At 38.7% G+C, this 57,671-nt stretch carries 59 protein-coding genes, 1 tRNA gene and 6 pseudogenes (1 of these 66 cut by a window edge); 3 read left to right on the forward strand and 63 right to left on the reverse strand.

Features of this window, described 5'->3' with window-relative positions; all coding sequences use genetic code 11:
* From HMPREF2887_RS08920 to HMPREF2887_RS08985, 14 genes and pseudogenes are all read right to left on the reverse strand, one after another.
* On the reverse strand, positions 1-285 hold a 285-nt coding region (locus HMPREF2887_RS08920; RefSeq protein WP_148131515.1), incomplete at its 3' end, for a MarR family winged helix-turn-helix transcriptional regulator.
* A 71-nt stretch (positions 286-356) separates the two neighbouring features.
* Complete coding sequence (locus HMPREF2887_RS08925; RefSeq protein ID WP_003042389.1) at positions 357-1,265, reverse strand: YihY/virulence factor BrkB family protein; 909 nt, start codon at positions 1,263-1,265, stop codon at positions 357-359.
* 50 nt (positions 1,266-1,315) lie between these two features.
* On the reverse strand, positions 1,316-2,173 hold the full coding sequence (locus HMPREF2887_RS08930; RefSeq protein WP_021001640.1) for a methionyl aminopeptidase: 858 nt from the start codon (positions 2,171-2,173) through the stop codon (positions 1,316-1,318).
* 24 nt (positions 2,174-2,197) lie between these two features.
* Positions 2,198-3,474, reverse strand: a pseudogene (gene spxR / locus HMPREF2887_RS08935) (CBS-HotDog domain-containing transcription factor SpxR).
* The gene (locus tag HMPREF2887_RS08940) at positions 3,467-4,018 is read right to left on the reverse strand and encodes a GNAT family N-acetyltransferase (protein WP_084741087.1); all 552 of its coding nucleotides are present in this window, start codon (positions 4,016-4,018) and stop codon (positions 3,467-3,469) included. The pseudogene spxR and the gene HMPREF2887_RS08940 overlap by 8 nt, the downstream one beginning before the upstream one ends.
* Before the next feature lie 78 nt (positions 4,019-4,096).
* Positions 4,097-5,355: pseudogene (locus HMPREF2887_RS08945) on the reverse strand (UDP-N-acetylglucosamine 1-carboxyvinyltransferase).
* 196 nt (positions 5,356-5,551) lie between these two features.
* Complete coding sequence (metK, locus tag HMPREF2887_RS08950; protein WP_021001636.1) at positions 5,552-6,742, reverse strand: methionine adenosyltransferase; 1,191 nt, start codon at positions 6,740-6,742, stop codon at positions 5,552-5,554.
* Between the two features lie 265 nt (positions 6,743-7,007).
* A complete protein-coding gene (locus HMPREF2887_RS08955; RefSeq protein WP_057489636.1) occupies positions 7,008-8,285 on the reverse strand; it encodes a dihydroorotase in 1,278 nt (425 codons plus the stop codon).
* 12 nt (positions 8,286-8,297) lie between these two features.
* Positions 8,298-8,768: an NUDIX hydrolase gene (locus HMPREF2887_RS08960; protein WP_021001634.1), complete on the reverse strand. Its 471-nt coding sequence runs from the start codon at positions 8,766-8,768 to the stop codon at positions 8,298-8,300.
* Between the two features lie 36 nt (positions 8,769-8,804).
* Complete coding sequence (locus HMPREF2887_RS08965; protein WP_003024719.1) at positions 8,805-9,458, reverse strand: uracil-DNA glycosylase; 654 nt, start codon at positions 9,456-9,458, stop codon at positions 8,805-8,807.
* A gap of 21 nt (positions 9,459-9,479) precedes the next feature.
* Entirely contained in the window at positions 9,480-10,466 is a 987-nt protein-coding gene (locus HMPREF2887_RS08970; protein ID WP_003024723.1) for a Gfo/Idh/MocA family protein, read from the reverse strand.
* Between the two features lie 630 nt (positions 10,467-11,096).
* Positions 11,097-11,663 carry a DUF805 domain-containing protein gene (locus tag HMPREF2887_RS08975; protein ID WP_021001633.1) on the reverse strand — a complete coding sequence of 189 codons (567 nt, stop codon included), beginning with the start codon at positions 11,661-11,663 and terminating at the stop codon, positions 11,097-11,099.
* A gap of 81 nt (positions 11,664-11,744) precedes the next feature.
* Entirely contained in the window at positions 11,745-13,973 is a 2,229-nt protein-coding gene (locus HMPREF2887_RS08980; protein ID WP_037613581.1) for a DNA internalization-related competence protein ComEC/Rec2, read from the reverse strand.
* Complete coding sequence (locus HMPREF2887_RS08985; protein ID WP_003024731.1) at positions 13,957-14,661, reverse strand: helix-hairpin-helix domain-containing protein; 705 nt, start codon at positions 14,659-14,661, stop codon at positions 13,957-13,959. Before HMPREF2887_RS08985 ends, HMPREF2887_RS08980 begins: the two co-directional genes overlap by 17 nt.
* A gap of 130 nt (positions 14,662-14,791) precedes the next feature.
* On the opposite strand from HMPREF2887_RS08985, the gene HMPREF2887_RS08990 reads away from it, so the two are divergent.
* Positions 14,792-16,143 (forward strand): IS3 family transposase gene (locus tag HMPREF2887_RS08990; RefSeq protein ID WP_106079248.1). Its coding sequence is split into 2 segments (ribosomal slippage): positions 14,792-15,254 and positions 15,254-16,143, totalling 1,353 coding nucleotides; the frame shifts between segments, so codons are not numbered across the junction.
* A gap of 142 nt (positions 16,144-16,285) precedes the next feature.
* Here the strand turns inward: HMPREF2887_RS08990 and smpB are convergent.
* The 20 genes and pseudogenes from smpB to HMPREF2887_RS09095 form a co-directional block, all read right to left on the reverse strand.
* Complete coding sequence (gene smpB, locus HMPREF2887_RS08995) at positions 16,286-16,753, reverse strand: SsrA-binding protein SmpB (protein ID WP_084741091.1); 468 nt, start codon at positions 16,751-16,753, stop codon at positions 16,286-16,288.
* Complete coding sequence (locus tag HMPREF2887_RS10710; protein WP_410002521.1) at positions 16,716-17,339, reverse strand: S1 RNA-binding domain-containing protein; 624 nt, start codon at positions 17,337-17,339, stop codon at positions 16,716-16,718. Before HMPREF2887_RS10710 ends, smpB begins: the two co-directional genes overlap by 38 nt.
* Before the next feature lie 48 nt (positions 17,340-17,387).
* Positions 17,388-19,048, reverse strand: a pseudogene (locus HMPREF2887_RS09000) (ribonuclease R family protein); the annotation flags it as partial.
* A gap of 92 nt (positions 19,049-19,140) precedes the next feature.
* A complete protein-coding gene (gene secG, locus HMPREF2887_RS09005; RefSeq protein ID WP_003024744.1) occupies positions 19,141-19,374 on the reverse strand; it encodes a preprotein translocase subunit SecG in 234 nt (77 codons plus the stop codon).
* A gap of 39 nt (positions 19,375-19,413) precedes the next feature.
* Positions 19,414-19,563, reverse strand: coding sequence for a 50S ribosomal protein L33 (gene rpmG, locus HMPREF2887_RS09010; protein WP_003024746.1), 150 nt, complete (start codon positions 19,561-19,563; stop codon positions 19,414-19,416).
* Positions 19,547-20,752, reverse strand: coding sequence for a multidrug efflux MFS transporter (locus HMPREF2887_RS09015; RefSeq protein ID WP_186821910.1), 1,206 nt, complete (start codon positions 20,750-20,752; stop codon positions 19,547-19,549). The genes rpmG and HMPREF2887_RS09015 overlap by 17 nt, the downstream gene beginning before the upstream one ends.
* Before the next feature lie 16 nt (positions 20,753-20,768).
* Positions 20,769-21,362, reverse strand: a complete 594-nt coding sequence (gene coaE, locus HMPREF2887_RS09020) for a dephospho-CoA kinase (RefSeq protein ID WP_021001628.1) — start codon at positions 21,360-21,362, stop codon at positions 20,769-20,771.
* Between the two features lie 3 nt (positions 21,363-21,365).
* Entirely contained in the window at positions 21,366-22,190 is an 825-nt protein-coding gene (mutM, locus tag HMPREF2887_RS09025) for a DNA-formamidopyrimidine glycosylase (RefSeq protein WP_003032837.1), read from the reverse strand.
* 7 nt (positions 22,191-22,197) lie between these two features.
* Positions 22,198-22,641: a GNAT family N-acetyltransferase gene (locus HMPREF2887_RS09030; protein WP_021001627.1), complete on the reverse strand. Its 444-nt coding sequence runs from the start codon at positions 22,639-22,641 to the stop codon at positions 22,198-22,200.
* Between the two features lie 8 nt (positions 22,642-22,649).
* Positions 22,650-23,174 carry a DinB family protein gene (locus tag HMPREF2887_RS09035; RefSeq protein ID WP_003032811.1) on the reverse strand — a complete coding sequence of 175 codons (525 nt, stop codon included), beginning with the start codon at positions 23,172-23,174 and terminating at the stop codon, positions 22,650-22,652.
* Between the two features lie 53 nt (positions 23,175-23,227).
* Positions 23,228-23,698 (reverse strand): NUDIX hydrolase, encoded by a 471-nt coding sequence (locus HMPREF2887_RS09040; protein WP_003024764.1) that lies wholly within the window; start codon positions 23,696-23,698, stop codon positions 23,228-23,230.
* A gap of 2 nt (positions 23,699-23,700) precedes the next feature.
* Positions 23,701-24,475, reverse strand: a pseudogene (locus HMPREF2887_RS10190) (alpha/beta fold hydrolase).
* A gap of 12 nt (positions 24,476-24,487) precedes the next feature.
* Positions 24,488-25,387, reverse strand: a complete 900-nt coding sequence (era, locus tag HMPREF2887_RS09055) for a GTPase Era (protein WP_021001626.1) — start codon at positions 25,385-25,387, stop codon at positions 24,488-24,490.
* A gap of 67 nt (positions 25,388-25,454) precedes the next feature.
* Positions 25,455-25,859, reverse strand: coding sequence for a diacylglycerol kinase family protein (locus HMPREF2887_RS09060; protein WP_003024772.1), 405 nt, complete (start codon positions 25,857-25,859; stop codon positions 25,455-25,457).
* Positions 25,840-26,337: an rRNA maturation RNase YbeY gene (ybeY, locus tag HMPREF2887_RS09065; protein ID WP_003024775.1), complete on the reverse strand. Its 498-nt coding sequence runs from the start codon at positions 26,335-26,337 to the stop codon at positions 25,840-25,842. Before ybeY ends, HMPREF2887_RS09060 begins: the two co-directional genes overlap by 20 nt.
* 117 nt (positions 26,338-26,454) lie before the next feature.
* On the reverse strand, positions 26,455-28,191 hold the full coding sequence (locus HMPREF2887_RS09070) for an ABC transporter ATP-binding protein (RefSeq protein WP_057489634.1): 1,737 nt from the start codon (positions 28,189-28,191) through the stop codon (positions 26,455-26,457).
* A complete protein-coding gene (locus HMPREF2887_RS09075; protein WP_021001624.1) occupies positions 28,188-29,918 on the reverse strand; it encodes an ABC transporter ATP-binding protein in 1,731 nt (576 codons plus the stop codon). The genes HMPREF2887_RS09070 and HMPREF2887_RS09075 overlap by 4 nt, the downstream gene beginning before the upstream one ends.
* A gap of 286 nt (positions 29,919-30,204) precedes the next feature.
* Positions 30,205-30,976 (reverse strand): annotated as a pseudogene (locus HMPREF2887_RS09080) (FAD-binding protein); the annotation flags it as partial.
* Between the two features lie 170 nt (positions 30,977-31,146).
* Positions 31,147-31,219: transfer RNA gene (locus tag HMPREF2887_RS09090), tRNA-Thr, on the reverse strand.
* A 144-nt stretch (positions 31,220-31,363) separates the two neighbouring features.
* Positions 31,364-31,933 (reverse strand): GNAT family N-acetyltransferase, encoded by a 570-nt coding sequence (locus tag HMPREF2887_RS09095; protein ID WP_021001623.1) that lies wholly within the window; start codon positions 31,931-31,933, stop codon positions 31,364-31,366.
* A gap of 130 nt (positions 31,934-32,063) precedes the next feature.
* Here HMPREF2887_RS09095 and ald point away from each other — a divergent pair, with 130 nt between their 5' ends.
* On the forward strand, positions 32,064-33,176 hold the full coding sequence (gene ald, locus HMPREF2887_RS09100; RefSeq protein ID WP_021001622.1) for an alanine dehydrogenase: 1,113 nt from the start codon (positions 32,064-32,066) through the stop codon (positions 33,174-33,176).
* Between the two features lie 216 nt (positions 33,177-33,392).
* On the opposite strand, the gene HMPREF2887_RS09105 is transcribed toward ald, so the two are convergent.
* From HMPREF2887_RS09105 to HMPREF2887_RS09155, 11 genes are all read right to left on the reverse strand, one after another.
* Positions 33,393-33,713, reverse strand: a complete 321-nt coding sequence (locus tag HMPREF2887_RS09105) for a TfoX/Sxy family protein (RefSeq protein WP_003024793.1) — start codon at positions 33,711-33,713, stop codon at positions 33,393-33,395.
* A 2-nt stretch (positions 33,714-33,715) separates the two neighbouring features.
* On the reverse strand, positions 33,716-34,216 hold the full coding sequence (locus HMPREF2887_RS09110; protein WP_021001621.1) for a GNAT family N-acetyltransferase: 501 nt from the start codon (positions 34,214-34,216) through the stop codon (positions 33,716-33,718).
* A 127-nt stretch (positions 34,217-34,343) separates the two neighbouring features.
* Positions 34,344-35,408, reverse strand: coding sequence for a PhoH family protein (locus tag HMPREF2887_RS09115; RefSeq protein ID WP_021001620.1), 1,065 nt, complete (start codon positions 35,406-35,408; stop codon positions 34,344-34,346).
* Between the two features lie 75 nt (positions 35,409-35,483).
* Entirely contained in the window at positions 35,484-35,699 is a 216-nt protein-coding gene (locus HMPREF2887_RS09120) for a YozE family protein (RefSeq protein WP_021001619.1), read from the reverse strand.
* Positions 35,696-37,225: a glycosyltransferase family protein gene (locus HMPREF2887_RS09125; protein WP_021001618.1), complete on the reverse strand. Its 1,530-nt coding sequence runs from the start codon at positions 37,223-37,225 to the stop codon at positions 35,696-35,698. Before HMPREF2887_RS09125 ends, HMPREF2887_RS09120 begins: the two co-directional genes overlap by 4 nt.
* A gap of 76 nt (positions 37,226-37,301) precedes the next feature.
* Entirely contained in the window at positions 37,302-37,757 is a 456-nt protein-coding gene (locus HMPREF2887_RS09130) for an ASCH domain-containing protein (protein WP_003024806.1), read from the reverse strand.
* 5 nt (positions 37,758-37,762) lie between these two features.
* Positions 37,763-38,392, reverse strand: coding sequence for an orotate phosphoribosyltransferase (pyrE, locus tag HMPREF2887_RS09135; protein WP_003024810.1), 630 nt, complete (start codon positions 38,390-38,392; stop codon positions 37,763-37,765).
* A gap of 10 nt (positions 38,393-38,402) precedes the next feature.
* Positions 38,403-38,729, reverse strand: a complete 327-nt coding sequence (locus HMPREF2887_RS09140; RefSeq protein ID WP_003024813.1) for an inorganic diphosphatase — start codon at positions 38,727-38,729, stop codon at positions 38,403-38,405.
* Positions 38,722-39,417 carry an orotidine-5'-phosphate decarboxylase gene (gene pyrF, locus HMPREF2887_RS09145; RefSeq protein ID WP_021001617.1) on the reverse strand — a complete coding sequence of 232 codons (696 nt, stop codon included), beginning with the start codon at positions 39,415-39,417 and terminating at the stop codon, positions 38,722-38,724. The genes HMPREF2887_RS09140 and pyrF overlap by 8 nt, the downstream gene beginning before the upstream one ends.
* A 313-nt stretch (positions 39,418-39,730) precedes the next feature.
* A complete protein-coding gene (locus HMPREF2887_RS09150; protein ID WP_021001614.1) occupies positions 39,731-40,672 on the reverse strand; it encodes a dihydroorotate dehydrogenase in 942 nt (313 codons plus the stop codon).
* 9 nt (positions 40,673-40,681) lie between these two features.
* The gene (locus tag HMPREF2887_RS09155) at positions 40,682-41,488 is read right to left on the reverse strand and encodes a dihydroorotate dehydrogenase electron transfer subunit (protein WP_021001613.1); all 807 of its coding nucleotides are present in this window, start codon (positions 41,486-41,488) and stop codon (positions 40,682-40,684) included.
* Between the two features lie 194 nt (positions 41,489-41,682).
* Between HMPREF2887_RS09155 and HMPREF2887_RS09160 the strand changes: the two genes are divergently transcribed.
* A complete protein-coding gene (locus HMPREF2887_RS09160; protein ID WP_021001612.1) occupies positions 41,683-42,591 on the forward strand; it encodes a LysR family transcriptional regulator in 909 nt (302 codons plus the stop codon).
* 274 nt (positions 42,592-42,865) lie between these two features.
* Here the strand turns inward: HMPREF2887_RS09160 and HMPREF2887_RS09165 are convergent.
* The 18 genes and pseudogenes from HMPREF2887_RS09165 to HMPREF2887_RS09250 form a co-directional block, all read right to left on the reverse strand.
* Positions 42,866-43,276: pseudogene (locus tag HMPREF2887_RS09165) on the reverse strand (NAD(P)H-binding protein).
* A gap of 203 nt (positions 43,277-43,479) precedes the next feature.
* Positions 43,480-43,920 carry a cupin domain-containing protein gene (locus tag HMPREF2887_RS09170; protein ID WP_021001611.1) on the reverse strand — a complete coding sequence of 147 codons (441 nt, stop codon included), beginning with the start codon at positions 43,918-43,920 and terminating at the stop codon, positions 43,480-43,482.
* A 24-nt stretch (positions 43,921-43,944) separates the two neighbouring features.
* A complete protein-coding gene (locus HMPREF2887_RS09175) occupies positions 43,945-44,688 on the reverse strand; it encodes a carboxymuconolactone decarboxylase family protein (RefSeq protein ID WP_003024831.1) in 744 nt (247 codons plus the stop codon).
* A 94-nt stretch (positions 44,689-44,782) separates the two neighbouring features.
* On the reverse strand, positions 44,783-45,673 hold the full coding sequence (locus tag HMPREF2887_RS09180) for a LysR family transcriptional regulator (protein WP_084741094.1): 891 nt from the start codon (positions 45,671-45,673) through the stop codon (positions 44,783-44,785).
* 94 nt (positions 45,674-45,767) lie between these two features.
* Positions 45,768-47,006: an MFS transporter gene (locus HMPREF2887_RS09185; protein WP_084741097.1), complete on the reverse strand. Its 1,239-nt coding sequence runs from the start codon at positions 47,004-47,006 to the stop codon at positions 45,768-45,770.
* Positions 47,007-47,542: 536 nt separating this feature from the next.
* A complete protein-coding gene (locus HMPREF2887_RS09190; RefSeq protein ID WP_084741099.1) occupies positions 47,543-48,868 on the reverse strand; it encodes an ISLre2 family transposase in 1,326 nt (441 codons plus the stop codon).
* Between the two features lie 86 nt (positions 48,869-48,954).
* Positions 48,955-49,437: a hypothetical protein gene (locus HMPREF2887_RS09195; protein ID WP_084741101.1), complete on the reverse strand. Its 483-nt coding sequence runs from the start codon at positions 49,435-49,437 to the stop codon at positions 48,955-48,957.
* A gap of 29 nt (positions 49,438-49,466) precedes the next feature.
* A complete protein-coding gene (locus HMPREF2887_RS09200) occupies positions 49,467-49,700 on the reverse strand; it encodes a hypothetical protein (protein WP_003043299.1) in 234 nt (77 codons plus the stop codon).
* A 78-nt stretch (positions 49,701-49,778) separates the two neighbouring features.
* The gene (locus tag HMPREF2887_RS09205; RefSeq protein ID WP_084741104.1) at positions 49,779-50,600 is read right to left on the reverse strand and encodes a ParA family protein; all 822 of its coding nucleotides are present in this window, start codon (positions 50,598-50,600) and stop codon (positions 49,779-49,781) included.
* Positions 50,601-50,691: 91 nt separating this feature from the next.
* Complete coding sequence (locus HMPREF2887_RS09210; protein ID WP_003043131.1) at positions 50,692-51,276, reverse strand: recombinase family protein; 585 nt, start codon at positions 51,274-51,276, stop codon at positions 50,692-50,694.
* Between the two features lie 103 nt (positions 51,277-51,379).
* Positions 51,380-53,020: a relaxase/mobilization nuclease domain-containing protein gene (locus HMPREF2887_RS09215; RefSeq protein ID WP_084741106.1), complete on the reverse strand. Its 1,641-nt coding sequence runs from the start codon at positions 53,018-53,020 to the stop codon at positions 51,380-51,382.
* Positions 53,011-53,403 (reverse strand): plasmid mobilization protein, encoded by a 393-nt coding sequence (locus HMPREF2887_RS09220; RefSeq protein ID WP_084741108.1) that lies wholly within the window; start codon positions 53,401-53,403, stop codon positions 53,011-53,013. Before HMPREF2887_RS09220 ends, HMPREF2887_RS09215 begins: the two co-directional genes overlap by 10 nt.
* Before the next feature lie 200 nt (positions 53,404-53,603).
* Entirely contained in the window at positions 53,604-53,885 is a 282-nt protein-coding gene (locus HMPREF2887_RS09225; RefSeq protein ID WP_148131513.1) for a hypothetical protein, read from the reverse strand.
* Positions 53,886-53,939: 54 nt separating this feature from the next.
* On the reverse strand, positions 53,940-56,222 hold the full coding sequence (locus tag HMPREF2887_RS09230) for an ImmA/IrrE family metallo-endopeptidase (RefSeq protein ID WP_084741112.1): 2,283 nt from the start codon (positions 56,220-56,222) through the stop codon (positions 53,940-53,942).
* A gap of 12 nt (positions 56,223-56,234) precedes the next feature.
* A complete protein-coding gene (locus HMPREF2887_RS09235; protein ID WP_084741115.1) occupies positions 56,235-56,567 on the reverse strand; it encodes a hypothetical protein in 333 nt (110 codons plus the stop codon).
* Positions 56,568-56,603: 36 nt separating this feature from the next.
* Entirely contained in the window at positions 56,604-57,209 is a 606-nt protein-coding gene (locus HMPREF2887_RS09240; protein ID WP_065428422.1) for an ATPase, read from the reverse strand.
* Between the two features lie 2 nt (positions 57,210-57,211).
* On the reverse strand, positions 57,212-57,391 hold the full coding sequence (locus HMPREF2887_RS09245; RefSeq protein ID WP_084741118.1) for a hypothetical protein: 180 nt from the start codon (positions 57,389-57,391) through the stop codon (positions 57,212-57,214).
* Positions 57,392-57,435: 44 nt separating this feature from the next.
* Positions 57,436-57,671: the 3' end of a VirD4-like conjugal transfer protein, CD1115 family gene (locus HMPREF2887_RS09250; protein WP_084741121.1), read on the reverse strand. Its footprint extends 1,567 nt past the window's final position; only the last 236 of its 1,803 coding nucleotides appear in the window; the start codon falls outside the window, past its right edge; its stop codon occupies positions 57,436-57,438.

Below are 57,671 nucleotides of genomic sequence, written 5' to 3' on the forward strand. Positions count from 1 at the left end.
TTTTTTTCCTGTATCTGTCGCAAAAAGCTCTTTATTTTTTAAATTTCCAGCTGCACTTCTTCTTTCAATCAAACCTTTACTCTCTAATTTTTTGACGGAGCGAGCAACGGTTGACCGATCAACTTTCAGCAAATCAGAAAGCTCTTCTTGAATAATACCGGGATTTTCTACGATACGAATCAAATAAAGATACTGCCCTTTGGCCAAATCAACATGGCGAAATTCAATATTCGCCATTGAATCCAACGCTCGGGCGATAATACCAATCTCTCGCAAAATCGTCATATTGCCTCCTTAAACAATATTATACCGCATTTTATTGCAAATGCAACAAAAATAACGCAAAAAAAGAAGTTTTATTTGAACTTCTCTTTATTTTTTATAAGTCTCGTTGTCAGTTGTTTATGTCTCGTTTCAAATTCTTTTTCGTGACATCCTTGGTAACTTGCATTTAAGATTGCCCCAATAATCATAATTTGGGCAATGAAGGTAAACCAAATCATGACGACGACAACAAAAATGGAACTAAAAAATCGAACATCCATTAAGTGATTTACATAAGTGTCCAAATAAACAGAAAATAAATTTAACAATACCCCAATCGTAAAAACTACAAAAATCGTTCCTGGCAGAACATAGCGGATTTTCCTGATTTTTACATTGGGTAAAAAGTAATAAAGCATCAGTAAAGAAAGAAACAGCAAGGTGTAAATAGTCGGCTGGGTCATTCTTTGTAAACTGGCATATAGTTGATCGTCAAACTCCCAAAAGCTATGAAGCAAGCGAAGCGACATTCTCCCAAACATTGTCAGTAAAAGAGACAAGGCAAAGAGAAATTGCAACCCCAAGCTAATGACTAAACTAAATAATCTATGTGATATCAGACCTCTATCTTTTGCAACACCATAAGCTTTATTAAATGCTTTTTGTAAAAATGACATTGATTGTGAAAATGCCCATAGAGCCGAAAGGATGGAAAAACTCAACAAGCCAGAAGAAGGCTGAGTTAGCAAATTTCGGGTAACCTTTGCAACGACTTCATACAGCGATTCAGGCAGAACATCTTCCATTGCTTCCAAAAATTCTGCTATCGGAATTTGAAAATAAGGCAATATATTCACAACAATCAATAGCAACGGAAAAATCGAAATCAGCAAATAATATGCCACCGCAATGCTTGTCAAATCAATCTCTGATGCTTGATAAAATTTAAAAAAGGATTGTAAAAACGGGTTCTGTCCAATCTTAGAAACAAACTTTTTCATCTCGTCTCCTACTAGAATACAGAGCAAAAAGCCCCTTTCCATTCTTATTTTTAATAAGTTCCTTCTTCTCCTTGGCTGGTTAAGATAACAGGACCATCTTTGGTAATCACAAATTGATGTTCGTATTGACAAGAAAGTCCACCGTCCAGCGTTTTGTGAGCCCAACCCGTCTCAAAATCTGTGTCAATCTCCCAAGTACCTGTTGAAATCATCGGCTCAATTGTCAAAACCATGCCTTCACGAAGACGCAATCCGCGTCCAGCGCGTCCGTAATGAGGCACCATTGGCTCTTCGTGCATAGTTGGTCCAACACCGTGTCCTACCAAGTCACGAACAACACCATAGCCATGACTTTCCGCATACTCTTGAATCGCTGCACCAATGTCACCAATTCGATTGCCAACTTGAGCAGCCTCAATTCCACGATAAAGGCATTCTTTTGTAACGTCCATCAGTTGTTGCACTTTTTCACTTGCTTGACCAACTGCATAAGCCCAGCAAGAATCTGCAACACCTCCACGGAAATTTTCTGTATAGTGTTTCATCTGCTCTACATTGTTGAAATCCAGCTTAGAAACATCCAATTCTGCTTTATCAACCAAGCCAACAACCATATCTACTTTAATTAGGTCGCCCTCAACCAATTTTTGGTGGCGTGGAAAAGCATGTGCCACTTCATCATTCAATGAGCAGCAAGTGGCATAAGGGTAGTCCATGATGCTCCCTTCTACACCAATTTGAAGTGGAAGAGCATTATCTTCCTTACAACGTCTGCGGACGTATTCTTCAATTTCCCACATGTCAATACCTGGCTTAATCAAATCCCTTAAACCAATATGAATACTGGCGAGAAATGCACCGCTTTTTTCCATTAAATCAATTTCACGTTGTGATTTTAAAGTTATCATTCTTTCTCCTTAATATCTGAGGTATTAGTTTATCTTTACTGTAATGGTCGCTTTTGCAACCAATTGAAGTTTTAAATAAATATCGTAATCCAAAATAGCAGAATGCCGTGTTTGTCGGACAATTCTTGGTCGAAGCGTCAAAGTTTCATCAATCTGAACAGCTTGCAAGAAATAAATCATCATCTGTTCAATAATAATATTTTTCTTGCCAGATGTCATGTATTGATGCGTTGCTGTCGTTAAAATCTCTGTTAGAATCCCGTTAGACAAAACACCGTTACTTTCTAACATAAAAGGTTCCACAACAAAAGAAAATTCATTGTTGATATGACGAAGTTTTTGAGAAACTTGGTCACTAAAAGTCGGTAAGCTAGAGACTTGTTCCCGACTCATTTTTTCCATGACATCACGACGCGTAATGACTCCAAGAAGAGTTTGATTGCTCCGAATGACTGGTACCATTTCAAAATCTTCTGTAATCATACGCTGGCTAACATTGGCAATACTGGTGTTTAAAGTGACGGCATAGATATTTTTCGTCATGACTTTGTCCAAATAGTGTGAGGAGACTTGTCACCAGTATCACGCATAGTCACCACGCCAACGACCATATTATGCTGATTAACAACAGGAAAACGACTGCTGCGATTTTTCCGAACCAAATCCATAAAATCACGAACGGTATCTGTATCTTTTAAGAAACCATACTCATGACTACCACGATACACTTGCTCCACTGTTAAAATATCTGTTTTAATCTGCATATTAGACAATGCACGATTGATGATTGTCGCAACTGTAAAGGTATCATGTTGGGATCTTAGAACAGGAATGCTTAAGCGGTTCGCTAATTTTAGAACATCAGAACTCACTTCTAAGCCACCCGTCACTAAAACAGCATTTTCATGCTTCAAAGCCAATAACTGAATACGGGTGCGGTCTCCAATAATCAAGAGACCTCCTTCCGTTAAGTAACGTAAGAGATTCTTCTCGGTCATTGCCCCGATTGTGAATTTACTGAATTCCTTTTCAAGTCCGTCTTGACCAGCTAAGACTTCTGATTTCGTAATTTCAGCAATTTCTTTAAATGTTAAGTGCTCCAGCTCTACTTTGGGAGATTTTACGCGAATCGTGCCGCTACGAGGACGTGTTTCTACCAATCCACGATTTTCAGCTTCTTTAATTGCACGATAAGCAGTCCCCTCGCTTACTCCTAAATAATTGGAAATACTGCGTACACTAACACGCTTTCCTACTGGTAATTCTTCCAAATAAGCGATAATTTCTTGATGTTTACTCATGAAAACCTCCTTTTTCATAGCAAAACTCTAAATAATCCCGCATTTTACGTGTATAACGGTCGCTCCCCTTGAACTGCCGCCTACAAGAAAATCCTGTCTTCTCGGCAACCCTTTGGCTGGCTTTGTTTTCCAGATGAGTTATAATATAAAGTCGCTTCAAATCAAACTGTGTAAATGCCAAATAAACAATATTTTTGACGCACTCAGTCATCAGACCATGTCCCCAATAATCATGCTGAAGAAAATAACCAAGCTCTGCTTCGCCCTTGATTTCGTCTATCTTTTCAAATTTGATAGATCCGATCATTTTCTCAGAATCTTTATCACAAATCGCCCAAATTCCAAGAGGATGTTTCATAAAATAATTAGCCAATACATGTTGGCTTTCTTGTAAATTAGCCTGCACAGGAAAAATGAAGCGTAGATTTTCAGGATTGGAGGCAATTTTATAAAAATCTTCACTATCCATAAAGGAAAATGGACGTAATACTAAATGTTCTGTTTCTATAAAGGCGAATTCCGCCAATTTTGTCCACAAATTCATATCTTACCTCTAAAGATAAGACCCAGTTGGTACGCCAACTGGGCTATTTCACCTCATCATGTCAACGTTGTTTCGAATCTATTCTTCGACAAGCTGAATGTCTGCTCCTAAACTCGTCAACTTTTCAATAATATTTGAATAACCACGCAAAATAAATTCTACATTTGTAATCTCAGTTTTCCCGTGAGCTAGCAATCCTGCAATTACAAGTGCTGCTCCTGCCCGCAAATCAGTTGCTTTGACCGCTGCACCTTGCAATTGATTAGGTCCTTCATAAGCAATATGATTGGCACTCGTTGAAATCTTACCTGCCATTTTCGCTAATTCAGCGACATGATTTACTCGTTTTCATAAATCGTATCAATAATCAAGCCACGTCCTTTAGCTGTCAATAAAAGTGGCGTAATAGGCTGTTGCAAGTCTGTAGCAAAGCCTGGATAAGGAGCCGTCTTAATATTAATTGCTTTCAAATCATGTTGCTTTTCAACATACACACTATCTTCAGAAACGGTCATGCGAACTCCCATTTCTTCTAATTTCGCAATAAAGCCTTCTAAGTGTTCATAAAGGACATTGTTGATTTGCACACCTTCACCAATTGCAGCAGCCATTGAGATATAAGTTCCTGCTTCAATTCGATCTGGAATGACTTGATGACGAGTACCATGAAGTTTGTTAACACCTTCAATGACAATAATATCCGTACCAGCTCCTCGAATGTGTGCTCCCATATTATTCAAAAGTGTCGCTACATCAATGATTTCAGGCTCACGAGCTGCATTTTCAATAACGGTGCGCCCTTTTGCTTTTACTGCCGCAAGCATGGTGTTAATGGTCGCCCCAACACTGACTGTATCCATGTATATACTAGCTCCGTGGAGATGTTTACCACCTGTCGAAAGGTTCATGGAATTCCCCTCGTAAGACATAGTAGCCCCCATGGCTTCAAATGCTTTCAAATGCAAGTCAATAGGTCGCGGACCCAAATCACAGCCACCAGGTAAACCAACTGTTGCTTCGCCATAGCGGCCCAGCAAGCTACCATAAAAGTAATAAGAAGCACGCAGGCTATTGATTTTACCATAAGGCATTGGCACATTTTTTATACCACGAGGATCAATTCTTAGCGTATCATCTTGGCGCTCAACAGTAGCTCCCATAGCTTCCATAATGTCAATCAAACTCACAACATCGGAAATATCTGGCACACAGTCCAATGTCACGATTTCATCAGATAAAATTGTCGCCGGAATTAAAGCGACTACGCTATTTTTAGCACCACTAATAGTCACCTCTCCTTTTAAGGGGCGACCACCATTAATTACAATTTTTTTCATTTTCAGCTCTTTCAAAGAATTTCTAATCAAATATACTGCACTTTATTATAACACAGTTTCTGGGAAAATCCTATCCTTTTAAAGAAATCTCTTTTGACTTGTCATTCTTGTTATATAACGATTACAGAGCCATTTTATTTTTGTGTCATTCTAAAAAGGGAGCGGGACAAAAATCAATTTTGTTGTCCCACTCCTGTTATTTTATAGCTGCTTTCAAAGCATCTACTTTATCCAGTTTTTCCCACGGCAGGTCAATATCCGTACGTCCCATGTGCCCATAGGCAGCAGTCTGACGGTAAATTGGTCGTTTCAAATCAAGCATTTGAATAATACCAGCTGGACGAAGGTCAAAGATTTGTCGAACTGCTTCTTGAAGCTTGCTTTCTGAAACTGCACCTGTACCAAAAGTATCAATGCGGACTGATACTGGATGTGCAACTCCGATAGCATAGGCTAGCTGAACTTCTACTTTCTTAGCTAATCCTGCTGCAACAATATTCTTGGCAATATAACGCGCTGCATAAGAAGCAGAACGATCGACTTTTGTGGCATCTTTTCCTGAGAAAGCCCCACCTCCATGGCGTGCATAACCGCCGTATGTATCAACGATAATCTTACGTCCAGTTAAACCAGAATCTCCTTGAGGTCCGCCAATAACAAAGCGGCCGGTTGGATTGATGAAAAACTTACTTTTTTCATCCAAATACTCTGCTGGAACTACTTCTTTAATGACCTTTTCAATCACATCTTGATGAATCTGCTCATTGCTTACTTTTGGGTCATGTTGTGTAGAAATAACGACAGCATCCACGCGCACTGGTTGGTCATTTTCATCGTATTCAACCGTTACTTGAGATTTTGCATCCGGACGAAGATAGGAAATTTCTCCAGACTTGCGAAGCTCTGCTAAACGACGGACTAATTTGTGACTGAGAGAAATAGGCAACGGCATTAGTTCTGGTGTTTCATCTACAGCAAAACCAAACATCAGCCCCTGATCACCGGCACCAATCAAATCAAGCGGATCTTGTTCAGCATTTCCACGAATTTCAAGGGCTTCATTCACCCCTTGAGCGATATCTGGTGATTGCTCAACAAGCGACGGATGCACCCCCACTGTTTCTGCTGAAAAACCATATTCAGCTTTTGTATAACCAATCTCTGCAATTGTATCGCGAACTATGCGGTTAATATCCACATAAGCATTTGTGGATATTTCCCCAAAAACATGGACAGAGCCTGTATAGACAGCTGTCTCAGCAGCCACATGAGCTTCTGGATCCTGCTCCAAGATAGCATCTAAAATAGCATCTGAAATTTGGTCTGCAATCTTATCTGGATGTCCTTCAGATACAGATTCAGACGTGAAAAGTTTACGTTCTGACATATTCATGTCCCCCTTTTAATGAAATATTCCCTCCTAAAAATGCTATTATTGCTAGGAAGTTACTTGAAAATCTGAAACAGACTTACGTTAAAAAGTTACAAAGCACTAGTCTCTATGGTTAATATTTAACCTTTGACTACCTTTTCGGGACTATTTTAACTTCTCTATTGTATCATTTTTTATCCTAATAAACAGAAAATTTTCTAAAAATTATAAGAAATTTAAAATACAATAAGGTTGAAAAACACTTCCAACCTTATGCTTGTTATGATGATTTGCTTCCATAGACAATTTGCCCATCACAAATCGTATAGTGAACAACACCTTTTAATTTTTCACCGATAAATGGTGAATTAGCTGCTTTTGAGGCAAAATCTTCTGTTATCATGCGTTCAGCATTTGTATCGAAAATCGTGAGATCTGCTGGTCCATTCTCAGCAAGGTAGCCCGCTTCAAAATCATAGAGTTGCGCTGGGTTAATTGTCATTTTTTCCAGCAACTGCATGAGTGTCAAATGACCTGCTTCCACCAAATAAGTCAAACCAAGCGAAAGTGACGTTTCTAGACCTGTCATACCAGACGGTGCTTTGGTGATGTCTTTTACATTCTTTTCATCAGAGTGATGAGGTGCATGGTCTGTCGCAATGACTGAAATAACTCCAGACTTAAGCCCTTCAATGACAGCTAAACGATCTGATTCCAAACGAAGTGGCGGGTTCATCTTGGCATTGTTACCTTTTAACAACAATAGCTCTTCTGTCTTAGAAAAATGCTGGGGCGCTGCTTCTGCTGTTACGTGAGTGCCCAATCGCTGAGCGAATTCCACGACTTTCACACTTTCTGCTTTTGATAAATGCTGGATATGAATATGAGTATTGGTTGCATGAGCAATCATCACGTCACGCGCAATCATACTATATTCAGCAACACCTGTGGCACCGCAAAATCCAAAATGTTCTTTGGCAATCTGCTCATTAAACCCAAGGATACCATTGAGTTCTGGGTCTTCTTCGTGAAGGCAGATAAATGTACCATTTTGGTCAGCTTCTTCCAAAGCTTCGCGTACTATTTTTGTACTTTTTAATGGAATTCCGTCATCTGAAAAACCAATAGCTCCCGCTTCCAAAAGCGCTTTGAAATCTGTCAAATGCTGTCCATCAAAATTCTTTGTAATGGTTGCAACAGACTTAATATGAATGTTTTCATGATTGGCAGATTCTAATACTTCTTTCAACGTCTCTACTGTTGAAATCGTTGGAGTGGTATTTGCCATCATGACAACCGTTGTAAATCCACCCGCTGCCGCAGCTAAAGCACCCGTATGAATGTCTTCTTTATGCGTCTGACCAGGTTCACGAAAATGAACATGAATATCAATCAGCCCTGGCGCCACCACCAATCCAGTCGCATCAATCACCTGAGCGTTTTCTGCCTTCAAATCCTGACCAATTTTAAGAATTTTTTTATCCTTAACCAAAACATCGCAAATCTGATCTAAACCAGACTTAGGGTCCATGACACGACCATTTTTAATTAACAACATGTACTTTTCTCCTTATTCTCCATAAAAATCAACATGACTCTCCACCAACTTCTCTCCTTTGTAAGAAAATTTAGCCGAGAAGAATGGTTTATCTTCTAAAATCCAAGATAGAAACGTATGATCTCCCTCCCAAGTTGGTTTGGACAAAACTTGTTCATAAGGCACCCATTCCAAAGTCCCCTCATCGCAGTCAATCAAGCCTCCCTCAAACTCCGTCACTTTAAATACATAGGTATACCAATCATGGTTAGGTATAAAATCTGGAAACGTGATAATACCTTTTAATACTGGCTTATTGACCCGCAAACCTGTTTCTTCAAAGATTTCTCTTACAGCGCACTCCTGCGGCGTTTCACCTTTCTCTAATTTACCCCCAACACCAATCCACTTACCAGCATGAACATCATTAGGCTTTTTATTTCGATGTAGCAATAAAAATTCTTTGCCGTTGTCAATATAGCAAATCGTTGCTAACTTAACCATTTTTCTCCTTTCGAAAATACCACTATATAAAACTACTTATAATAACCAATTTATCGGCTCTATCCCTTGCGCTGTTAGAAAGGCATTGGTTTTAGAAAAAGGTTTGCTGCCAAAAAATCCACGATGAGCGGATAAGGGACTCGGATGAGGAGATTCTAAAATGAGATGTCTAGGATTAGTTATCAAGGCTTTTTTCTTGCGTGCATAAGAGCCCCAGAGTATAAAGACAACAGGTGTATCTTTTTCATTGACAACCTTAATCACAGCATCCGTAAACGGTTCCCAGATTTGACCGGCATGTCCATTTGCTTGCCCAGCAGGAACAGTCAAACTGGCATTCAACAGCAAGACTCCTTGCCGTGCCCATGGTGTCAAATCATGAGATTCTTTGATGCCAATGTCATCTGCTAACTCTTTCAAAATATTTTGAAGAGAAGGCGGCGCTGGAATATCATCTGGTACTGAAAAGCTCAGCCCCTGCGCTTGACGCGGACCATGATAAGGGTCTTGTCCCAAAATCACTACTTTTACATCTGCTAAATCCGTCGTTTGTATCGCATTAAATACTTTTTCACGCGGCGGATAGATTGTGCCTGATGAATAAACCTGATTTAAAAAATAATTAATTTTACCAAAATAACCATCAGGTAATTGTTGCTTAATCAAACTATGCCAAGCTGAGTGTTCCATTGTTTCTCCTGTTCTATATCGTTATTTTTCTTCCTCTGGATAAGTCATGCCCCACTCTTTTCGCAAATCCGTCATGATTTTCATGACATCACGACTATAATCCAAATACATCTCATTTTTGTCACCAGCTACTGCTTCTTCCATATCAAGAATTTCATACATTAAAGCATCACTCGTCTTTCCAGCTTCAATGATTTCTTGATGCCCGTCCCCCGTATAGGTAATAACCGCCTTTTGTCCTCGAGGATATTCATATATTTCAATATAGCCTTTATCATAAGCAATTGTTCCTCGCTTAGGCTGTTTAGCGTGGAGACTCAAGGTCAAAGTTGCCATTTCTCCTTCAGCATTCGTCAGAAGAACCCCCGCCTGCTCATCAACGCCCGTTGGTGCAAATTTCACTTGTGAAAGAATTTGATTGGGTCGAGATGTCATAAACCACCGAACAAATGACAAGGCATACACGCCAATATCTAACAGTGCACCGCCAGCAAGCTGACGATTAAAGAAACGATTTGTCATATCATATTCTTTGTAGCTACCAAAGTTCATTTGAATCATTTTTAAATCACCTAATTGACCACTGGAGATGATGTTGTTCAATTTTCGATAGATTGGCATGTGGTAAATCGTCATCGCTTCTGCCAAAACGACATGTTCTTGTTCGGCTAATAAAACTGCTTCTTCCAATTCTTCTGAATTGAGCGTAATGGACTTCTCACATAAAACGTGTTTCCCGTTTTTTAATGCTTTTCGTAAAAAATCAATATGCGTATTATGTGGTGTGGAAATATAGATAATGTCCACATTTTCGTCCTTAAATACATCATCAATCTGATCATAAACTTTTTCAATACCATATTTCTGTGCAAAATCCACACCTTTTGCATACGTTCGATTGGCAACAGAATAGAGTTTTCCACCCAATTTCTCCAAGGCCTGTGCCAATTCATTAGCAATCACACCTGTACCTAAAGTTGCCCAATTATAGCGTACCTTATTTTCCATGGTCATTCTCCTAGCTACATAATTATCTTTATCATACCAAATTTTCCTTCATTTAGCTGACTTTTTGTGTAGAGACATCCCTTTTGACAAAATCCTATGAAATCAAACTATGCTTTTCTATCTAAACAATCGAATAAAATCAAGGATTACAATTATTCAGAATATTCCTTTATGTTATAATAAATTGAGAAGGGAGCAATTTTATGTGGTCTTGGTTTATTGTATTTTTACTTTTGGTTATTGCTTTATTTTACTTTTCAAATATCATAATAAAAACTATTATCGGATTTGGATTATTTATTTTTGCGATTGCTATCATTTGCTTTATCATTGATTATCACAACGATCCAAATAAAGACTAAAAATTAGCTTAAATAGGTCATTTTTCTAATGAGATAAATGAGATATAAGATTGGCTTATTCAGGAATAAATTCATAAAAATGATATTAAAAAAATCGTCATTTCTAAAAAATACCCCAATATATTATTGGAGCATTTCTAGTTTAGTTATCTTCAGAGATAGCTGAGTCCAACTCTTTCTCATCTGATTGAACAACTTGTTCTGGAGTTTCAGTTGTAGTCGCAGATTCTTGTTGAGGTTGATTTGGTGTTGTTTCAGGTTCAACTGCTTATTCTTGTGGTTGAGTAAATTGTTGTGCTTGAACAGGTTGTTGCTGAGGTTGTGCTTGTTGTGTCGTAAATTGTCCTTGGTGAACCGTAGATGTTTTCACTTCTTTAGTTGGCATACAAAGTAGGACAATTAGAGCGATAGAACATGGTAACATAGCAACGGCAGCCAAAATATTTAAAATTGGAACCCACATCAAAAGCATAGGATCTGCATATAAAAAGATAAATGCCCAATGATAACCAGCATCACGCAAACGACGCACAATAATCGCCAAATTTGGGACTAAAGTTGCTATCCCAAAAATACTTAATAAAATAATGATAAAAAATGTGGAACCTAAACTACTTATAAAAATACTTGGATCAAATTCTCCTTCATAATCATAATAAGTCGCTTGCTGTACAACATTGAAGATTGCAACCAAAATTGACCCAAAAGCCATAATACCAAATGGAAGTGTAATCAAAACATTGCACAAAACAGACCACCAATAGTCAGATCTAGTTGATTTTCCTTCAAAATCAGCATAGTGAGTCCAAAACTTTTTATAAGCTGTAAACATCATAAATCTCCTAACATTTTAATTTCTAATAGGAATATCATACTTTCCCTAATAAATCAACGGAAATTAATTTTTAGAGAACAATTACTTGACCATCTCTAATCGCCAGTTTGTCCACCCTGAAAATTTAACTGCCCCTTGTTCATCTGTCCGATAGACTTTAGCAGGCAATTGTGCAAATCGCTCTATTGTATCTTGACTAGGTTGCTTAGATTGATTATTTTTCCCAACAGAAATGAGCGCAACCGTTGGTTCTATTTGTTGCAAAAACTTTGAACTTGATGAACTTTTAGCTCCATGTTGCCCGACTTTCAAGATATCTGTTTTCAACTTTGGATAATGTTGCATCAACTTTGCTTCCTCTTCTTCTTTCAAATCGCTTGCAAATAAAAATCTTGTACGGAAAAACTGACCATATAAAACAATCGAATGGTCGTTCTTGCTAGCACCCGAAAGAACTTGCAAATGATGATCAAAAATAGGAAGTTTGTCACCTTGTTTTATGACATGAATGAATGTATTTGTCTCCCTTAATTTCTTTAGGAAATCTGCATTGCTTAGACTACTTCTGGAAATATAAATTTTCTTTATTGCAAACTTTTTAGCAACTCCTAATACATCTCCTGCATAATCTGGATTAGGATTTGTTAAGACTAAAGTATCAATCGTATCTACGCCACGACTTTTTAGGTAAGGAATCAAAGTTTTCTCTGCATTTGAGCTAGTTGCTCGTTTTTGCCAAGCTTCTTTTGTTCTAATTTCCTCACGTCCGCCAACATCAATCAATACATTTTTTCCTTTCCAGTCTCTCAGAAAAATACTATCTCCTTGTCCAACATCAACCATTGTGATCTCGTTTTGCAAAGGAAATTTATTTATGAAAAATAGTAATGAAAGAAACAGACTAAGAAATATTACCCACTTTTTATTTTGCCGAATATCGTACAAAATAGCTAGTACAAGTAACATGACAATCAGCAAAAGCGGACTGGGCTGCCCAAAAACGATTGGTTTACCAAAGACACTTGCTATCCAACGAATACTATTTTCTAAACCTTCAAATAAAAAATTGACTTGAGTCAGCTTTATCAAAGGCGAAAAAAGAAAAATAAACATCAAGCCTGGCAGCATCATTGTATCGAAAATTAGTGAAAAAACAAATGTCAACAAAATAGACCAAGGTTGAAATTCACCAAAGTAAAAGATTAGAATTGGTAAAACACCAAGTGAAATAACGCTACTCTCTACAACAACTTTTCGCCAAGAAGTCAGACTTTCAAAATCTATCACACTAATGACAAAAGCATAAGCACAGGAGAGAACTCCTCCTGCCGACAAAAGAAAGGACGGCATAATCAAGGACAATATCATCATCGTTAAAGCAAAATTATCTAACTTAGTGATACCATGTTGCGATAATAATTTCTGAACTAAGCTCCGTACAACGGATACTGAAAATCCAGTCATTCCCGCATAAAAGAAAGAAAATGGATATTGGCATTTACGAACCATTTCTTGTGTAAACCCCAGCCTTAACAGTAACTTGCGAAATCCCTCCATAAAAAAGCCAACTTGCATGCCAGACAGCGCAAATAAATGAATAATTCCCAAGCTAGAATAAAGATTGCTCATTTCGTCAAAGGATGTATCCAAGGCACCAAATAAGAGTCCTGTCATGTAATTACTCATCGGATTTGGAAAATGGTTCTTGATAAATACCAGTGCTTTTCTTCGCCAGCTAGAAAGCCACTCAAAAGGGTGCAAGCTGATTCTATCTTGGCTCGATAAAATGGTATCCACTTTTAAAATTCGATAAATCCCTTGCGTTTTTAAATAGGATTGGTAATCAAAACCAGCAAAATTACGCTTCTTCTCAGGGATTTCAAATTCCCCTTCAACGGTCAATGTAACCAGACTAGAGAGATTTTGAAAAGCCAACTGTTCTTCCTTTGATTTCAATTTGTAGTAAACTTGATAAGTCTGCCTATTAGCTTTACCACGAAAAGAAAGCGAATCACCATTTACCTTAATCGTGTCAGGTAGAACTGCCACTTGTCTTATGGGAGAAGGTTCTACTTTCGTCTTCTGCTCTGCTATTTCCCTACGAACAAAGAAAAAACCAGCAAAACAAGAGAGGATCATGAAGGTCATGAAACATTCTTTCGGTGAATAAAAGCGAAAAAGACAAATCACCAGAAAGATAAAACCCAACCAGCCTAACCAGCTACTTTGATAGATTGCAAAATACAACCAGACGAGCAAAAAAGCAATGTAAATCGGCTTAATCGGAAATCTTTTAATCCACTGTGACATATTCTTTCAATTTCTCTAGTGTTTTAGCACCTACTCCTGATACATTTTTCAGGTCATCAACGGAATTAAATTTCCCGTTTGCCTCCCGATAATCTAAAATATCTTGCGCGCGTTTTTGACCAATACCAGAAATGGTCTGCAACTCAGATAAATCAGCTGTATTTAGATTGACCTTATTCCCTTTTTGCGATGCGACTTCACTAGTTCCTGATGTTGAAGATTGTCCTGTATTGCTTGAAACACTCGCCGCATTCTCACCCATAGTTGCCACATAAACAACAGCTTCATCCGTTAGTTTCTGCGCCAAATTGATAGACTTGCTGTCAGCGTCTGTCGTTAAACCACCTGCTTTTTGAATCGCATCATTGATACGGCTAGTCTTTTTCAGTTGATAAATACCTGGATTTTTGACTGCACCCTTGACATCTACGGTTAAAAATTCTGATTCTTCACTGGAACTCGTTTGAGGCTCTGCTTTTTCTTTCTGTGAGTTTTTCTTCGTTCCAGTTGAAATTTCTTCTGATTCTGCCTCCGAACTCGTAACTGTTTCCTGTGCGAGCTCTGCTACATTTGATTGTCTACTAGATTGACCATTTATCATAAAAAATCCTGCTATTATCAAACCAATCAAACTTAAACCAATCAAAATTTTATACTCTTTCATCTTTTCAATGATTGTCTCTAACATCTTTCCTCCTAAGTTGAATGAAAATTTGCTTTATCTATTTATTCGTAAAACAAATAAAAAAGCTGAAAAAATTTTGAACTGCACCCCAAAAGTTAGACAAGAAAACTCTAACTTTTGGGATGTTATTTTTATGAAATTAAGTTATGAAGACAAGGTTCAAATTTATTACTTGCGAAAAAGCGGCGCAACTCTCAAGTCATTATCAAAACAGTTTAACCTCAATCAGTCAGGGATCGAATATCTGATTCGACTAATTGATAGACATGGAGTAGACATTGTCAAGAGAGGTAAGAAGACTTATTATTCTCCTGAACTAAAGCAAAAAATCCTTCATCAAGTTCTTCTTGAAGGGCGTTCTCAATTGTCAGTCTCTCTCGATTTTGCCCTTCCTAACAGGGGGACTCTCCCAAATTGGCTGGCACAATATAAGAAAAACGGCTATACTATTGTTGAGAAACAAAAAGGGAGACCACCAAAGATGGGACGTAAGAAAAAGAAAACTTGGGAAGAAATGACGGAACTAGAGCGACTTCAAGAAGAGAACGAGCGTCTTAGAACGGAGAATGCCTATCTAAAAAAGTTGAGGGAGTTACGCTTAAGGGACGAAGCCTTACAGCGCGAAAAGCAGAGACAATTAGAGAGATGGTCAAGGAAGGATTCCGATTAAGTTTCCTACTAGCTACCGCTAAACTCTCTCGTGCAACTTACTATTACCAGCTAAAACAGCTAGATAAACCAGACAAGGATCAAGAGTTAAAAGCTGAAATTCAATTGATTTATGATGAGCACAAGGGAAACTATGGTTATCGTCGAATTCATCTTGAACTGAAAAATCGTGGTTTTCATATCAATCACAAGAAAGTTCAGCGATTGATGCAAGTGATGGGGCTACAAGCTCGAATTCGCCGTCAACGGAAATATTCTTCTTACAAGGGGGAGATTGGTAAGAAAGCAGAGAATCTCATTCAGCGTCAGTTTGAAGGCTCTAGGCCTTACGAAAAGTGCTATACAGATGTAACCGAATTTGCCTTACCAAACGTCAATGGAAAGCTCTACCTGTCTCCTATTTTAGATGGGTATAATAGTGAAATCATTACCTTTACCTTGTCACGTTCACCTGACTTGAACCAGGTCAGAACAATGTTAGCTAAGGCTTTTCCTGCTGAAACCTACAAGGGAACCATTCTCCACAGTGACCAAGGCTGGCAGTATCAGCACCAGTCTTATCATCAATTCTTAGAAGCGAAAGGAATTGTCCCATCTATGTCTCGCAAGGGCAATAGTCCAGACAATGGGATGATGGAGTCCTTCTTTGGCATCCTCAAATCGGAGATGTTCTACGGTTATGAGAAGAGTTATCAATCGCTTGATGAGCTGGAGAAAGCTATTGCAACTTATATTGTTTATTACAACAATAAACGGATTAAAACAAAACTAAAAGGACTTAGTCCTGTGCAGTACAGAACTAAATCCTTTCACTAATATTTTTTGTCTAACTTTTTGGGGGCAGTACATTTCTCAGCTTTTGCCATGTTAGAAAAGGATTTTTGATAAAAATTAACTGATAAAATATTTCAAACTACTGAAAAATCGGAAACAACTTCCGATTTTTATATCTTGTACATTATCTCACATTATAAGCCTTAATCGTCCGAGCAATATCTCTATTTTGCTCACGAAGTTTAATGGATTCACGCTTGTCATAGTCGTGTTTCCCTTTAGCCAATCCTAAAAGTAACTTGGCATAACCGTCCTTAAGATAAACTTTAAGGGGAACCAAAGTCATTCCAGTTCCTTTGGTTTCCTGCTCTAATTTCTGGATTTGTTTTTTATGCAATAGCAATTTTCTCCTACGTTCAGGATCTTGATTCCAGATATTGCCCTCCTCATAGGGAGCGATGTGAACATTACTGAGCCAGACCTCTCCGTTTTTGACTTGAGCAAAGCCGTCTTTCAGGTTAATTCGTGCAGCCCGCACACTTTTGATTTCAGTTCCGGTCAGAACCATGCCCGTTTCAATCGTATCAACAATCGTATAGTCGTGTCGTGCTTTTTTATTTTGCGCTACGACCTTTCCTTCTCCCTTTACCATTCTTGCTTCCTTTCTTTACCACTTCTTTATAAAAGGGTCTCTTGCCCTTGTTTTTCTTTAATTTCTTATCCCTAGGAACTTTTCCTTTCGGAGATTTGTCTCTTCGTCCTCTGTTATCTTGATGCGACTGTTGACGCCTATCACGATTGGATTGCTTTCTTTTTTCAATCACGTCATATTCACTAGGTAGGTATTCAAAGTCAATCTCTCCCGTAGCCTTATCAGCCCGAACTAGCTTAATGTGAATCTGTTGACCGACACGGAAAACAACACCTGACTTTTCACCCTGTAAAGTTAGATTGCGTTCATTGTAGTGGAAAAATTCTGGCAGGTTAGTTACATGAATCAAACCTTCAACTGTGTTTGGAAGTTCAACAAAAAGACCGAATTTAACAACGCTTGACACAATACCATCAAATTCTTCTCCCACAAATTCTTCCATAAACTCAGCCTTTTTCATAGCTTCTACTTCTCGCTCTGCTTCAATAGCTCGCCGTTCCCTGCTGGAAGACTGACTGGCAATATCTGGAATGACTTGTTCAAAATGCTCTGCTATTTCTTTAGAATGCCCATAATCGCGCACCATACGGTGAACCAGAAGGTCTGGGTAACGGCGAATCGGACTAGTAAAGTGAGTATAAAACTCGGCTGCCAAACCATAATGACCGTGGTTGTGCTCTGAGTAACGAGCCTGCTGCATGGAACGCAAAAGCATCATAGACAGCACTTCTTCATAAGGCTGACCTTGGACTGCTTTCATAATATCCTGAAGGGCAGATTGGCTCATAGAATTAGCCGTTCCGTAGACCCGAACGCCAAAAGTAGAAGCATAATCAATAAACTTCTGCACTTTCTCAGCCTTAGGCTCTTCATGAATCCGATAGATAAAGGGCAGGTTTAACGTAGCAAAATGCTCTGCCACTGTTTCATTGGCCACCAGCATAAAGGACTCAATCATACGCTCCGCAAGTCCCCGCTGACGTAAAATAATATCTACTGGACGTCCAGTCTTATTGACCAAAATTTTAGCTTCTTTCGTATCAAAATTAAGAGCTCCACGTTTGTATCGCATCCGCTCAAGAATTGTATGAAGTTCCACCATTGCTTCAACACTCGGTAAAATCACTTTAAAAGCTGCTCGTTTTTCCTCATCTCCTACAATCATGTCATTCACATCGCTATAGGTCATACGAAAAGTAGTTTTAATGATTGTTTGAGTAATAGTATGCTTGACAACTTGACCTTTTGGTCAATCTCCATGATAGCCGATTGCGTCAGCCGATCTACATTAGGATTGAGCGAGCAGATGCCATTGGACAGGCGCTCAGGTAGCATAGGCACCACTCGGTCAATCACATAAACCGATGTCGCTCGATTGAGGGCTTCCTTGTCCAACTCAGATCCTTCTTTGACATAGTAAGAAACATCTGCAATGTGAACTCCTAGTTCAAAATGCCCGTTTTCCAGCTTCTTGATATGAACTGCATCATCCAAATCTTTCGCATCCGCCCCATCAATAGTAAAGGTAATTTCATTACGCAGATCTAAACGACCTTCAAAATCCTTTTTAGATGGCATATCCGGAATTGCTGACGCTTCTTTCAAAACTCTCTCTGGAAACTCAGACACAATGTCCATGGACTCCAAAACTTCCAGAACATCAATACCCGGATCATCCTTGTGACCCACTACATCCAAAATAGTAGCTACAAAAAAATCATGTTTTTTAGTCGGGTACTTATCAATCTCTACTTTTAAAATCTCTGTCCCATCCAAAACCAAAGCTGGTTTCTTGATATAAATAGGTTGAGATATTTTCTGATTTTTTGACCGAATATAACCAGCATACTTAGGCTTTTCTTCATCCAAGATGAGCTGACCCACTGCTGTTTTTAAGCTGTGTTCCAAAACATCAATAACCTTCGCTTCAGCAGACGTTCCCTTGCTGCGATCTGCAACCTTAGTGATTGCAACTTCTACCGTATCACCATCAATCGCATAGTTAACATCATTGCGACCAATAAAAAGATCATCCTCTTCTTCATTTAAGGTAACAAAGCCAAAGCCATTTTTATGGGCGTGAAAGGTCCCTTTCAAAGTAAGCAGCTGCTTTTCTTTACGAAGTTGGATTTTCCCAGCATTGCTAAAGGTCAATTGACGTTTTCGCTCCATTTCAGAAATCGTCTGAACTAAATTTCTAAAGTCTTTTGCTTTTTCTTTTCCTAATCTTTGTGCCAGCTCATCCATACTAGCTTCTTTCTTTTCTCTTAAATAGTTTAAAATTTCTTCTTTCATTCTTTCCTTTTTTCTTATATTCTCTAAACTTTAAGTTACTTTTTCCTCACCTAATACAGAAAAAATAGGCAAAGACAAAGTCAGAGCCCATTTTATTTACTAGATAAGATTGTCAGCATTAGTGCAATCAACAACCAAAAGAAAACCATCACTCCTGTCAAACGCTGCATAACTGCTTCAAAGCCTCTTGCTTTTGGTCGTTCAAACAAATCTCCTGCACTTGCGTCAAATACATTACTTGATTGATTTTTTGTAGGTTGCATAAAAATTGCGATTAAAATAAATACTGATAAAATCAATAAAATGGTTAATAATAAATTATACATATCAAACTCCTTAAAATCTCATTCATTTTACCATAAAACTTATTTTGATTCAAGATGTAAGGTCACTTTTCTTTCTTTGGGACAGTATTTTAATACCTCAACCTTTTCTGGATGTGTTTTCATATTTTTACTCGTTAAATAATTCTGACTGCCGCAAGAAGAACACTTTAAATTAATTTTTACTCGCACTGATTTCCTTTACTCCTAAATATTTTCTAAAACTAAACAATAAAAAGAAGAAGTTCAATAACGCTAAACCTGCTGTGCTATAGAAAACCCAATGATAGCCAAAATGAACAGAAATAGCTGACCCCATTAACGGCCCAATAACACCACCGATATAAAAGAAAGTTTGATTGTAACTGAAAATCCGTGAAATACCTTCTTTTGGTGTGATTTTATTGAGGAGAGAGCTAACTCCAGGCAGAAGAGCTCCAGTGCCCAATCCAAATAGAAAGCGATAAATTCCCAATTCAAGTGGTGTACCAGCCCTCGCACAGAAAATATAAATAACAAAACTATACAAAAGAGCCAGTAAGAGCAAACGGTGATTTCCTATTTTATCTCCTAATTTTCCCAGCCAACCAGATGAAAATATGCTTGAAATGCCCATTGCTGAAACGATTGCACCAGATACCAATAACAAATTTTCTTTTTGCCCTAAAGAGCGGATATAAAGTGTCAAAATAGGGGAAATGGACTGTCCAATCATCTGAATCACCATGCTAGTAATAAACAAGCCAAAAAGCATTGATTTTTGAGGAATTTGTTGAAATAGTTGCTTGGTCGAAACTTCTTTTCCTTTAGAGACAGGATGAAAATCTTCTATTATCCCAAAAATTGTCCACAAAGTAACGACAAACAAGAAAAATCCAACCAAAAGGAAAACATTTCTCATTCCCAAACTTTGAGCTATCATTCCTCCTAAGAGCGGTCCCATCAGAGTCCCCGCTACGACACCTGTTGACAATGTTCCCAAGGCATAACCAGAGTGTTTTTTAGGAGCTTGACTAGCAATCAAAGCCGTGCTATTCGGTACATAACCAGAAAACACCCCATTTAACAGTCTCAATACAATGAGCCAAAATACATTCGGTACAAAAGCCAAGCCTCCCATCGTAAAGGTCATTGCAAAAGCTGCCCGAATCATCATTGGTTTGCGACCGTACCTATCAGCTAAACTTCCCCAGACAGGCGACAAAAGTGCGGCTGTCAAAGCTGTACTCGAAACCGCCAAGCCTGAATAAAATTCAACCATAGAGCCTCTGGCGCCTAATTCTTCCACGTACAAAGACATAAAGGGAACAACTAGTGACAAGCTAGCACCTATAAAAAAGTTACCCAGCCAAGCAATCCATAAATTCCGTTTCCATTTCACTTGATTCTTAATAAAATCATCTTCTTTCTTTGTCTAAAAGCGCCTGCAACTGTTTTAAAGTATTCGAAAGCGCACCGTTATTATCAATCACAATCTCAGCTCTTTGTCTTTTATCTGCCAAAGAAAGCTGAGCTGCTATGCGTTGTTGAGCCTCTTCTTGACTAAGATTGTTTCGAGCCATCAAACGTTCTAGCTGAGTGCCTTTGCTCACATCTACTAGCCAAACCTCATCAAACCAGTCTGCATAATCCTGCTCAAATAAGAGCGGAATATCCATAAAGAAAGTCTCCTCAATCTTAGCCAGTTGGTCGCGTCGATTGGCTAACTCTTGCCGAATTATATCATTTTGTAGCCGGGAAGATTTCGCTAAATTTTCTTGGCTAGAAAAAATGAGCTGAGATAGTTTAGGACGATCAAGCTCACCTGCTTCGTTCAAGATAGCAGACCCTAGCCAGCTGACCAATGCTTGATAGAGTTTACCGCCTTTCGCCTGCAATTCATGAACCACCTGATCCGCATCAATGACCTGATAGCCCTTTTGCCTGAGATAATTTGTGACTGTCGATTTGCCAGAAGCAATACCGCCTGTAATTCCGATTATTTTTGCCATGTCCTACCTCATTTTTTGACAATGTGGACAAAGGTGAGTTCCACGACCAGCTAGTTTGATTTTTTCAATTTCGTGACCGCATCTAGTACAAGGTTGGCCTGTTTTTCCATAGACTTGTAGGAAATCCTGCATGGTTCCGTCTTCTCCCAAAGCATTGCGGTAGGTGCGAATGGTTGAACCGCCTTTTTCAATACCTAGCTGCAAGACTGCAATAATCTGCTTGCGTAATTTCTCTGCTTCTCCAGCAGTCAAACTTTGAGCTGCTCTTGCCGGATGAATCTGCGCCCGCCATAATACTTCATCTACATAGATATTGCCAAGACCAGCTACTAAAGTTTGATCCAACAGGTAAGGTTTAATCAATTTCTTAGATTTTTTCAGAGCAGCTTTAAATGGTGGTAAATGAAAATCTGATTCAGTCGGTTCTGGTCCTAGTCTTCGCTTAGTAAAATAGGATTCTAATTGCTCTTTTCTCAACAACTCCATCGTGCCAAATTTCCGAACATCCTGATAAACGAGGCTGCTGCCATCTGTAAAATGAAAAATTACATGAGAATGCTTCGTCAACTGGACCTCTTCAGGATAGAAAAGATACTTTCCTTCCATTCGCAAATGCGAAATCAGCACCCAATTCGTCAAATAAAAAATCAGATACTTGCCCCGACGCCCAACAGCATTAATGCTTTGCCCTGGTAATTCTAAGACAAAAGGATCTGCCCCCGTTCCAATCATCTTGGCATAACGGACATCTACCTTTTCAATCTCTTTTCCTTTAACCAGCCGCTCTAAACCACGGCGTACCGTTTCTACTTCTGGTAATTCGGGCATAAAATCTTTATCCTTTCTTATCCAAATGTAACATATAATGAACAGTTCGACTTATTTCTTCAAATCCCGCACTCTTGTGAAAAGCTTGACTGACTGCATTGTCCATATCACAATCTGAAGCTAGCTGGTACACTCCTTTTTCTTTCGCCCACGACTGTGCAAACTCTAGAAGTTGATGAGCGATGCCATTTCTTTGAAAAGCAGGTGCTACCGCTATGCCTTCAATATATGCGATAGGAAGTTGCTCTGCTCCTTCCACATACTCCGAACGCATAGATAAGCTGATCCAAGCAACGGCTTCTCCTTCTATGTAGTACAAAAATTCATTAGGAAATTTGCCTTCAGAAAATGCTGCTAGTAATTTCTTTTTCTCTGTCTTCCAAGCTAAATGAGCAAAGTAAGCCCAGTCAGCTAGATGAGATTTTTCGACCGCTCGAATTTCCCCTACCATTACCTTTTTCAATCTTCTCTTCCTAGCAGGCGGCGAGCATAGATTGCCTGACCTGAATGCATAGCAGCATCGTCAATGATCGATACTAAGCGATTCCCACGCTTAACAGCTGGAGTCCAATTCTCATCAATAACATCGTCCAGACTGGCTTCATTCACCTCTGATAAATAAGCAATTGTTGCCGCAACCGCATCAGACAGATAGTCTTTGAGCAACTCAATATCTGTCACCACAACTCTATGCGCTTCTTGAGGAGTATGGTGCCAATCTTCCGTATCATCTGGCAAATCCAAGGCAAACTTTTTCTTCCAACCTTTAGAGAACCAGACTGGCTCGGTCTTAGCTAAATCAGCAATCTGAAAATCCAGCTCCCGCGCCGTATGCCAAGTCAACCAAGTCACAGACTTAATGGACGGAACTGTATCCGCAACCGGAAAAGCATTCGCTTCTTCCACAGATAAATTAGTCAGCACCGACAAAAAACGCTCCTCGGCTCGTTCCACATTTTCCACTAAAAGATTTACAAATTCCATTGCCCTATCTCCTTAAAAAATAAATTAATCACGGATTATATGTCAATCTCAACTCAATGTCCCATCGCAAAGTTGTCATCAAAATACTCAGCTAACATCAGGCGATGCTTACTACTCACAGATTCTAAATTCTCAATTTCTTCCTTAGAAAAGAAACGCAGGCGTAGAGTTTCCTCATTGTGAAAATCTGCAATATTCACTGGTGAAACCGCCGCCAGCTCATAGATGAAGACAACCGTCTGCACCGCATCACCATTCGGATAAACTTCCTCGAAATTACTATAAACATTGAGAAAACGAGTAGCTTCTACTTCAATGCCAGTTTCTTCAAAAAATTCACGCTTAGCAGTATCAAGAGTGGATTCGCCAAGCTCCATTGCACCGCCTGGAATAGCCCATGTTTTCTTATCCCCGCGTAGTTGCAACAGCACGCATCCCTTGTCATCTGCTAAAATACCACCAGCAAAGGTCAGGATAACCTTGTCATGCCCAACTTTTGAGCGAATGTAGGAAATGTAGTCCATATTTAGAAACCTTTCAATTTATATGGAAATGCTCCGTCTTAAAAAAGTAGCGGAGTAATTGTATATGCGTGTCAATATCACTAAACAACCAAGTATGCCCTTTATTTGGATAATAGGCACAATTACTCAGTCTGTTTTTTCTTACCAATTCTTTATGAGATTCATGAATTGACTTCGATTCTTTACCGCCCGAAACAAAGAAAACAGGATTGTCGAAATTTGCAGTAATCCTCAGCAGATTTGCCTGTAACATTGCTCGGCGAAAAGACTTAGCAGAAGCCCTTTGCAAATCCATTATGAACTAACGATAGCTCTCTTCAGGTACACCATCTTTCTGCATCATTTTTGCCATAAGGTTGCCCATTAGCTTAGTGTTTTTTAATAACGACATGATGTAGACAACGGCAATGACTTTACCATGCCCATTAATCGGTTCATGATTAGCAACGTCAACAATCGCTCTATCAAATAAATCAGCATGTTTTTCCAACAATTTAAGAACGAGACCGCCTCCCAACGATAGTCCAACAAGGTGCGGCTTGCCGTGAGCCCTGTTTTTGATAATATCAGCAATCATTCTGTAACATCATTAAAATTTGTCCACCCAATGTCGCGGCTAGAAGCATGTCCAGGCAAATCAACAGCTATACATTGAAAATCATTTTTTAACTCAGCGATATGATGTGCCCACATCTGACTGCTAGAACCAGAAGCATGCAAAAAGACAATACTCTTATCATTTTGCTGTCCTTTTTCTGCGACAAATAACGACCTCATCTTCCTCAGCCTCTAATACTCCTTTTTGTTATATCCAAAATCTGCCAAGTCTAGCTTTTTGTCCCGCCAGTTTTTCTTGACTTTAACCCAAGTTTCAAGAAAGACTTTATCACCTAGCATGAGTTCAATGTCGCGGCGTGCCAAAGAGCCGATTTTCTTAAGCATAGAGCCGCCTTTGCCGATGATAATGCCCTTTTGACTGTCTCTTTCCACCATAATGGTAGCGCGGATATGCACTTTGTCAGTCTCCTCATCCCGCTTCATACTGTCAATGACCACCGCCACCGAATGCGGAATTTCTTCACGTGTCAGCAATAAAACCTTTTCCCGAATCATCTCAGAAACCAAAAAACGCTCAGGGTGATCGGTAATCTGGTCAGCTGGGAAATATTGGAAACCTTCCTCTAAGTTTTCACTTAAAATATCAACTAGATGCGAAACATTATTGCCTTGAAGAGCAGAAATTGGCACAACTTCCTTAAAGTCCATCTGCTTGCGGTAATCATCAATCTGACTCAGCAGCTGATCCGGGTGTACTTTATCAATTTTATTGATGACCAGAACAACAGGAACTTTAGCCACTTTTAAACGCTCCATAATCATATCATCACCCTTACCGCGGTTTTCATCGGCAGAAACCATAAAAAGAACTGTATCCACTTCACGCAACGTGCTGTAAGCGGATTCCACCATAAAGTCGCCCAAGGCAGTCTTTGGCTTATGAATCCCTGGCGTATCAATAAAGACAATCTGCTCCTGATCTGTCGTGTAAATTCCCATAATCTTGTTACGAGTCGTCTGAGCCTTATCACTCATGATAGCAATCTTTTGCCCCATAACATGATTTAAAAAAGTAGACTTTCCAACATTTGGACGTCCTAAAATAGCAACAAATCCTGATTTAAAGGTCATTTTTCACCTCGTTTATTCCTTATTAGTCTAATATAAGAAAATCGGAAAGGATTCTCCGATTTTCATGTTAAAAAAGTAAATTCCAAATTTTCGGAACGAAAATAATCACTCCTGTTATAACCGCAAAACCGGAAACAACCAAAACAGCTCCTGCTGCCATATCCTTGGCGTTTTTAGCTCGCATGGAGAAGTGATAATCACTAGCTAAGTCTACCACATTTTCAATAGCAGAGTTCATAATCTCAAAAGAAATGACTAGAAAAATACTCAAAAAGAGAAAGAGCCACTCTATCGCAGATACCCGAAAAAGCAATCCTGCAAGCACGACCGCAACTGCTGAAACGGCATGATTACGCATATTACGTTCTTCTTTGATTGCCGTAAAAATCCCTGTCAGAGCAAATTCTAAACTCGAAATGACATCCCGATTCTTCCATTTGCGCTTGTTTTTTTTATTGTCTTGTAAGTCCATAAGCAGTCAAAATTTCTTCCTGTAAACCAAACATTTCCGCCTCTTCTTCTGGCGTATAGTGATCGTATCCATTGATATGCAAAAAACCATGCACTGCAAGAAACCCCATCTCTCGCTCAAAACTGTGACCATATTCTTCTGCTTGTTCACGCGCCTTATCTATGGAAATAAAGAGCTCTCCGATATAGGCATCAAAATCCTCTAACATTTCCGCCAGCTCAGGATTTTCTAGTAAATCCTCCTCGTCAATGGCAATGTCCAGCTCAGGCTTGTACTCCAAGCTGATAACATCTGTCGGACGATCTGTATTTCGATATTCCAAATTCAGCTCATGGCTGCGCTCGTTGGTAACAAATGTCACTGCCATTTCTTTTTCTTCTTTGCCAATCTTTTTAGCAGCAAATTCCAGTATATCATGTGTTTGCTTGATGATTTCTTCTGAAACTTGCCCTGTCTCGTCGACCATTTCTATATACATATTACACCCACTTTATTAGTATCACTTCATTATACCATATTTCAGATAGGGATGCCTGATTTATAAATCATTTACTATTTCGTTCTGCTCTTTATTTCATATTTTTTCTTTCAAAACTTATACTTGTTGCTGGAGGCGGCTCATTTGCGCATAGATGCCATTTTGTTTTACCAATGTATCATGTTGCCCTCTCTCTACAATCTTTCCTTCAGAAATAACCAAAATTTGGTCTGCATCTTGAATGGTGGATAAACGGTGTGCAATGATAAAAGTCGTTCTCCCCTCCTTGACCACAGCCATTGCTTTTTGAATCATTTCTTCGGTTTCTGTATCAATATGGGAAGTTGCTTCGTCCAATATTAAAATTTTGGGATTAGCGTAGAGAGTTCGTGCAAATGAAATCAGTTGCCGTTCACCGCTCGAAAATGCTGTCCCTTTATCCTTTACAGGTTCATCAATTCCTTTTTTACAACGAGCCAGCAAGTCCCTTGCACCAACCTTTTCTAAAGCTTCTAGAACTTTTTCACGATTGATGCCTGAATGGCTCATCGCTACATTGCTTGCTAGTGTTCCTGTGAATAGATAAGGATCTTGCAAAACAATCCCCATGTGACTACGAAGACTTTCACGAGAATATTGTTGAATATCTTGTTGATCAATATATATTTTCCCTTTTTGGGGATCGTAGAAACGATAAAGTAGGTTCATGATAGAAGATTTTCCAGAGCCGGTATGTCCCACCAAAGCAATCGTCTCTCCTTGCTTTGCCTTAAAGCTAATATCGTGCAGGATAGTTTTTTCTTTCTCATATGCAAAGCTCACATGTTCAAACACAACCTCACCTTTATTGACTATTAACTGCGTTTTCTCATCCGCTTCCTGAGGTTGATCTAGCAATTCTAAAACTCGTTTTCCTGTTTCCAATGATCGTTGTACATTCGGGAAAAGTCGAACCAGAAAACCCATCATCTCAAATAAATCAATAATATAATTGAGATAGACAAACAGTACACCTGCGGTAATAACGCTATGACCGCCTAAAAATTGCTGACCAACTATTGTCAAAATAACAGCAAGCACTGCATTTTTCAAAAATTCCGTTAACGGCCAAGACGAAAGAGCGCTTACCCATACAATTTGTTTATCAGCTTGGCTCATTTTTCGGGCAGTTACATCAAATTCTGAAAGAACAGTTTTTTCCTGATGATATAGCTGTATCAGACTAGCTCCATGCATCAATTCATTCACTTGATTATTGATGTCACTCCGTGAATCATAAAAGTCTTTCATCGGCTTGTCCGTTAGTTTTTTATAAAATACTTGTATCCCATAAAAAGCAGGAAGCAACAGCAACAGCATAGAGGCAGCAAGCGGATTAAGATAAAACAACAAAACGTAGGTAAAAACAATCCGAAGGACTTGAATCAAAACACTAACCAAACTGGAATAAAATTGTCTGCGTAAGGTTTCCGTATCATTTACAATTCTGGTTGCAATCTTCCCTGCCGGCTTATCATCAAAATAAGAAATCGGCAAATTTTGCATGACTTGATAAGCTTCATTTCTCAGATGTTCGGCGACTTTGTTGCCACAATGCGCTAAAAGTCGGTCGCCTAAGTAAGTCAAGTCACTCCCCAAAACTACAGCAATTAGGTATAATCCAGCTAATTGCAAAAGCTGAACCTGACGATCTTTTCCACTTCCAATCTGTGTAAGCGGTCCGTCTATCATATTTCTCAAACAGAGAGGAGACAGTTGGCTAGTCACCGTTGCTAAGACAGCAATTCCAACCGCAAGAAAAAATGCAATTCGAACAACTTTTAGTTCTTTTAATAAACGACTAATGATACTCATTCGCTCCCTCCTTTCTGATGTTGCTGCCGCTGATATTGTTCGGCGTACCAACCTCCTTTATTAAGCAACTGGTTCGGAGTCCCTTCTTCTATAATTTGTCCGCCTTCTAAGACAAGAACCCAGTCTGCCTTCTGGATAGCTGACAAACGGTGCGTCACAATGATTGTTGTCTGATTCGCTCGTAACTTCTGGATATTTTGGATAATTCGGCGTTCTGTCTGAGCGTCAACTGCCGACAAAGAATCATCCAAAATAAGGACTTCTGGCTGTCTAATAAAAGCGCGTGCCAAAGAAATTCTTTGTTTTTGACCGCCAGATATTGACACTCCCCTCTCACCAATAAGAGTTTCCAGTCCGTCTGGCATTCGTTTTAAATCTTCTGAAAATGCCGCTGTTTCAATAGCCCGCTCAATATCACTTAATGTCGCATTCCTCTTGCCAAAGACAATATTGTCTTTGACGGATTTTGAAAATAAAATATGTTCCTGTGGGACATAGCCAATCATCGCTTCAATCGACTGACGTGAATAGTGACCGACAAATTTTCCATTTATCTGAAATTCACCTCGTCCAACAGGATATTGCTGAAGAAGCTGACGAACTAAGGTTGTTTTACCAGATCCTGTTTTTCCAACAATACCATACGTCTTTCCTGCTTCAATTTGCCAAGCTATGTTACGCAAGCTAGGTCTTTTTGTTTGTGGATAAGTGAAATGATAATTATGAAAACGAATAGAGATAAGATGTTGCAACTCCTCTTTGCCACTCATTTTCATATCATCTGTCGTTTCAATCAATTCTGTGACCTTTTTAAAAGACGTCTTCCCCGTTTGATAGACCAAGATAAAATCCGACAACATCCAAAAAGGTTCAATTAGGCTAATCATATACAATTGAAGAGCAATCACTTGCCCAATTGTCAACTGTCCCGTTTTTATAAAAGCAGCCCCAATAAGAAGCACAATAATCGTTGATAAAGCGATAAAGACCGAGGAGAGCGGTGCGTAAAGATATTGAATACCGGCAATTTGATCACCAACCTTAGATAAAGCTTTCGTGCGCAATTGGAACTGTTCTTTCTGAGTTGTTTTCTTGCTATAAGCACGCGCAACTCGGACTCCCTCTATCGTTTCCAATACCTCATCATTCAAAGATGCCACTGCTTCACGATTATTTTCAACTAATTTATCTTGTTTTTTCCCAAGAACATAAATCCATATCATCAATATCATAAGCGGAAGCATAGCCAGTAAGCTAATTTCCCATGAGATAAAAAACATGGTCGGAACGACAAAGGCAATCATGCCTCCTGCGTATAAGAGAATGACAATCCCATAGCCAGCCATCTCCATCATTCCCTCAACATCTGTTGAAAAACGCGTTAGAATATCGCCAGAACGAAATTTTTCGTAGAAAGGCGTTCTCATAGCTACCAATTTCTCAAAAGCTCTTCTTTGCATGAGAAACTTATAGTCAATAGACGACTGAAATATTTTTAAATGCCAATAGTAAGCCGACAGATAGTTGCAAATTGTCACCAGAACTAACAAACCAACATCTTTAATTAAATTCTGCTGTGTCAAAGTATGATGCGACAGATGATCTACCAAACGCTGAATCACCTGTGTTGGAATCAACATGGTAAAATCATACAATAGTAAAACCAGAGCAATGGATAAATATAACCATTTATGCTCTTTTATATATCCAAATAAACTTTTAATCATCCTAATCCTTCCCGAAACGCACAAAAAAGCCCAAGACAGAATAAACCTGTCCTGAGCTTACTTGTTTTTATTTATTTTTTCATCAAAAATAAACTACAATGGTTTGCTAGAAAGGAGTTCTGTCATACGATATACCTGAGTGTTATTTTGTTTTACATTGTTCATATTACCGTTCTCCTTTCTGTTCTTATTAGTTAATACTTTAACATTAAAAGAAATGCTTGTCAAGAATATTTGCAAAAGAACCCTCCCAAAACTGAATGAATTTTCTGCCTTAAAATCAAGTTTAACAATTCTCTGCAATAGCTGTTTCGGCTGCGATACGTCCAAAAGTGAAAATATCAGTAAGAGAATTGCCAACTAAACGGTTTCCGGCATGCAATCCGCCAGCTACTTTCAAGCTGCATAGAGACCTTGGATAACTTGTCCTTGTTTATTGATAACATGTGTTTCCGTATCAATCTTAAGCCCACCCATAGTGTGGTGAACGGCTGGTTTTCGAAGAGTGGCATAATACGGTGCTTTTTCAACCTTGAGATCGAAAGCTTCCTTTTCAAATTCAGGATCATAGCCCGCATCAACATAAATATTATAAGCTGTGATCGTCTTGATAAAGACCTGTAGCTCCATTTGTCGCTGTTAAGCCAACTCTTCCAAACTATCTGATCGGTAAATCATTCCATGTGCTACCTGCGCATCAATCTTTTCTTGACTGGTATTATAAGCCGTTTCTTTGATATTTTCGTCTGCAATCAGATAGAAAAGACCGCCATTGTCAATCGCTGCTTGGTCCAATTTATCTCGACTACCGTACTCATCTACAAAACGTTTTCCTTAAGTATTGACCATGATGAAGTTAGCCGGAGGCGCCTGTAATCGGGTCAGATACCAGCATTATTTGCCGGCATTATTTGATAGAAGTCCAAACCGACTAGGTCTGTGCCAACGCTTTGACCTAAGAGAATACCATCACCTATAATAGCTGATGAATTTGATGTCTTAATATCGTCACCAATGTGCATCCAGTATTGATTGTATTGCTGCAACATCATAGGATTAAGATACAAATTAAAAGCGTTGATATGATTAGCTTTAAAATACTCTTTCAACAAAGAAATCATTGATGTTTCTTAATTATTCTATTAGAATGTGAAAACAATAACAATATTGATTTCTGCTTTTATAATGCAAAAAAGCCCATTAAAATTGGGCTTTTTCCTGTTCTTCATGCTAATTGCCGGGATCGAACCGGCGACCTCATCCTTACCATGGATGCGCTCTGCCAACTGAGCTAAATCAGCAGTACCTATCTACTATATCACGTAGACAGATTCTTGTCAATAGATTTGAAAAATGTTTTCATCATAAGAGAAAGAACTTTGTGTTAGAACGTCCCAAAAAGAACCTAATCACCATTAAAATTTCCTATAAATATCACGTTCACATCAATATTTTTTAAAATAATCTTCCTTTGTCAAACGATAATAAGCTCTCTGAGAAATTCGACCTTCTTTATGTAAATCCAAGGCAGCATACGGATCTATGTGAGAAAAGTTCATACCAGCTTTTTCCATAACCCGTCCTGAAGCTGGATTTTCCACATCATGGAGAGCCACCAACATATTCATATTCAAACTTTCAAAAGCCAGCTGGATTATTTCTTTCAAAGCTTCCGTTGCCAAGCCCTGATTCCAGTAATTCTTATGAATCACATAGCCGATAGCCGCCTTTTTGAGGACCGGATCTAGCTTGTGTAGGTCAATGCTGCCAATCAGTTTTCCATTTTCTTTTAACTCAATTCCCCAATTTCCGAGCGGTCGACTAATAAATAAACGAGCAATAATATTTTTAGTTTCTTCCAAATCTTTATTAGGTAAAAAAGTGTAGCGAGTATTTTCTTCATCAGAGGAATATTCAAACATGTCCTCCGCATCATCCAATGTCACGGGTCTCAAAAGTAAGCGCTTTGTTTCTACAACTCGGTTTTCAGCTAGCTTTAGATAAATACTTTCCATTTTACACGAACCTCCTATGTTGCCTCATAGCATAACATAAATATTCACTGAAATCAATGTTTCTAATTTTGCCTTGATTTTTAAAACGTTTTCATATACAATAAAAACATCTCAAAAAAGGAGTAAATCTATGTTAATCGGTATTCCAAAAGAAATTAAAAACAATGAGAATCGTGTTGCTTTAACACCAGCTGGCGTTCACAGTCTCGTCCAAAAAGGTCATCAGGTTTTGGTTGAAACCAAAGCTGGTCTTGGTTCTGGATTTACAGACGCTGACTACAAAGCACAGGGAGCGACAATTGTCACAACTGCAGCCGAAGCTTGGACAGCTAATCTAGTTGTCAAAGTCAAAGAGCCCTTAGCTGCTGAATACGGCTTCTTACGTGATGACCTCTTGCTTTTCACGTATCTACACATGGCTGCTGCACCTGAATTAGCCAATGCGATGATTGTGGGCAAAACAACAGGGATTGCTTACGAAACCGTTCGTGACCAAGAAGGAAAACTCCCTCTGCTCGTTCCTATGAGTGAGGTCGCAGGGAGAATGGCTGTGCAGATTGGAGCTCACTTTTTAACCAAACAAGAAGGCGGTTCTGGCGTGCTACTAGGCGGGGTTCCTGGTGTTCCTAAAGGAAAAGTCACTATCATCGGAGGTGGAGTTGTTGGGACACACGCAGCTCGCATCGCTTTAGGACTGGGAGCGCAGGTCACTATTCTTGATATCAGCGCTAAACGCCTATCTGAACTCGAAAACCTTTTTGGCCACCAAATCCAGAGCCTTATGTCTAATTCTTTCAATATTGCTGAAAGCGTCAAAGATGCTGATGTAGTGATTGGAGCCGTGCTAATCCCTGGTGCCAAAGCACCTAAACTCGTTACGGATGATATGGTCAGCCAAATGCGTCCAGGTTCTGTCATCGTTGACGTAGCAGTTGACCAAGGTGGGGTCGTTGAGACTGCTGACCGTGTAACTACTCATGATGAGCCTGTTTATGAAAAACACGGAGTGCTTCACTATGCCGTTGCCAACATCCCAGGTGCTGTTGCCCGTACATCAACTCTTGCCCTGACAAATGTAACACTTCCTTACATTGAAGCTTTGGCTGACAAAGGTTTTGAACAAGCTATAGCAGATGATTTGGGGCTACAACAAGGAGTGACTACTTATAAAGGATATATTACTAACCGACCAGTTGCAGAAGGGCTCAATCGCGACTACACTGATATCGCTGATTTAGTATAAGTTTTGAAAATAAAAGGATATGCCAACTTGCTTCGCAGGTCCTATACACCACCTTTTAAGCAGTTTTTTTGAACAATCACCTACTACACTGCTCATTTATTATAAAAATAATTTGAGTCTGAGACGCTATTGTCCCAGACTCTTTTTTACTTATCATTTTAAGTCGTATAACTATAAGAAAAGAGCTTTCAAATCCACCTCTTTGCTTCATTCCATTTATTTTTTCTTTTTAGGTTTAGGTAGCGGCAATTGATCATACATGGCTAAAATTAAATCTTCTAGAAACACCTGATTTTCAAGGTCTTCCACTAAAATCATTTCTTTGGCACCTTCGTATGGAAACTCAAAAGAAGGTTGGTCAATCTTATCTAAGACTGCTTGCACGGGTTTAACTAAAAAGCGATTATCATAAATGCCGCCAATAATCTTGCCACGGAAGTAAAGAATATACTCTCCCATCATGGAACGGTAAGTCACATCATCTAATTCTGATAATTGCTCCAAAACAAATTCCAAATAGTTCTTACTTGATGCCATTTCTAATCTCCTAAGCTCTGTTCAACGATAACAACCGTATAGAGTTCTTGCTTAACCTTGCATCCAATTGGTTTAAAGCCCTGCTTTTCCCAAAAATGCCGAGATTGAGGATTTCCCTTAACATAAGCCAAACGTGCTTTTCGAAAGTTCTTAGTAAAATAAGCTAGTGCTTCTGTCACAATCTGACTGCCAATCCCTTTCCTCTGATAGGCTTGATCAACCATAAACAAACCAATAAAAACAGTCTCCTCATCAGGATATGCATAGACAAAATCCATAACAGCCACAAGGTCAGAGCCATTCCAAAATCCAACATAAAACTTATCAGCCTTAGCTTTACCTTCAGGTAGACGAAGTATGTCCTCTTTTACACTTGCCAAATTTGGCTTTGGTGGACAATACTGAAAATATAGAGGATTGCTTTCATATAAAGATAAAATACTTGGGATATCCTTTTCAGTTAGTATTCTACAACTGTAATACTTAGATAGTTGGTCAATCATTTTTTAATTCTTACTTTCTGTGTCCTGTGATTATGACATAGGAAGATGCATTGATAGTCATCAGTCACGTAGCAGATTCTTTTGCAAGCGTACTTCCTCAAAATCAGTCGTGTGCAACTTGTCCAGATTAGTCAAGAGCTTTTCCTTCATCATCTTCTGACTCCTTGGCTGGCTCGCCGACGATTTTGGAATTGGTCAAACTTGAATTTTCTTCTTTAGAAAAATGATGATGCACCACTTCAGTAGAATGTTCATAGGCTTGGATAATCTCTGCAACCACAGGATGACGCACAACGTCCTTGGCTGACAGGTAAACAAAATCAATTTGCTTGATATTTTTCAATTTCTCTGTTGCATCAATGAGACCTGATTTACTATTCTTCGGCAAATCAATCTGGCTAATATCCCCATTGACAATCATCTTTGAATTAAAACCAAGTCGTGTCAAAAACATCTTCATCTGCATAATAGTCGTATTTTGCGCTTCATCTAAGATGACAAAAGCGTCATCTAATGTTCGTCCACGCATGTAAGCCAAGGGGGCTATCTCTATGATTTCTCGCTCCATAAGGCGCGTTGTTTGATCCTTGCCTAAAATCTGATACAATGCATCGTAAACTGGTCGTAGATAAGGGTCTACTTTTTCTTTTAGATCCCCTGGTAAAAATCCTAGACTCTCACCAGCTTCAACCGCCGGACGAGTCAATATAATCCGTTTGACCTGCCCTCGCTTCAGCGCTGTCACAGCCAAAGTTACGGCAAGAAAAGTCTTACCTGTTCCTGCTGGTCCAATCCCAAAGACAACATCATGATTCTTAATGCTATCGACATACACTTTCTGCCCTAGGGTCTTGACACGAATGGGCTTGCCATAAGAATCTTTGATAATTTCTTCCTCATACAGAGCCACAAACTTATCAATTTCATTATTTTTGACCATGGTAATAGCCGTCACTACATCTGGTGTCCCAATCGTCATCCCGCGATTCACCAAAACTAGCAGAGCTTGAAGCACCTGGCGAGTCTCCTCACAAGCTGCTTCGCTACCGATAATCTGGACAATCTCCGTCCTTGCATGAATGGTTACCTGCAACTCCTGTTCCATTAAACGCAAGTGACGTTCATTGGAACCAAAAAGATGAAAAGCATCATCCGGATGCTGTAAGGTAATTTCTACTGAATGTTCTTGCAAATAAAGAACCTCTTTCTTCACATTATTTACTTTATTATAGCAAAGTAACTCGGAAAATTCTATCTTTTTCCCGAACTAATGTGCTTGATATTCTTCCCAGATCGCATCAAAATCACTAAGATTAAAGGAAAAATCAGCATGTTCTTCTAAATAGCGGCTAACCTCATCAAAATTATCTGTGTGCTTAGGAAAAGCCGGTTCATGAAAAACTAAATCGGCGAGTATTGCCTTAGGTGCTTTGCTTTTGGGATTACGCTCCGTCATCAACCAAGTGTAAAACGATTTTCTCATTTTATTTTTTCTCCTTTCTTACTTTTTAACCAATCCGGTAAATATTTAGTCAATCCTAATGCAGATAATATGATGATTTGCGGTAAAAATTGTATTAAATACCGCGTCTTTCCACCTTCAAAAATGAGCAAAAACAACAAACCACCAAAGACTGCAAGACTGATACAATTCAATTTATCATTTGCACGATATTTCCACAAGGCAAAAACAAGCCCCAGACTCATCACAATCCAAACAACTTGCTTCACAATCTCATAATACCGATACTCACTCTTATCCACACTCAAAAAATAAGTTCTGATAAACTGTGCCACAAGATTCTTTTTTGTATAAGGATAAAGAGGGGAGATATAAGGCGTTTTTTCACATTCCACATCTCGATACAACCAGCCTAGAGTTCCTTCTGAAACAGTTAATGAATGCTTATAGTAAAGATGATTGAGAAATCCAAAAAATGAATACTCTTTTAAACGTCGTTTGATTTCTTTTTTTACATTTTCTTGCTTAAACATTCCATTATTATACTGTTCTCTCTGATCCACATCAATGTATTGAAGCAAACCCTCTTTCATGTCTTCTTGATCGTGTCCAATAAAAGTCAACCCTAAGTCAATAAAGAGCAGAGGACTTTTAGACAATCCTTTCTCTTGTATCAATGTCACTTCTGTTTGCGTCGCTTTCAGATAGTTTCCGCCGATAGAAGTTACGCCAAACGATAGGAGAAAGGTGAAAAAGATTAGGATAAATTTCTTCCATTCCTTTTTGAACAACAGCAAAATAAAACCTGCCATAATAACAATCAACACAGTTGGTCGTATCAGCACTGCAAGCCCACTTATCAAACCTAATCTGATTGTCTTTATGAAGAGTACCCTCTTATCCTGCCATCGAAGCCCAAGTAAATCAAAAAGTAAGAATATTTGTAAAGCAATGAGCGGAAGAGGCCATATATCCGTGTACATCGAATAAAAATAAGGTGAAAAGCCAACTAGCAACACATACAAACTAAATGTCACATCAGCAGCAGACTCACTCACATATTTTTTCATTCCCTTGTACAAAATGAGTGCCGTTATATCGGCATAAAATATATTTAATCCCTGCAAAATCCATAAAGCTGAGCTTCCAAAGATATTATAAAAAAAGCGCTCATACAAAAAGAGAAACAGATTATTCGGATTGCGTGTCAAATAGCTGGAAATAGAAGATTCTTTTAAGTACTTAAAAGCGCCGTTAAAAACAACTGCTGCATCTCGCCGAATCAACAATTGAGCAGACAAAAGCATTGCTAACTGAAATATAATCACCGCTATCATAATAGCAACTTTGTGCTTCATCAGGTAGTGGTAGCATTTTTTAAAATTTTCTAGATAACGATAAGCCAGAAACGCTAGTATTGTCACTCCAATCAAAGCCAGACTAGAAATTGTCCCTAGATGAATAATCGCAGTAAAAAACCAATGCAAGCACACAAGTAACATGATTTTTTGCAAGATTCCAAAGAAAAAAGAGTACATTTTTAGCATAGGCCCATTATATCAAAATCTAATTTATTCCGCTATTTTAAAAACAACAATCGTCAGATTGCTGCTTAACGTCTAATTACTTGCTACGTCCGTTTTCTTCATTGTCTAAAAGATAATCTTCTAAAACAGTAAAAATTTCTGTAACAACCAAACCAGACTCTGAAAATTCTAATCCTTCTTCTGGCAAGGTTTTACGCCAATAATCACCAAAAATAGTCTGCCAATCTCTTAAACTACGATTGCCTTCCCCTTCTAAAAAAGCTTCTTCTGCTGTCACTTGATGAAAGGGACGAACAAGAACTTTTTTTGTCACCATAACCAAGGCTCGACTAGGATTCTCCATTCTATCTAGCATGATGGAGACTTCTCCAACTTTAGGTAACGATACCTTGTCTTTTTCATACTCTTCAAACCAAGAACTTGTCGCTTGCTTAATTCCTCTCAATGTCAAATCATATAAGTCTGGAAATTCATCTGGATGTGCCCAAACTTCTGCCTGAGGATACTTCCTACTTAGTTCTATTAGATTCATCTTTCTTATCCCTGCCAATTTTCTTGATCATGCTTAAATTTCTCAAGTAGAGCCAAACCTTCTGCTGAAACATAGCCTTCTTGTTCTGCCAGATTGATCAATTCAGTGTAGTTAGATAAGGTTACTAATTTCACACCTGCATCTGAAAAATTCTTTTCTGCTCTAGGTAATTCATAAGTGAAAATAGCCACTACTCCAATGACATCTGCACCTTCCCGCTTCGCTGCTACAACAGCATCCAAAACAGAACCACCAGTTGAAATCAAATCCTCAACCACGACCATTTTTTGACCTGATTTTACCCGACCTTCAATCTGATTTCCAGCCCCATGATCTTTTGGTTTGCTACGAATATAGGCAAAGGGCAGATTCATCTTGTCTGCAATAATAGCACCATGAGGAATACCCGCTGTCGCTGTTCCAGCAATCACTTCTACTTCTGGAAATTCAGCCTTGATTTTCTCTACAAAGCCATTTTCAATCAACGTCCGCGTTTCTGGATAGGCTAAGGTCACACGATTGTCTGTATAAATTGGAGACTTGATACCGCTCGCCCAAGTGAAAGGCTCTTCCGGTTTCAAGTAAACAGCCTCAATTTTCAGTAAGTCACGGGCAATATCTTTTGCTAAAGTCATGATTTCTCCTTTACAATAATTCAATAGTGGAAGCAAAATATTGTTCCAAAAAATATGTCTTTTCTTTAATATCTTCTATGGTAATATTCTCATTTGTAGAGGTCAGTACCCACTTATCCTCCACATCATTTTGTCGGTGAATAACAGCAATCAATTCTCCTTCAAAAGATTCCAAAGGTTCTCGTATTTTTTCCGAAATGATATAAACATCTTGTTCTTCGCCGTCTCCAGCAAATAAATCCGGAATATAACCATAGTTGATAGGATAACAATTGCCAAAGTTGTCTTTGTAACCTATTGGTCTATCAATGATTGCTCGATAGATTTTTCTAACCATTCACCCATTCCGCCTTTATAGCTCGGTAAGCAGCTACTGGATCAGTTGCTCGTGTGATTGGACGCCCAACCACAATGTAATCACTACCAATTTGATGAGCTTCTTGCGGCGTCATAACCCGTTTTTGATCTCCGATTTCAGAACCAGCTGGTCGAATACCTGGAGTGACGCACAGAAAATCTTCTGATGTTGCGGATTTAATCAGCTTAACCTCCTGAGCCGAACAAACAACTCCGTCCAGTCCAGCTTCCTTAGCTTTGCAGGCATAGTTGACTACAGATTCTGAAACAGTTGTTTGGATATTTTGGCAATCCCTCATATCTTCCTCACTGGTAGAAGTTAGCTGGGTCACTGCTACGAGCTTTGCCTGATCACCTAAAACCTTCTTGGCTTCTCGCATCATTTCCACGCCACCTGCCGCATGAACCGTCACCATATCAATCCCAAAGGTTCTCAAAACTGACATGGCAGAGCGTACTGTATTTGGAATGTCGTGCAATTTCAAATCTAGGAAAATGCTGTGTCCCAAACCTTTCAGATAATGCACAATTTCCGGACCAATGGCATAGAAAAATTCCATACCGATTTTGACATATAACTTTTCGTCTTCTGGAAAATGCTCTAAAAACTCCTTGACATCATCAAATGACGGAAAATCAAGGGCAATAATAGGACGTTCTTCACGCATGGATTCTTCTCCTTTTTATAGGCTTTTCGCCATTTTTAACCTTTTGACAGAATCTCTAGCTCTGCCACCTTTCAATACTGACTATACTACATCAAACGGTGAAGTTGCTTAGTAGCACTAGCTAATCATCAATAGCTCTAAATTTGCCTTATTACGAGCTATAGAAAAACCTTGCCCGAGGCAAGGTTACACGAAAATTGGCAGAAACTGCCATTTTAACCGTATCTTCCTTAGTAGCCTCTCTGGACTTCTTTAAAGGTTTTATTTCAATTATTTTATAATTTACTTTATCTCTTGTCAAGTAAAACATCAATTAAGCAAGAAAATTTTCTCTAACTTCTGCTCGCAGACTTTCCAAACTTTCAATGCCATACTTATCCATAACTTTAGGTAGGTTCTCAATGATATTAGGACAAGCATAAGGGTCAGTGAAATTTGCCGTGCCAACACCAATAGCTGATGCTCCCGCAATAAACATTTCAATGGCTGCTTCTGCTGAATCTACTCCACCCATACCAATGATTGGCAAACTGCTGGATTGGGCTACCTGACGAATTAACTTCAAGGCGACTGGAAAAACAGCTGGTCCTGACATCCCACCCGTTCCATTTGCAATAATGGGTTTTCTGCTTTTTAAATCAAATCGCATACCAACCAAGGTGTTAATCATAGTAAATCCTGTTGCTCCTGCAGCTTCAACTGCCATAGCTATCTGCGTAATATCTGCTACACTAGGTGTCAATTTCACATAGACCGGCACTTCCGATACATCTACTGCTGCCTTCGCAGCCTCGTATGCCAAATCCGGCACTTGCCCAATCAATAATCCTCCATTGCCATGATCCACATTAGGGCAAGAAATATTGAGTTCGATTGCTTTAACGTTTGGTGCTTGAGAAATTTTTCCCGCAACAAAAGCATATTCTTCATTAGAAAATCCAGCAACATTAGCAATAATCGGCAGATTAGGATAATGTTGAGCCAACCAAGGAAGCTTTTCTGCTAACACCACATCTACACCAGGATTTTGCAAACCAATAGCATTGAGCATACCAGCTGGTGTTTCCGCCACGCGCGGTGTCGGATTGCCAAAACGAGGATTCTGCGTGCTTGCTTTAATCATGATTGAGCCAAGCACATCTAGGTCATAATATTTGGCATATTCCTGACCAAAACCAAAACAGCCCGAAGCTGGAATAATTGGATTTTTTAATTCCAAACCCGGAAGAGAAACTGCTAAACGATTTTTCGACATGTTCACCTCCTACACCAAAACTGTACCAGTCTCAAAAACTGGACCATCTTCACAGACACGCTTATTGACTGATTGATCCTCACCAGCCACATGAAGTACGCAAGCATAGCAAGCCCCCATTCCACAAGCCATTCGTGACTCCATAGAAATGTAAGCTCGCGGATGACTACGAAATGTTTCATCAACATATTTGAGCATACCAGGGGCACCGCAAGCATAAACCGCTGTAAAACTTTCTGGCAACTCATTCACAACAGAGGAAACATAGCCTTTGCGACCATAAGAACCGTCATCTGTTGTTACGATGACACGACCGTATTTTTTCATCTCTTCTTCCAAAATAACGGCGGCTTTTGTTGCAAATCCAAGAACCGAAGTGACCTTGACCCCTTTACTATGTAATTCTTTTGTTACTTGTAGTAAAGGCGGAACACCAATACCGCCTCCTATGATTAAGGCTGTATCTTCAATGTCCAAACCAGATAAATCAAACCCATTTCCTTGAGGACCCATGACATCCAACTGAAAATCCTTCTGCAATTTAGAAAAAATTTCTGTGCCTGCCCCTTCTATCCTGTAAATAATCCGACAAATTTTTCTCTCTTTATCAATCTCTGAAATTGAAATAGGTCGCCGTAGAAGCTTTGTATCATCTGGGACTCGAATATGTAGAAACTGCCCAGCCTTCATCTGGCTAACCATTTCCCCTTGTAAATCCATAGCAAAAATTCGCGGAGCAATTTCCTCTTGATGCACAATGTTCATCTTCTCCAACATGATTTTTCCAAATCTTTTCTTACACGAACTACTTACCATTTCTACCTCATTTCTTTACCAAAAAAGACCTCGCATACACACGCAAGGTCTCACGAAAATAGAGAGCAGACTTGTTCCCACTCTTCCTTCACCTGAAACCTTGGAAGCCTCGCTGGACTTTCTTAAAGGTTAAATTTAACATATTTTACAACTTAACAAGTGTTTTGTCAATGCTAATGTGATAAAATAGGCTTATGAGAATTCAGCAATTACATTATATTATCAAAATCGTCGAAACGGGCAGTATGAACGAAGCTGCCAAACAATTATTCATCACCCAGCCAAGTCTGTCTAATGCTGTGCGTGATTTGGAAAATGAAATGGGTATTGAGATTTTCATCCGCAATCCCAAGGGCATTACCTTGACTAAGGACGGCATGGAATTTCTTTCCTATGCTCGTCAGGTAGTAGAGCAAACCCAGCTGCTGGAAGAACGTTATAAAAATCCCGTTGCTAACCGAGAACTTTTCAGCGTTTCCTCACAACACTACGCCTTTGTGGTCAATGCTTTCGTATCTCTGCTCAAAAAGAGTGACATGGAAAAGTACGAGCTCTTCCTGCGGGAAACCCGAACTTGGGAAATCATTGATGACGTCAAAAATTTCCGTAGTGAAATTGGTGTTCTATTTCTCAACAGCTACAACCGCGATGTCCTCTCCAAAATGCTAGATGACAATCACTTGATTGCCACTCATCTCTTTACCGCACAGCCCCATATCTTTGTCAGCAAGAGCAATCCTCTAGCAAAGAAAAAACTGGTGCAATTAGCTGATCTAGAAGATTTTCCTTATCTGAGCTATGACCAAGGCACCCACAATTCCTTTTACTTTTCAGAAGAAATCCTATCCCAAGAACACCATAAAAAATCGATCGTCGTCAGTGACCGAGCAACCCTTTTCAATCTTTTGATTGGTCTTGACGGCTACACTATCGCAACTGGTATTCTCAACAGCAATCTCAACGGTGACAATATTGTTTCCATTCCGCTAGATATTGATGACTCTATTGAGCTGGTTTATATCAAACACGAAAAAGCTAGTTTGTCTAAAATGGGGGATAAATTCATTGAGTACCTGTTAGAAGAAGTTCAATTTGATAAGTAAATCATAACCATCTGTTCCACTCTTATATGTGATAAACAATGAAATTTTTATGCTATATTTTCTCCTGTCGCTTTACAATAGGCTTGAATCCTTTTATTGTACTGCGGTGGGAGTTTTTTCTAGCATTCTCATTTTTTTATGTGTAGTGAGAAACTGTTATCCTATCATTTAAAATGAAATAAAATCACGCAATTAAAAACAGCACAAACTTTCTTACCATAGGTTTGTGCTGTTTTCTTTAATACATAGCTCTGTCGCCGTCTGTTCCTGACTTTTAAATATCTAGACTTGCGTAGTTATGTAAAGACGGTTCTTTTATGGTACGAACAATCAAATCTGCAATACTTGCTCTTGAAATGATTGTTCCCTTATAAGGCTCTCCTTTTTCTGTTAATTCATAGTCAATGTCAGGGTTGTTTGTTATATAAGCAGCGCGTAAAATCGTATAATTAACAGTAGAATCTTAAATAATTTTCGCTGCGCGACGAGTATCATCCATAATGTCTGAACCGATACTTTCTTCCACCCAACGACCAAACTCTCTTGGCACTTCATGATACAAACTAAGTCCTGTTACATAAATTAAGCGAAGAACTTGATTCTCTTCCATTGCTTTAACAATATTTGCCGCCATAGGCTCAAACTGTCCATCAAGATTGGCGTAAACAATATCTTGACCTTTCATAGCTTTTGTCAAGGCTGCAAATCATTGACATCCCCTTCAAGAACATCCACTCGCTCACTTTCAAGTGACTATAAACGAGCACTTTTTCGCAAATAAAGCGTCAAATGTACATCTGTTTCCTGTAATAATCTTGGAATCACCAAACGAGCAATTTGCCCATTGGCTCCTAAAATAAGAACTTTTATCATGCTAATAGTAACTTTCTAATCTTTTAATTGATTATATTCCTCGTCTGAGACGGCTTCACACCATTCATTTGATAAATCTTCCCCAGGAACACCAAGCGCTATATGGCTGAACCAAGAATCTTTCTTAGCGCCATGCCAATGTTTTACATTAGCTGGAATAACGACCACAGAGCCTTCAGATAAACTAACGGCTTCTTTTCCTTCTTCTTGGTACCAACCTTCACCAGCCGTACAAATCAAAATTTGTCCACCACCCTTGCTAGCATGGTGAATATGCCAATTATTTCGACAGCCAGGCTCAAAAGTAACATTATGAAGGGCGATTACACCATCTTTTGTTGCACCGAGGGCATTTAGATACGATTGACCGATAAAGTATTGAGCATAAGCATCATTTGATGCACCAAGTCCGAAATGATTTGCCTTATCAAAGGCTTCTTTTGTTTGATATTTCATTTTTCTACTTCCTTTGTGATAAATTTACTGTTGTGCATTTGCAACTTCGTTGATACAGCTAAGTGCATTGATAGTACGCGGATAACCAATATAAGGGATACAGGCAGAGATGACTGCAATTAACAACGTTTTATCATTTCCCAAGCAAAGATTGGCTGCAATATGTCCCTTCAACTGCGGTTCACAGCCCCCTTGAGAATAAAGATAACAGAATGTCAATAATTCACGCTCAGCATAATCAAGGCTAGAGCGAGTATAGTAATCACCGAAACAATTATCGACTAACCATTTGTTGATATGGCGTACATCCGGCTCTCCCTTTGTCGCAAAACCTTTCATTTGGTCGCCAAAAATTGCAATCTGAGCTTCTTCACCAGCTTCTAAACGAGTTTGATTTTTCGGATTTTTTTGGCTAGCCAAAGGAAGTGACATTCCTTGATTGGTAAAAATCGTATTCGTTGGTGCGAAAAAGGCATAAACCCGACTAAGACCTAGATAAGCAACCGCTTGATACAGCAATTCTTTGACTTCCACGGCTTTCACCCCATTGTCCAAAGCAACGGGAAGAATCTCTTTATAGGCTTCAAGCCCTTGACTGCCAACTAAAACAGCTAAAGTGGCTAAGTAATATCTTCTTTCATCTAATGAGAAGGGGAGGTCTTTCGGCACTTCCTGAAAAGCGAATTGCTTAAAAAGTGCAACAAATTCTGGATCCGTTTCAGATAAGCCTAGCAAATCCGGAAAAGAGACTTTATTATCAATATCCATGATATTTCCTCACTTTCTTCTTTACATTTCTTATTGTACGGCTTTGCTTTTGACAAATCAATTTGAATTACAAGAAAAATCAGATAAGAAAAACTTATCTGAAATAACGTTTAGCAATTTCTAAAAAATCTTCTGTGTAAGGATGAGCATGCTCCAAATGATAAAAAAGAAAATAGTCTCGCTCTATCGGTTGCTGATTCTGCAAAAGAGGAAATTCGCAATATTCGCAATAAAGGTTTGAAGTTGCCTTAGTAGTCATTTTTTCAAAAGGAAAATAAGCAGTAGAAACCATGAGTTGCAATGCTGCTTCTTCTGGAGAATAAGCAAAATTAAATTCCGACTGAAAACCAAGATTGTCACGATAATAATCAGATTCTATCTTTTCCTGTCCTTTCACAGCTAATAACAAAGCTGGATAGACCTGCAAGTCTTTCATCTGAACAGATTTTGATTGGGATAAAGGATGAGTATGTCCAACTCTGATATAAAGCGGGAAAGAAGTTAAGCAAATATTCGCATAATTGCCAGAAAATGCTTTTCGCTGGTCGCTAATGGTCATATCCAACTTTTGCTGGCGCAGTGCCGTGCCAATCTCTTCATGACTTCCTACCATGATCTCCAACTGAACACTTGGAAAACGCTCTTTGAATTCAGCTAAAATCTGGGGCAGTACGCTTTCTGTCATTCCCCACAATAGACCTATCCGCATGGAAACTGGCTGTGTTCCTGTCAAAACTTGTGTATCAGCTACCAAGCCATTATAATCTTCTAGCAACCGTTGACTTTTTTGATAAAAAAATTTCCCAGCTCTCGTTAAATGAAATCCGCGATTTTTTCGTTCAAAAAGGGTCACACCAAGCTCCTCTTCCAGCGACTTCATCTGTTGGGACATGGCTGATTGCGAAATAAAATTTTCTTCTGCTGTTTCTGTAAAACTCCCTGTACGAACAATATCCTGAAAATACGACAGCTGTTTAAAATTCATCCTATTTTCTCCTATACTTGCCTGATTTCATTATATCATGAAATGTAAAAAGCCTGTCATTCAAATGAACAGACTTTCATTAAAACTTGGTATACTACGCTTCTTTTGCGACTAATTCTTCTCCTAACAGTGAGTAACGTTCTGCTTTTAAATTCTTAATCGTCCACAAGGCAGCAAAGCTAATCAAATAAAGGCTTGCTAGGAAAATCATGACCATTGAAACGCTCGAGATATCTAAAATTTTCCCAATAATCACAGATGAAAATCCTCCAATTGCTCGGCCAACATTTAAGATGACATTATTAGCTGTGGAGCGAATGTGAGCCGGATACAATCTCGTAATCATCGCGCCATAACCAGCAAGCATACCGTTTACAAAGAAGCCGACAATCGCACCACCGACAATCATGGCTGGCATTGAATTGGCGAATTGGAAGAGGTAAACACACATAGAAGAAGCTAAAAGAAAGATTGAATAAACAAATCTTGGTCCCCATTTATCAAGGATTTGACCGAAAGTGAGCATTCCCAGACACATTCCCAAAATCGTTGAGACCATCCAAAGTGAGGAATCTTTTACAGAAATATGCAGGCTTGTTTGGATAATGGTTGGAAGCCAGTTCATCATCCCAAAATACCCAGCAATTTGTACCGTCGTCATGACCATTAGTGCTACCGTCTGAGCTGTTAGAGCTGGTGTTTTAAACAATTCGCTCATTTTAATAGGCTGGCGTTCTTTTGCCGTTGATTTCACATTGCCATTATCTCGAATATGGTCATCGTCAATCGCTAATATCATCCACAAAACCAAGGCAATAGGCGCAAGTCCAAAGAGGAAAAGGCCTTTCCAGCCAAGTGCCGGTGCCAGCCAACCTGCTAACAGCGCTGAAGTAATGGAACCGATTTGACCTGCAATTCCGTTTAGAGATGAAATGCGTCCCATTTTTCCAACAGGAACAATTCCTGCCATGATCGCAATGGCAACTCCATACTCTCCGCCAACACCTATCCCAGCAATGAAACGCATGAGATAGAGATAATAAATATTTTGCGTAAAGTAAATCAGCCCTGTCGCTAATGAAAAAATAACAATCGTCCATTTAAAAACTTTGAACTTGTGATAACGGTCAGCCAGTATGCCAAAGAGCAAACCACCAACCAACATTCCTAGATTGGTAATCGTCGCAATCCAGCCACCTTGGGCCCCTGTAACGCCCAATTCTGAAATGATAGACGACATCGAAAAAGCTAAGAACATGACATTTAAGTCGTCTGTTCCTGATGCAACAATTGCAGCAACTAATGCTCGCTTATTATTTTTGTCTAAAGACATGCACATTCTCCTTAATCGTAGCTCACAGACTACATTTATTAATTGAATACAGCCTTAAAAATCAAAAAGCTCAGGAAATCCTGAGCCAAAAGTTTACAGCAAAATAGTAGATTAGCGCACTAATCCATTTTAACGATTACTTTTATGCCTCACAGGACATGATTAAAGTTGTATTTAATTGTATTAAGTATAAGATAGATAAATAGATTTGTCAAGAGCTTTTAAAAAAAGGAATGTGTCTGTTTTTGGGAGAAAATGAAAAATCATCAAGAGAACGACAATCAAGACCGAAACGTTTGGACTTTTTTCCTGTTTCAGTCTTGATTTATTGCTCTTTTGATGTTACAATATTTCTAAACTGATTAACAAGCCCAACTTGTTTAATCGGTGGGCGTTTGAGTGTTGTCGCACTCAGCGCCTTTTCTTCGTGTTTTTCTATAGCTGTATTATACCATATCCTACAAATAATGCAAGCATTTCATGTTAAAATTGTACACAAAAGCGCTAAATCTTAAGGGATTTAGTGTTTTTATAATCTACTTCTTATACAAATAACTCTTAATTCTTCGAGAAGGACGAACATCCGGCAAAGCATGATGGGCTTTTCTAAAAGTGGTAAGACGCTCTCTTTGTGTGTCATCTATCTCTTGTATTTTCTCGTACTCCGTCCGCCAATTGCCAAAGAAGAGATCTCTTAGCTCGCCAGTATGGTTCAAAAGAATCGTACGACTCATTGTATCTGCTCCCTTTTTACTCCAATACATCCCTCTATTCTTCATTCGATAGGCAATTTTACGGTGTTGACTTTCCATAATCCCAATACCCCTGGAACCCAATCCCATCTGTTCAGGTGTAACCGTGTACTGAAAATTTCTAAGCAGCTGCCTCTTGAAACGACCAAAGGTCTCAAATTTGTTATCCGAATCAATCAAAGATTCTGCAGTATCTAAAATAGTCTTTAGTCTACTTTTATCTCGTTTCTTAATAGCCTTAAAAGCCTCTTCTGTCAATTCTGCTGATAAAGGAGTTAAGTTGATTTTCAAAGCCTGATGCACATGAAAAGCATCCCAAAAATGAAAATGAGCTTTGGGTTTAAAAGCACTTGCTAGGTCTTGAAAAATATGTGGTGAATAACCATGACCGCCATCTGAATTGGTGATAATGAGTGTTTTAGGTGTAATCTCAAAGTGATTATAGATTAAGTCAATGAGTTTGTCTTTCGCCTTATAGTATTGTGTCGAAACCACTTCCATCTTATTTTTTAAAACATTCCTTTTTCCTCTTTTGCTACCAGTATGAACGACAAAATGACTTAATTCAACGGACTTGGTCTCCGTTTCAGGATGAGATTGTTTCACCCAAACACCATCTCCTTCTACGTATAGAATCTCTGGTTTGATTCTCTTTTTCTCTTCAGGAACTGCTAATACTCGGTACTCGTCCCGCTCTTTCAAGAGTCCCCCTGCTGTCTCTAGCGCTCGTTGAACGCTGTTTTTTGTGATATAAATATTCTTCAGCAATTCCATCACTGATACCACTTTACGATAAGGCATGAAGTTAGAGAGTGTGGTTAGCTGATAAAGAAGTTCTTGTGAGAACCTAGCACGTGGTTTAAGTCCTAACTTTTCATCAACAGGTATCCTAACAACATCCCCTTTCTTCCACCTGCTTCGTGAAAAAGTCATCTCCCCAAAAGAAAAGATAACAGTCCGCTCTTTCTGATTGATTCTCTTGAAGCCCTGGGTTCTCATAATCGGGGCGATATAGCTCTCATATTTTTCAATCATCTTGAGGAACGTTTGGCGATTGTTCTCTTGTAAAGCAGTAAAAAAATCTCTTTCGTCTAAGACTGCTAAATCCATCTACTCACCTCTTCTACTAGAATAAAAATATATTATACCGCAAATCAAGGCAAAGAAAAAAGCCTTCCCTGTCGGGGAAGAACAATTTAATTATCAAACCAGAAGACCAATCGCATATCATTAATACTTAGTTGGTTTATGCCAGTGTCATCAGTAATTTCATGAGATAAATCCCATAGTTTATAGTACAAATCCTTGACGGCTTCAGCACCTCTTTTCAAAATCTCATTTTCTGAGTTTTTATACGTTGTTGCATAAATTTCTAATTCTTCAGGAAAAACATAGCCATAAGAGTGCCCCTCTCCATCTGACTTCCATTCTTCTGCCTCCATCCTAGTTTCTGAAGCCAAATTGTTAGGCAAACCACGGTTTTCCTGAATAAATGGAATATCATAATCATTACTTACATTAGCTAAAGCTGCAAATAAAGCTGAATTCCGTCTGATGTCATACTCCTCCACAGGTCTTATTTTTGTTGGATTACCATAATCTACATATCGTGGATTAGCAACAAACCACTTACCATCTTTCCCTTTACCTTCAATCCAGGCATGAATATCACACCCCATAATACTATTCTCCTTTTCATTAACTTTTATTATTCTTCAACGCTAGCAATCCAATCATTTAAAAAGGCAGCAGTTGATTTTCCATAGCCATTGGCTTTAGCCAAGCGAGCTAACTTCTCTTTATTTTTCTTATCCAGCGTAAACGAGGTAATCACCTTTTCAGGCTCTTCTCGTTTGGGAAGACTGGCAGTTGGAACACGTCTCTCTGCTATCTTTTCCCCTAATGCCTTTTTAATTTGTTCTTTTTTGGGTTCAAATGCCATCTCTTCGCTCCTTCTGACTAATTTTATAATATTTATTTAATAGTTCTATATTTTAAAAATAATATAGAACTATTATTTTTATATTATATCACAAATGATTTGAAATGTCTTAGCCATTTCTTCAAAGAATTTACGATTTTTTTGAAGGACGGCTGGTTCTTCTGCCATTTCAAAAATAGATTGCTTATCCATTGTAGATTTGTTAAATAGTTCCTTTTGTGGAATATAGACCACTTCCTGTGTATCAGGAGAAAGAATCCTACCTTCCTCTTCTGTCTTATTCAGTGTTTCTAAAAGACTCTTAGAGGAACTGGTATTGTGTTTAATCATATTTGGAATAAAGTACAGCTGAGCAGTGATGTAGCTCTCCCTTGTACGATAATTGATAACTTCTTGTCGAAAAGATTCTAGGCGATCTTCTAAGTTAAACTTTGCATTATAGCCGTGTTCGCTTGGAATGATCGGACTAATAATTGAGTGACTAACTGCAATTGCATTGCGAGTAGCTGTCGAAAAGTCAGGATGACAATCAATAATGACATAATCAAATAGATTTAACCTTTTGTCCTCATAGTGATCTTCTAACCACATATACAGCAACATATCTTTATTTACCTTATTTTCTAAAGATTTTTCGATTGTATCTAGTTGCATATAACCTGGTATCAGGCTAATGTTTTGTTTAATAGGGATAACTTTAACATCCCCCTCACCTTTGAAAATATTGGCTACAGTATCTGTATCATCGTAAATACCGTAAGTTTGAGTCAAGTTACATTGATGATCCAAATCAAGAAATAAGACTTGGTATCCTTTACGTGCTAACCATTCCCCAAAGTTAAAAGCCAACGTTGTTTTGCCTACACCGCCTTTAATGGCCGCAAAAGTTATAATTTTCATTTTCAATGCTCCTTTTATAATTATATTATTTTTATAATATAATTATACTACAAAAATAATTATAAGTAAATATAAAAATATTATTTTTATATTATCGCTTAATCTGATATTTATCACGGTAACGTCTGAAAGTACGCTCGTTAATCCCTGTAAGACCTGCCACATCTTTATCAGACATTCCTGATAAGTACAGTTCAAAGGCGTGTTGTAAACGGCTATCATCTTTAGCAAAGAGAGATTTACGCCCTCGATATTTACCTTGATTTTTGGCAATGACAATTCCCTGTGCTTGACGCTCCTTTATCCGTTCTCTTTCAGCTTGTGCCTGGTATTTGTAGAGTTCTAAAATCAAGTTATTCAATAGCCGTCTCAAGTTATCATCTTCAATCCCTCGAAGGGTTGGGAGGTTGAGAACTTCCAAAGTTGCCCCTTTGATCTGAATTTCATTCATGACCTCAGTCAGCTCCTTATTATTCCTTCCTAGCCGTTCCAGCTCAGTCACGACCACTATATCCCCTTCTCGGATATACTCCAGCATAACTTGTAATTGTGGACGGTCTTTGCTTGCTCCACTGATAGCCTCCTGAAACAGTTTATCCACGTGCTTCAGTTGCTCCAGCTGCCTAGCCATGTTTTGGTCTGAAGCGCTAATTCTAGCATAGCCAATTTTAGCCATTTTTACCTCCTTATTTTGCCGAACTCTATTGTCCGCCTTACAAATCCACTAAAATCAATAAAACACAAGCAGGTCAATAGAGTATACCCTACTGACCTGTTTTTTATATTGTCTTGTGTTGATTTTTCTCTTCACTTCTTTCACGCTGTTCCACTCTCTCCTTGATTTCCTTATAGTCTGTATAGTTCTTAATCACTAGGTCAAGATGTTCACGTAGTGCTTCTCTTTCCACCTGAATTTCTTGTAACTCTTTATTCAAGATTTTCGGATTCGTGGTCTTATCAATCTTGAATTGTTCCAGAATTTTCTCAGCGGTAACACCTTCTGGCCTTCTTTCCTGATAAGCTATTAGGGCTGAAATAATTCTGTTCACATTACCAATTCGTTGATCTAAATTATTCAATTCTTCTTGCGTCTCTTTGAGCTGTTGGTCAAATCTGGTTTGAAGTGCTTGGAACTGTTTGCCATTTGTCACATTGTTGGCTGCTAAAAAGTTGAACTCTTTAACAAGCATTTCCATACGAGAAATATTTGGATTTTTGCGCATAATCATCTCGCCACTATCCTTGGATAGCTGTTTAATAACTGTTGAACCTCTCATGAAACGATTATCTTGTGACTGGTCAGGATTGATAAAATAGAAAAAATCTTTTTGCTTCAGGTAAATTTCATAGGAACCATTTTCCAACTTATCTACCTGACGAGCGGGTATTAAGATAGTACCCGTTTGATTCACTCCAAATTCCATTTCAAGGTAAATTCCACGGGACGTTTCTTGTTTTACCTGCCAATCTTCCACTTCCAATTTTACTTCAAAGTCAGATGACCACTCCTGTTCTTCTTTCTGATAACGATCTTTAATTTCTAATAAATCAAAGGTTACTTGATTCTGATCTAAACGTTTAAGAATATTCTCTAAACTATATTTGCGACGTTTAGACAAAATATCATCACGTGTGTTCCGCTCTTGGAGTTTTCCATCAAGCGGAACGGTTAGACGATATTTAACAAACTTTCCATAATAATCAACATTAAGATCAAGTGCTTTGGCTTTAACTTTGAAATCCTCCAGACTGGTAGAATGCTTCAGCAAAAATTCCAAACGATTCTTAATCTCCACTTTGAAAGTGTTGGCTTGTTGCCAAGCTGTATATTTCTTGTGTGAATTTTTCATGTTGGACTGGATAATCTTAGCACCGTACAAGTCTGATATTTTATCTGAAATTTCTTTCAAGTTGTTTCGTGTCCTTTTTTGCCAGCGAAATTTCTTTAGAGTCACCTCATTAGTCGTGTTAAAAATAATGTGGTTGTGTAGATGTCCTCTATCCATGTGAGTAGCCACCACAAATTGATAATCACCACCTGTAAATTCTAAAGCTGTCTTACGTCCGATTTCATGAACTTGCTCTGGTGTTAAATTGTCCTCTGGCGAAAACGACTGAATGAGATGATGGGCCAATACTCTTTTTTCATTGTGTAAGTCGGACAATTCCTTATTTTCAGATTGTAACTCTGCCAAGTATTTAGTCATTACAAACTCATCAAAAGCATTTGTCGGTGTTATGATGTTGTGACCTGATACCAATTGCAAACTAACACTTTCTTCTTCTAAGCGAATATCAAACTCTCCAACTGAAGTAGACTTATCAATCATCCTAAGTGTTTTGGTCTCTTGAGTGATATAATCAAGGGCTCTTTTTAGTCGGTCAAGCTTTTTAATTTGTGCGACTTTAATCACAACCATGTTTCTATTTTCTCCTTATCTTTATCCTTATTTTCTTTTTCCAGCCCTTTAATTTCTTTTAGTTTTGAGGATAATAATTGAGTGATCCCTTTCAGTTCAAGTTTAATAGCTTCTAGCTCTTCTAAAGAAATTGTTTCAGTAGTATTAACATACTTAGTAATCTGGTTGATATTCACCCCAATTCGATTGATTTCTTGTTTGATTCCAACTAATTCTGACAAATCAACTTTGACAACTGCTCCAAGCAACATCATTTTTCGAGCATAGGTAGAGAAATTTTTAACGCCTGCGTTTGTCATTTTCCGTTTGATATATTTTTCTTCATCTGCATTTAACCAGACTTTTTTCTGAATCGGTCTGTGTCTATTTACATGTTCAACCATTAACGTATTCCTTCTTGATTAAAATTTGAGTTGTGTACCTACAGATCTCATTTACTTTTCATCTGGCAAGCGTAGCAAGTGGGTACCCACTTGCGATAGTTGACAAAAACTAAACAGCCACTTCCTGCAAGAAACAGCTGTTGTTTTGTGTCAAGTTTTGGGGAAATCCCCAAGCCCCTTTTTGCCGCTTCGCTCTTTGGTTAGAAGATGACTTCCTCTGTTGGTTCCCAACCGAGAATCTCTTCTCTTTCCTGTTCATAAGCTTCATCTGTCAGGTGAGAAAGTTCATCATAGGCTCTTTGATAATCTTCAAAAATATCCAGTTCGAGTTCTTCTATATCTACCATATCTCGGTTAATGACTGCCATCATTTTTTTACGGCTGGCATTTTTAAGCTGGTTATTTTCTTTACAGTTGCTTACCTCAAAACTATCAAAAAGGTAGGTCAGCAAAATTCCCTGTGTTGTTTCCGTCATCATCATTTCCTCCGTATTCTATCTGTCCTAATGCTAGTTTACGAGAACCCCGACTGGACACTAAATCGAGATTCCCTTTGCTTTTTTTGGCTCTTTGTTTTTTTCTTGAATAGATTGTTTTTCTTTGAAACGATTGAGCTTTTCATGAAAAACACTCTCTTTCGTTTTGTCTTTTGTCAAATTTAATGTTTTGATTTTTTCAAGTTTTAAATCCACTTTTTTAATCAGTTGACTGGCTTCTTTTTGGACGATTGAAAGCTGTGCCTCAAGGTCGGTTAAACTCTCTTTGTCTTTAGCCCAATTAGCTAAGTAAGCGAAAGAGTATTCACTGGTATCAATACCGTAATGATTTGAAACGACAAAAGCGACAGACTCAGCTTGAAGCTCTTTCGTGCTTCGTGTGAGTTTCTCACCTGCTTCCGCCACTATCTTATTATTGTGCAATTCAGAATGTGCCATTTCATGAATTATGGTTTTAATCGTCTGTGCTTTTGTCATACCTCGCTTGATAGCAATTTCATTGGTTTCACGGTTATAAAAACCTCTGGCTCCTGAATCAATCTCTTGGAAGTGCATAGCCACTTTGTTATCATCAGAAACACTTTTAAGCGCACGATAAAGTGTTTCATAATCAAAGATTTTACCTTCGTCTGTGAGTTCGTAAACAGCTTGCGGAATCTCCTTTCCTTGGGTTTGACTGACATCAAAGACAGGTACTAATTTAAAACCAATTCCTTTCTCAATCTCCCCATTTTCATTGACCTTGTATTGACCGTTATTATCCCTTAGTTTAAATTCATAAGGGGCAAAAATCCAAAGAGCTTTTTGACCTTTTTTTACACTGCGCTCAAAGTCGGACTGCCACTTTTTAAAAGAAGCAACCATAGAAACTTCTGAATTTTGGCTTAATAACAACATCACATTATTAGCTGAATATGAGGGAAGTTTACTAATTGCTTCCAGATAATTTTTGTATTGATCGGAATTAAAGTAATCTTTAATTCCCTCTTTCATAATTTTAGAAAGTCCTTTAGTATCTTTTGCCTGAATCAACTCAGAAAGAGTTGGCAACTGTGTTAGCTGGTCAGTGGTCAATTCCTTAGAAAGAGGGTTAGGTTTAAGTGGGTTCGTCCCCATCGCAACTTCTTGAGAGTCTGTCAAACCATCTCCATCCGTATCTGAGTTATAGGGATTTGTACCAATTGACTTTTCAAGTTCATCAGTTAGACCATCTCCATCAGAATCTCTAGTACGTTCAAGATTCCTTTCTTCCTGAAGTTTCTCCTGTTTCTTCTGAATTACTTCAGAGGTTTTTTCTCCTGGCATCTTTTTTTCTCCTGCTTTTTCTTTCTGTAAATACTCGTTCCAGTCCATTTTCTTTACTCCATCACTTTTTGGGGCAAGATCGATTTGAAAAGGAATGTTATCTTCTTTCAGTTTTTCAATAAACTTCAGCGCTTCTTTATCATTATCAACCGCTATTGTGATTAAGTCATCTGTAATAAGTTTTGTTGTCTTATTTAAGCTATCTAATGCCTTCAAAATAGACGTATAAGAGTTTGCTTGGGAAAACTTACCATCCGTCAATAAATCTGCTGTATAGCGACTGATTACCCCCTTTTTCAAGCCATCCATAGAAACTAATCGGACATCTTGTAAGGTGTCTTTTTTCAATTCATAATAACTCATCAAATCGATAGGTGCTTCAAAAAATACCAGTCGTTTTGGAGTTCCTACATCGAAAGAAAAACCAGCTAACCCGTCTGAATGGTTCATAATTTGTTTCAGACGGCCACGCTTTGGATATTGAACTTTATTTTCTACAATTCCCTGCAGGCTAGCTCCTTGAATTTTCCCATCTAGTCCACGGTATTTAAAAACGATTATAGGCTCAAAATAGTCCCCTTTCTTCCGAGTGGCTTCTGCTAAGTTTCCACCTGCTAAGAAAGTGTTAATTGTGTCATCTGTTAATCCTCTTTCTTCTTTGAGATAGTTTCTACCGAGTTCAAAATCAGGGTGTTCATAGGGTTGAAGAACATAACTAAATGGTTCTTGTTTGACTGGTTCTATCATTTCATTTTCTACTTGAGAAAATGTTCCTTCCTGAAGGAAACGAACGGCTTCTTTAAAAGATACATCCTTAACAGATTGAACCAGTTGAATAACATCTCCACCAACATCACGACTGAACCAATGGAAACGGTTTGTATTAGCAAGGATTTTCAAAGAATCGTGTTCAGTCCAATAATAGGTGTGACCAGACTGGCGTTTAAGTTCCATTCCCAAAGATTCAGCTACATCAATCATGGAAAGTTGTTTCAATTCATCAATATTTACTGCCATAAGGTTATCCCCCTAGTTAAAGTAAGCCTCTGGTTTTTCCTGCAACAGATGGAAAAGTTCAGGAGTCAGCGCTAAAGATTCTGCTCGAATAGATGGCTTATGACGTCGATAGGCAAATAGATACCCTCTTAGAGATTTAAAATCAGGATAAGTCAGCTCTTTCATCACTTCCACTGCTAACTGAGTTCTAATCTCTGCAGATGAGGTTTCTTCTGTAATGGTTTTAGTAAGTACCAATTTCTTAATAGCATCTGCTAAGACATGAATTGGATAGAGGGCTTCTATCCCCTCAAAACAGCCGATGCCATAAAGATCTGGAGTTAATAAGGTTGTTTCTGTCATCATACTTTTTCTCCTCAATAAGAAAAGCGCTTGTAAATCTTACAAGTGCTTTGATTGTGTATTATCTTTATGTTGGTTTTGATTTTTAGTTGGTTGCGTTTGTGTTTTACGAATATCATAGAGAATGTGATTCCCTCGACGTTCATAAGTTTGGGTGAAGGCTTTAGAGTTATCAAACATCAAGACATTGTCCGCAACCTCAGCAATCACCTTGAGATTCTCTTTTGAGCGGTCATAACGCTTACGAATGAGGTCTTCATCAACGCCGTGACCTCCCTTTTTAACTCTATCTGCCACCCGATCAATAGCTGTTTCTGGACTATCTAAAGTAACATATAAAACAGTGACTTCGTATCCTTTGGCATGTGCCTTATCTATCAAGTTTAAGAAAGGCTTGCCTGTCCCTGCTAGAGTGGTTTCTTGATGAATAGATTCACCTTTTTCAAGAGCCTGTTTCAAATCTTTAAGAACTGCCCTCATTGCTTTCACATTATCTGCAGGGCTACGCCAGTCACCTCCGTTTGCTTTGAGCCATTCGTCCGCATTGATTCGCCTTGTTCCTTCAAAAAGCCAGGGCTGCGAGCTGTAAAGTGTACTTTTGCCAGCGCCGTTGACGCCAGCTACAATAATATAGCGTGGTCTCATACCTATCTCACAAAATCAGGGCGGGCAATCACTTCACGTTGATGAGCTTGCATACTGTAGTCATACATAGCCTTATAGAAGGCTTGTTTTTCTGGGTCTGTCTCCTGGATAAACAACTGATACAAGTCAGCCGTTTCAAGGTCTCTCACCATTTCAAAAAATTGATTCAGTTCATTTGCCATGAAGCAATACCTCACTTTCTTTTAGATAAGTCTATTATACCACATTAAGCCGCATTCTCCTCAATCTGAAGGTCAACAAATTCTGTCTGATCCACATTTTCATACCAATCATCTGTCCCATCCATACGGCGCTCATAGGTGTACCAGTTGTCGTCTTGAGGACTATTCGATAAGAGTTGAGCGTTTTTATGATCTTTAACGTAGAACTTCTTATCTTTCAAAACGTTTTGCTTGGATAGAAACAGTAAGGCTTCATCCACACCAATGCGAGCTACCTCAT

Source organism: Streptococcus sp. HMSC071H03, assembly GCF_001813035.1.
Lineage (GTDB): Bacteria > Bacillota > Bacilli > Lactobacillales > Streptococcaceae > Streptococcus > Streptococcus anginosus.

Bases quoted from the DNA above. Each gene is read 5' to 3' on its own strand.
- HMPREF2887_RS08925 (WP_003042389.1), bottom strand. From the start codon at position 1,265: ATGAAAAAGTTTGTTTCTAAGATTGGACAGAACCCGTTTTTACAATCC.
- HMPREF2887_RS08930 (WP_021001640.1), bottom strand. From the start codon at position 2,173: ATGATAACTTTAAAATCACAACGTGAAATTGATTTAATGGAAAAAAGC.
- HMPREF2887_RS08940 (WP_084741087.1), bottom strand. From the start codon at position 4,018: ATGAATTTGTGGACAAAATTGGCGGAATTCGCCTTTATAGAAACAGAA.
- metK (WP_021001636.1), bottom strand. From the start codon at position 6,742: ATGTCAGAACGTAAACTTTTCACGTCTGAATCTGTATCTGAAGGACAT.
- HMPREF2887_RS08955 (WP_057489636.1), bottom strand. From the start codon at position 8,285: ATGTTGTTAATTAAAAATGGTCGTGTCATGGACCCTAAGTCTGGTTTA.
- HMPREF2887_RS08960 (WP_021001634.1), bottom strand. From the start codon at position 8,768: ATGGTTAAGTTAGCAACGATTTGCTATATTGACAACGGCAAAGAATTT.
- HMPREF2887_RS08965 (WP_003024719.1), bottom strand. From the start codon at position 9,458: ATGGAACACTCAGCTTGGCATAGTTTGATTAAGCAACAATTACCTGAT.
- HMPREF2887_RS08970 (WP_003024723.1), bottom strand. From the start codon at position 10,466: ATGGAAAATAAGGTACGCTATAATTGGGCAACTTTAGGTACAGGTGTG.
- HMPREF2887_RS08975 (WP_021001633.1), bottom strand. From the start codon at position 11,663: ATGATGTTTACAGCTTATAAAAAGTTTTGGACTCACTATGCTGATTTT.
- HMPREF2887_RS08980 (WP_037613581.1), bottom strand. From the start codon at position 13,973: ATGTCACAGTGGATTAAAAGATTTCCGATTAAGCCGATTTACATTGCT.
- HMPREF2887_RS08985 (WP_003024731.1), bottom strand. From the start codon at position 14,661: ATGTTAGAGACAATCATTGAAAAGATGAAAGAGTATAAAATTTTGATT.
- smpB (WP_084741091.1), bottom strand. From the start codon at position 16,753: ATGGTAAAGGGAGAAGGAAAGGTCGTAGCGCAAAATAAAAAAGCACGA.
- HMPREF2887_RS10710 (WP_410002521.1), bottom strand. From the start codon at position 17,339: ATGGTGCGCGATTATGGGCATTCTAAAGAAATAGCAGAGCATTTTGAA.
- secG (WP_003024744.1), bottom strand. From the start codon at position 19,374: ATGTATAATTTATTATTAACCATTTTATTGATTTTATCAGTATTTATT.
- coaE (WP_021001628.1), bottom strand. From the start codon at position 21,362: ATGGCAAAAATAATCGGAATTACAGGCGGTATTGCTTCTGGCAAATCG.
- mutM (WP_003032837.1), bottom strand. From the start codon at position 22,190: ATGCCCGAATTACCAGAAGTAGAAACGGTACGCCGTGGTTTAGAGCGG.
- HMPREF2887_RS09030 (WP_021001627.1), bottom strand. From the start codon at position 22,641: ATGGTAGGGGAAATTCGAGCGGTCGAAAAATCTCATCTAGCTGACTGG.
- HMPREF2887_RS09035 (WP_003032811.1), bottom strand. From the start codon at position 23,174: ATGGAATTTGTAAATCTTTTAGTGGAAAATGTGGAACGAGCCGAGGAG.
- HMPREF2887_RS09040 (WP_003024764.1), bottom strand. From the start codon at position 23,698: ATGGACTACATTTCCTACATTCGCTCAAAAGTTGGGCATGACAAGGTT.
- era (WP_021001626.1), bottom strand. From the start codon at position 25,387: ATGACCTTTAAATCAGGATTTGTTGCTATTTTAGGACGTCCAAATGTT.
- HMPREF2887_RS09060 (WP_003024772.1), bottom strand. From the start codon at position 25,859: ATGGACTTACAAGACAATAAAAAAAACAAGCGCAAATGGAAGAATCGG.
- ybeY (WP_003024775.1), bottom strand. From the start codon at position 26,337: ATGTATATAGAAATGGTCGACGAGACAGGGCAAGTTTCAGAAGAAATC.
- HMPREF2887_RS09070 (WP_057489634.1), bottom strand. From the start codon at position 28,191: ATGAGTATCATTAGTCGTTTATTAAAAGAACTAAAAGTTGTTCGAATT.
- HMPREF2887_RS09075 (WP_021001624.1), bottom strand. From the start codon at position 29,918: ATGATTAAAAGTTTATTTGGATATATAAAAGAGCATAAATGGTTATAT.
- HMPREF2887_RS09095 (WP_021001623.1), bottom strand. From the start codon at position 31,933: ATGGAAAGTATTTATCTAAAGCTAGCTGAAAACCGAGTTGTAGAAACA.
- ald (WP_021001622.1), top strand. From the start codon at position 32,064: ATGTTAATCGGTATTCCAAAAGAAATTAAAAACAATGAGAATCGTGTT.
- HMPREF2887_RS09105 (WP_003024793.1), bottom strand. From the start codon at position 33,713: ATGGCATCAAGTAAGAACTATTTGGAATTTGTTTTGGAGCAATTATCA.
- HMPREF2887_RS09110 (WP_021001621.1), bottom strand. From the start codon at position 34,216: ATGATTGACCAACTATCTAAGTATTACAGTTGTAGAATACTAACTGAA.
- HMPREF2887_RS09120 (WP_021001619.1), bottom strand. From the start codon at position 35,699: ATGAGAAAATCGTTTTACACTTGGTTGATGACGGAGCGTAATCCCAAA.
- HMPREF2887_RS09125 (WP_021001618.1), bottom strand. From the start codon at position 37,225: ATGCTAAAAATGTACTCTTTTTTCTTTGGAATCTTGCAAAAAATCATG.
- HMPREF2887_RS09130 (WP_003024806.1), bottom strand. From the start codon at position 37,757: ATGAATCTAATAGAACTAAGTAGGAAGTATCCTCAGGCAGAAGTTTGG.
- pyrE (WP_003024810.1), bottom strand. From the start codon at position 38,392: ATGACTTTAGCAAAAGATATTGCCCGTGACTTACTGAAAATTGAGGCT.
- HMPREF2887_RS09140 (WP_003024813.1), bottom strand. From the start codon at position 38,729: ATGGTTAGAAAAATCTATCGAGCAATCATTGATAGACCAATAGGTTAC.
- pyrF (WP_021001617.1), bottom strand. From the start codon at position 39,417: ATGCGTGAAGAACGTCCTATTATTGCCCTTGATTTTCCGTCATTTGAT.
- HMPREF2887_RS09150 (WP_021001614.1), bottom strand. From the start codon at position 40,672: ATGTCGAAAAATCGTTTAGCAGTTTCTCTTCCGGGTTTGGAATTAAAA.
- HMPREF2887_RS09155 (WP_021001613.1), bottom strand. From the start codon at position 41,488: ATGGTAAGTAGTTCGTGTAAGAAAAGATTTGGAAAAATCATGTTGGAG.
- HMPREF2887_RS09160 (WP_021001612.1), top strand. From the start codon at position 41,683: ATGAGAATTCAGCAATTACATTATATTATCAAAATCGTCGAAACGGGC.
- HMPREF2887_RS09170 (WP_021001611.1), bottom strand. From the start codon at position 43,920: ATGAAATATCAAACAAAAGAAGCCTTTGATAAGGCAAATCATTTCGGA.
- HMPREF2887_RS09175 (WP_003024831.1), bottom strand. From the start codon at position 44,688: ATGGATATTGATAATAAAGTCTCTTTTCCGGATTTGCTAGGCTTATCT.
- HMPREF2887_RS09180 (WP_084741094.1), bottom strand. From the start codon at position 45,673: ATGAATTTTAAACAGCTGTCGTATTTTCAGGATATTGTTCGTACAGGG.
- HMPREF2887_RS09185 (WP_084741097.1), bottom strand. From the start codon at position 47,006: ATGTCTTTAGACAAAAATAATAAGCGAGCATTAGTTGCTGCAATTGTT.
- HMPREF2887_RS09190 (WP_084741099.1), bottom strand. From the start codon at position 48,868: ATGGATTTAGCAGTCTTAGACGAAAGAGATTTTTTTACTGCTTTACAA.
- HMPREF2887_RS09195 (WP_084741101.1), bottom strand. From the start codon at position 49,437: ATGGGGTGTGATATTCATGCCTGGATTGAAGGTAAAGGGAAAGATGGT.
- HMPREF2887_RS09200 (WP_003043299.1), bottom strand. From the start codon at position 49,700: ATGGCATTTGAACCCAAAAAAGAACAAATTAAAAAGGCATTAGGGGAA.
- HMPREF2887_RS09205 (WP_084741104.1), bottom strand. From the start codon at position 50,600: ATGAAAATTATAACTTTTGCGGCCATTAAAGGCGGTGTAGGCAAAACA.
- HMPREF2887_RS09210 (WP_003043131.1), bottom strand. From the start codon at position 51,276: ATGGCTAAAATTGGCTATGCTAGAATTAGCGCTTCAGACCAAAACATG.
- HMPREF2887_RS09215 (WP_084741106.1), bottom strand. From the start codon at position 53,020: ATGGTTGTGATTAAAGTCGCACAAATTAAAAAGCTTGACCGACTAAAA.
- HMPREF2887_RS09220 (WP_084741108.1), bottom strand. From the start codon at position 53,403: ATGGTTGAACATGTAAATAGACACAGACCGATTCAGAAAAAAGTCTGG.
- HMPREF2887_RS09225 (WP_148131513.1), bottom strand. From the start codon at position 53,885: ATGATGATGACGGAAACAACACAGGGAATTTTGCTGACCTACCTTTTT.
- HMPREF2887_RS09230 (WP_084741112.1), bottom strand. From the start codon at position 56,222: ATGGCAGTAAATATTGATGAATTGAAACAACTTTCCATGATTGATGTA.
- HMPREF2887_RS09235 (WP_084741115.1), bottom strand. From the start codon at position 56,567: ATGATGACAGAAACAACCTTATTAACTCCAGATCTTTATGGCATCGGC.
- HMPREF2887_RS09240 (WP_065428422.1), bottom strand. From the start codon at position 57,209: ATGAGACCACGCTATATTATTGTAGCTGGCGTCAACGGCGCTGGCAAA.
- HMPREF2887_RS09245 (WP_084741118.1), bottom strand. From the start codon at position 57,391: ATGGCAAATGAACTGAATCAATTTTTTGAAATGGTGAGAGACCTTGAA.